The sequence below is a fragment of the Mycobacterium sp. genome (assembly GCF_036490025.1).
Lineage (GTDB): Bacteria > Actinomycetota > Actinomycetes > Mycobacteriales > Mycobacteriaceae > Mycobacterium.
Genome location: NZ_DASXEP010000148.1, coordinates 1 through 51,394, shown reverse-complemented (window position 1 = coordinate 51,394; position 51,394 = coordinate 1). Strand labels below are relative to the sequence as shown.

At 65.5% G+C, this 51,394-nt stretch carries 51 protein-coding genes and 1 pseudogene; 18 read left to right on the top strand and 34 right to left on the bottom strand.

The genetic code is table 11. From position 1 onward, the window contains the following. From VGG53_RS17005 to VGG53_RS16980, 6 genes are all read left to right on the top strand, one after another. Positions 1-777 (top strand): DUF4129 domain-containing protein (locus tag VGG53_RS17005; RefSeq protein WP_331519241.1); only part of this gene is annotated, 777 nt, incomplete at its 5' end. Continuing rightward, positions 774-1,256: a hypothetical protein gene (locus VGG53_RS17000; protein ID WP_331519240.1), complete on the top strand. Its 483-nt coding sequence runs from the start codon at positions 774-776 to the stop codon at positions 1,254-1,256. The genes VGG53_RS17005 and VGG53_RS17000, both read left to right, overlap by 4 nt. 37 nt (positions 1,257-1,293) lie before the next feature. Then, a complete protein-coding gene (locus VGG53_RS16995) occupies positions 1,294-2,256 on the top strand; it encodes a MoxR family ATPase (protein WP_331519245.1) in 963 nt (320 codons plus the stop codon). A 6-nt stretch (positions 2,257-2,262) separates the two neighbouring features. Then, positions 2,263-3,522 carry a DUF58 domain-containing protein gene (locus VGG53_RS16990; RefSeq protein ID WP_331519239.1) on the top strand — a complete coding sequence of 420 codons (1,260 nt, stop codon included), beginning with the start codon at positions 2,263-2,265 and terminating at the stop codon, positions 3,520-3,522. A gap of 17 nt (positions 3,523-3,539) precedes the next feature. After that, on the top strand, positions 3,540-3,980 hold the full coding sequence (locus tag VGG53_RS16985; protein ID WP_331519238.1) for a hypothetical protein: 441 nt from the start codon (positions 3,540-3,542) through the stop codon (positions 3,978-3,980). A 106-nt stretch (positions 3,981-4,086) separates the two neighbouring features. Continuing rightward, positions 4,087-4,356: a three-helix bundle dimerization domain-containing protein gene (locus tag VGG53_RS16980; protein ID WP_331519237.1), complete on the top strand. Its 270-nt coding sequence runs from the start codon at positions 4,087-4,089 to the stop codon at positions 4,354-4,356. Between the two features lie 50 nt (positions 4,357-4,406). On the opposite strand, the gene VGG53_RS16975 is transcribed toward VGG53_RS16980, so the two are convergent. The 19 genes and pseudogenes from VGG53_RS16975 to VGG53_RS16885 form a co-directional block, all read right to left on the bottom strand. Continuing rightward, complete coding sequence (locus tag VGG53_RS16975) at positions 4,407-5,177, bottom strand: enoyl-CoA hydratase (protein WP_331519236.1); 771 nt, start codon at positions 5,175-5,177, stop codon at positions 4,407-4,409. Then, positions 5,174-6,775, bottom strand: coding sequence for an NADH-quinone oxidoreductase subunit NuoN (gene nuoN / locus VGG53_RS16970; protein WP_414688983.1), 1,602 nt, complete (start codon positions 6,773-6,775; stop codon positions 5,174-5,176). Before nuoN ends, VGG53_RS16975 begins: the two co-directional genes overlap by 4 nt. After that, positions 6,772-8,403, bottom strand: coding sequence for an NADH-quinone oxidoreductase subunit M (locus VGG53_RS16965; RefSeq protein WP_331519235.1), 1,632 nt, complete (start codon positions 8,401-8,403; stop codon positions 6,772-6,774). The genes nuoN and VGG53_RS16965 overlap by 4 nt, the downstream gene beginning before the upstream one ends. After that, positions 8,397-10,277: an NADH-quinone oxidoreductase subunit L gene (nuoL, locus tag VGG53_RS16960; protein WP_331519234.1), complete on the bottom strand. Its 1,881-nt coding sequence runs from the start codon at positions 10,275-10,277 to the stop codon at positions 8,397-8,399. The genes VGG53_RS16965 and nuoL overlap by 7 nt, the downstream gene beginning before the upstream one ends. Before the next feature lie 3 nt (positions 10,278-10,280). Then, the gene (nuoK, locus tag VGG53_RS16955) at positions 10,281-10,580 is read right to left on the bottom strand and encodes an NADH-quinone oxidoreductase subunit NuoK (RefSeq protein ID WP_331519233.1); all 300 of its coding nucleotides are present in this window, start codon (positions 10,578-10,580) and stop codon (positions 10,281-10,283) included. Next, entirely contained in the window at positions 10,580-11,362 is a 783-nt protein-coding gene (locus VGG53_RS16950; protein WP_331519232.1) for an NADH-quinone oxidoreductase subunit J, read from the bottom strand. The genes nuoK and VGG53_RS16950 overlap by 1 nt, the downstream gene beginning before the upstream one ends. A gap of 8 nt (positions 11,363-11,370) precedes the next feature. Continuing rightward, a pseudogene (nuoI, locus tag VGG53_RS16945) lies at positions 11,371-11,937 on the bottom strand (NADH-quinone oxidoreductase subunit NuoI); the annotation flags it as partial. After that, positions 11,909-13,186, bottom strand: coding sequence for an NADH-quinone oxidoreductase subunit NuoH (gene nuoH / locus VGG53_RS16940; protein WP_331519230.1), 1,278 nt, complete (start codon positions 13,184-13,186; stop codon positions 11,909-11,911). The gene nuoH and the pseudogene nuoI, both read right to left, overlap by 29 nt. Beyond that, on the bottom strand, positions 13,183-15,585 hold the full coding sequence (locus VGG53_RS16935; RefSeq protein ID WP_331519229.1) for an NADH-quinone oxidoreductase subunit G: 2,403 nt from the start codon (positions 15,583-15,585) through the stop codon (positions 13,183-13,185). Before VGG53_RS16935 ends, nuoH begins: the two co-directional genes overlap by 4 nt. Then, positions 15,582-16,907: an NADH-quinone oxidoreductase subunit NuoF gene (nuoF, locus tag VGG53_RS16930; RefSeq protein WP_331519228.1), complete on the bottom strand. Its 1,326-nt coding sequence runs from the start codon at positions 16,905-16,907 to the stop codon at positions 15,582-15,584. The genes VGG53_RS16935 and nuoF overlap by 4 nt, the downstream gene beginning before the upstream one ends. Next, complete coding sequence (nuoE, locus tag VGG53_RS16925; protein ID WP_331519227.1) at positions 16,907-17,692, bottom strand: NADH-quinone oxidoreductase subunit NuoE; 786 nt, start codon at positions 17,690-17,692, stop codon at positions 16,907-16,909. Before nuoE ends, nuoF begins: the two co-directional genes overlap by 1 nt. Next, positions 17,689-19,014 (bottom strand): NADH dehydrogenase (quinone) subunit D, encoded by a 1,326-nt coding sequence (gene nuoD / locus VGG53_RS16920; RefSeq protein ID WP_331519226.1) that lies wholly within the window; start codon positions 19,012-19,014, stop codon positions 17,689-17,691. Before nuoD ends, nuoE begins: the two co-directional genes overlap by 4 nt. Further along, positions 19,014-19,754 (bottom strand): NADH-quinone oxidoreductase subunit C, encoded by a 741-nt coding sequence (locus tag VGG53_RS16915; protein WP_331519225.1) that lies wholly within the window; start codon positions 19,752-19,754, stop codon positions 19,014-19,016. The genes nuoD and VGG53_RS16915 overlap by 1 nt, the downstream gene beginning before the upstream one ends. Then, on the bottom strand, positions 19,751-20,305 hold the full coding sequence (locus VGG53_RS16910) for an NADH-quinone oxidoreductase subunit B family protein (RefSeq protein WP_331519224.1): 555 nt from the start codon (positions 20,303-20,305) through the stop codon (positions 19,751-19,753). Before VGG53_RS16910 ends, VGG53_RS16915 begins: the two co-directional genes overlap by 4 nt. 8 nt (positions 20,306-20,313) lie before the next feature. Then, positions 20,314-20,691 (bottom strand): NADH-quinone oxidoreductase subunit A, encoded by a 378-nt coding sequence (locus tag VGG53_RS16905; protein ID WP_331519223.1) that lies wholly within the window; start codon positions 20,689-20,691, stop codon positions 20,314-20,316. A gap of 283 nt (positions 20,692-20,974) precedes the next feature. Further along, a complete protein-coding gene (locus tag VGG53_RS16900) occupies positions 20,975-21,373 on the bottom strand; it encodes a hypothetical protein (RefSeq protein ID WP_331519222.1) in 399 nt (132 codons plus the stop codon). 27 nt (positions 21,374-21,400) lie between these two features. Beyond that, on the bottom strand, positions 21,401-21,937 hold the full coding sequence (locus VGG53_RS16895; protein WP_331519221.1) for a YceI family protein: 537 nt from the start codon (positions 21,935-21,937) through the stop codon (positions 21,401-21,403). A 23-nt stretch (positions 21,938-21,960) separates the two neighbouring features. After that, positions 21,961-22,362 carry a DUF4440 domain-containing protein gene (locus VGG53_RS16890; protein ID WP_331519220.1) on the bottom strand — a complete coding sequence of 134 codons (402 nt, stop codon included), beginning with the start codon at positions 22,360-22,362 and terminating at the stop codon, positions 21,961-21,963. Positions 22,363-22,462: 100 nt separating this feature from the next. Next, positions 22,463-23,701 (bottom strand): GNAT family N-acetyltransferase, encoded by a 1,239-nt coding sequence (locus tag VGG53_RS16885; protein ID WP_331519219.1) that lies wholly within the window; start codon positions 23,699-23,701, stop codon positions 22,463-22,465. A 251-nt stretch (positions 23,702-23,952) separates the two neighbouring features. Between VGG53_RS16885 and VGG53_RS16880 the strand changes: the two genes are divergently transcribed. Continuing rightward, the gene (locus tag VGG53_RS16880) at positions 23,953-26,271 is read left to right on the top strand and encodes an MMPL family transporter (RefSeq protein ID WP_331519218.1); all 2,319 of its coding nucleotides are present in this window, start codon (positions 23,953-23,955) and stop codon (positions 26,269-26,271) included. On the opposite strand, the gene VGG53_RS16875 is transcribed toward VGG53_RS16880, so the two are convergent. The 10 genes from VGG53_RS16875 to VGG53_RS16830 all read right to left on the bottom strand — a co-directional run bounded on the left by VGG53_RS16875 (position 26,268) and on the right by VGG53_RS16830 (position 35,822). Next, on the bottom strand, positions 26,268-27,143 hold the full coding sequence (locus VGG53_RS16875) for a DMT family transporter (RefSeq protein WP_331519217.1): 876 nt from the start codon (positions 27,141-27,143) through the stop codon (positions 26,268-26,270). The genes VGG53_RS16880 and VGG53_RS16875 overlap by 4 nt on opposite strands. A 143-nt stretch (positions 27,144-27,286) precedes the next feature. Then, entirely contained in the window at positions 27,287-27,631 is a 345-nt protein-coding gene (locus VGG53_RS16870) for a DUF6285 domain-containing protein (RefSeq protein ID WP_331519216.1), read from the bottom strand. Next, positions 27,631-28,563, bottom strand: coding sequence for a catalase family peroxidase (locus tag VGG53_RS16865; protein WP_331519215.1), 933 nt, complete (start codon positions 28,561-28,563; stop codon positions 27,631-27,633). Before VGG53_RS16865 ends, VGG53_RS16870 begins: the two co-directional genes overlap by 1 nt. A 17-nt stretch (positions 28,564-28,580) precedes the next feature. Beyond that, entirely contained in the window at positions 28,581-29,567 is a 987-nt protein-coding gene (locus tag VGG53_RS16860) for a phosphotransferase family protein (protein WP_331519214.1), read from the bottom strand. After that, on the bottom strand, positions 29,564-30,802 hold the full coding sequence (locus tag VGG53_RS16855; protein WP_331519212.1) for an acyl-CoA dehydrogenase family protein: 1,239 nt from the start codon (positions 30,800-30,802) through the stop codon (positions 29,564-29,566). Before VGG53_RS16855 ends, VGG53_RS16860 begins: the two co-directional genes overlap by 4 nt. 10 nt (positions 30,803-30,812) lie before the next feature. Then, the gene (locus VGG53_RS16850; protein ID WP_331519211.1) at positions 30,813-31,451 is read right to left on the bottom strand and encodes a TetR/AcrR family transcriptional regulator; all 639 of its coding nucleotides are present in this window, start codon (positions 31,449-31,451) and stop codon (positions 30,813-30,815) included. After that, complete coding sequence (locus VGG53_RS16845; protein ID WP_331519210.1) at positions 31,451-32,344, bottom strand: hydroxymethylglutaryl-CoA lyase; 894 nt, start codon at positions 32,342-32,344, stop codon at positions 31,451-31,453. Before VGG53_RS16845 ends, VGG53_RS16850 begins: the two co-directional genes overlap by 1 nt. Further along, positions 32,345-33,550: a CoA transferase gene (locus tag VGG53_RS16840; protein WP_331519208.1), complete on the bottom strand. Its 1,206-nt coding sequence runs from the start codon at positions 33,548-33,550 to the stop codon at positions 32,345-32,347. Continuing rightward, complete coding sequence (locus tag VGG53_RS16835; protein WP_331519207.1) at positions 33,547-34,731, bottom strand: alpha/beta hydrolase; 1,185 nt, start codon at positions 34,729-34,731, stop codon at positions 33,547-33,549. Before VGG53_RS16835 ends, VGG53_RS16840 begins: the two co-directional genes overlap by 4 nt. Beyond that, positions 34,731-35,822 (bottom strand): homogentisate 1,2-dioxygenase, encoded by a 1,092-nt coding sequence (locus tag VGG53_RS16830; protein ID WP_331519206.1) that lies wholly within the window; start codon positions 35,820-35,822, stop codon positions 34,731-34,733. The genes VGG53_RS16835 and VGG53_RS16830 overlap by 1 nt, the downstream gene beginning before the upstream one ends. 129 nt (positions 35,823-35,951) lie before the next feature. On the opposite strand from VGG53_RS16830, the gene VGG53_RS16825 reads away from it, so the two are divergent. Beyond that, complete coding sequence (locus VGG53_RS16825) at positions 35,952-36,431, top strand: polyketide cyclase (RefSeq protein WP_331519205.1); 480 nt, start codon at positions 35,952-35,954, stop codon at positions 36,429-36,431. A 4-nt stretch (positions 36,432-36,435) separates the two neighbouring features. Here VGG53_RS16825 and VGG53_RS16820 read toward each other — a convergent pair whose 3' ends face one another. The 4 genes from VGG53_RS16820 to hisN all read right to left on the bottom strand — a co-directional run bounded on the left by VGG53_RS16820 (position 36,436) and on the right by hisN (position 41,056). Next, on the bottom strand, positions 36,436-37,407 hold the full coding sequence (locus VGG53_RS16820) for an NADPH:quinone oxidoreductase family protein (RefSeq protein ID WP_331519204.1): 972 nt from the start codon (positions 37,405-37,407) through the stop codon (positions 36,436-36,438). Positions 37,408-37,523: 116 nt separating this feature from the next. After that, positions 37,524-38,732, bottom strand: a complete 1,209-nt coding sequence (locus VGG53_RS16815) for an acyl-CoA dehydrogenase family protein (RefSeq protein ID WP_331519203.1) — start codon at positions 38,730-38,732, stop codon at positions 37,524-37,526. Between the two features lie 47 nt (positions 38,733-38,779). Then, on the bottom strand, positions 38,780-40,186 hold the full coding sequence (locus VGG53_RS16810; RefSeq protein WP_331519202.1) for an acyl-CoA dehydrogenase family protein: 1,407 nt from the start codon (positions 40,184-40,186) through the stop codon (positions 38,780-38,782). Positions 40,187-40,261: 75 nt separating this feature from the next. After that, positions 40,262-41,056 carry a histidinol-phosphatase gene (gene hisN, locus VGG53_RS16805; protein ID WP_331519201.1) on the bottom strand — a complete coding sequence of 265 codons (795 nt, stop codon included), beginning with the start codon at positions 41,054-41,056 and terminating at the stop codon, positions 40,262-40,264. Positions 41,057-41,308: 252 nt separating this feature from the next. On the opposite strand from hisN, the gene VGG53_RS16800 reads away from it, so the two are divergent. Both VGG53_RS16800 and VGG53_RS16795 read left to right on the top strand, forming a co-directional pair. After that, positions 41,309-42,964, top strand: a complete 1,656-nt coding sequence (locus VGG53_RS16800; RefSeq protein ID WP_331519200.1) for an NAD-dependent malic enzyme — start codon at positions 41,309-41,311, stop codon at positions 42,962-42,964. A 39-nt stretch (positions 42,965-43,003) separates the two neighbouring features. After that, complete coding sequence (locus tag VGG53_RS16795) at positions 43,004-43,333, top strand: hypothetical protein (protein WP_331519199.1); 330 nt, start codon at positions 43,004-43,006, stop codon at positions 43,331-43,333. Between the two features lie 5 nt (positions 43,334-43,338). Here the strand turns inward: VGG53_RS16795 and VGG53_RS16790 are convergent, their stop codons facing one another. Next, positions 43,339-44,706 (bottom strand): FAD-dependent oxidoreductase, encoded by a 1,368-nt coding sequence (locus VGG53_RS16790; protein ID WP_331519198.1) that lies wholly within the window; start codon positions 44,704-44,706, stop codon positions 43,339-43,341. Positions 44,707-44,779: 73 nt separating this feature from the next. Between VGG53_RS16790 and prfB the strand changes: the two genes are divergently transcribed. From prfB to VGG53_RS16750, 8 genes are all read left to right on the top strand, one after another. After that, complete coding sequence (gene prfB / locus VGG53_RS16785; protein ID WP_331519197.1) at positions 44,780-45,886, top strand: peptide chain release factor 2; 1,107 nt, start codon at positions 44,780-44,782, stop codon at positions 45,884-45,886. Beyond that, the gene (locus tag VGG53_RS16780) at positions 45,876-46,832 is read left to right on the top strand and encodes a mechanosensitive ion channel family protein (RefSeq protein WP_331519196.1); all 957 of its coding nucleotides are present in this window, start codon (positions 45,876-45,878) and stop codon (positions 46,830-46,832) included. Before prfB ends, VGG53_RS16780 begins: the two co-directional genes overlap by 11 nt. Then, complete coding sequence (locus tag VGG53_RS16775; protein ID WP_331519195.1) at positions 46,829-47,320, top strand: hypothetical protein; 492 nt, start codon at positions 46,829-46,831, stop codon at positions 47,318-47,320. The genes VGG53_RS16780 and VGG53_RS16775 overlap by 4 nt, the downstream gene beginning before the upstream one ends. Positions 47,321-47,415: 95 nt before the next feature. Then, positions 47,416-48,105, top strand: a complete 690-nt coding sequence (gene ftsE, locus VGG53_RS16770; protein ID WP_331519243.1) for a cell division ATP-binding protein FtsE — start codon at positions 47,416-47,418, stop codon at positions 48,103-48,105. Further along, positions 48,106-48,999 carry a permease-like cell division protein FtsX gene (gene ftsX, locus VGG53_RS16765; protein ID WP_331519194.1) on the top strand — a complete coding sequence of 298 codons (894 nt, stop codon included), beginning with the start codon at positions 48,106-48,108 and terminating at the stop codon, positions 48,997-48,999. A 2-nt stretch (positions 49,000-49,001) separates the two neighbouring features. Next, complete coding sequence (gene smpB / locus VGG53_RS16760; protein WP_331519193.1) at positions 49,002-49,496, top strand: SsrA-binding protein SmpB; 495 nt, start codon at positions 49,002-49,004, stop codon at positions 49,494-49,496. Beyond that, the gene (locus VGG53_RS16755; protein ID WP_331519242.1) at positions 49,493-50,341 is read left to right on the top strand and encodes a DMT family transporter; all 849 of its coding nucleotides are present in this window, start codon (positions 49,493-49,495) and stop codon (positions 50,339-50,341) included. Before smpB ends, VGG53_RS16755 begins: the two co-directional genes overlap by 4 nt. A 22-nt stretch (positions 50,342-50,363) precedes the next feature. Next, on the top strand, positions 50,364-51,194 hold the full coding sequence (locus VGG53_RS16750; protein WP_331519192.1) for a maleylpyruvate isomerase family mycothiol-dependent enzyme: 831 nt from the start codon (positions 50,364-50,366) through the stop codon (positions 51,192-51,194). The last annotated feature ends 200 nt before the right edge of the window (positions 51,195-51,394 follow it).

Genomic DNA, 51,394 nt, shown 5'->3' with positions numbered 1-51,394 from the left:
AGCGTTTCACTGGTGATCGTGGCCGTGGCGGTCATCACCCGGCTGCGCGATCCGCGCCGGGCGCCGGCCAGCGCCAATCCTTTGCCGAAAAGGTTCTTCGACGGCCGCGGCCGACCGGCCTGGCGAGTGTTGATTATCGGGGGCGCGGTGCTGGTGGCCTGGCTGGTCCTGGTGTGGGTGCTCGCACACTTCGTCGTGCCGCACGGAGTCGATCAGCCACCGTCGGCGCCGCGATCGGCCGCGTCCCCTCCGCCGGGCGACGCGTCTCGACCGCCGGGTCCGCAGGACACCGGTGCGGATCGTGACGTGCTGCGCTATCTGATCGTCAGCACGCTGGTACTGCTGGCGCTTATCGTCGTGGGCGCTATCGGCGCCCGTCGACGTCGGGTTCCCGCGCCGCCCATGCCTGCCGCTCGACCGCTCAGCGAGCCGGCCGCGACCGCTGCGACCACGTCGCTGGTGCGGGCGGCCGAAAGCGGGCTGGCCGCGATCGAGGACCCTGATCATGAACCGCGACAGGCGATCATCGCGTGCTACGCGGCGATGGAACGCGAACTCCGGCATTTCCCCGCAGCCGTCCCGCAGGAGTTCGACACTCCGACAGAGGTTTTGGCCCGAGCCGTCGAACATCATACGTTGCACGTCGACAACGCCGCCGAACTGGTGAACCTGTTCGAGGAGGCGCGCTTCAGTCCACATGTGATGACCGAGGCGCATCGCAGCAGCGCCCTTCGCGTGTTGCAGCTGGTTCTCGCTGACATGCGGAGTTCGGTATGAAAAAACTTATTGCACTTGGCTTTTCAGTGGTATTGTGCGCGGAGCTGACGGCGTTGTCACTGCACGATCGCCGGCTCGTGCTTTGGACGGCTGGCGCCGCGGTACTTTTCGCACTGGTCAATGTGCGCCAGTTCCTGGGCCGCGACTTCGAATCGTCACCGCCGACGACCCCGAACGCCCTCGAGGAATCGCTGCGTAGCTGGTTGTCCCGGACCGAGACACTGATTCACCGCTCGGAATCAACCCGGGCCGATTGGGACCGGCACCTGCGCCCAATGCTGGCGCGGCGCTTCGCGATCGCGACCGGAGAAAAACAGGCAAAGGACCCAGCAGCTTTCGATGCCACGGGGCGGATGCTTTTCGGCGCCGAGCTGTGGATGTGGGTGGACCCCAACAACGTTGCGCATCACGGCGCGGGCGAACCGGGGCCGGGCCGGGCGATGCTCCAGGAAATCCTGGAACGGTTGGAGCAGGTATGACAGGGGGGACGCGTCGACTATGACCTCGGAGACGGCCATGCCGGCGGCGACCACCACCGCCCGTGCGGTGGAGGTACTCGACGAGATCGAGCGCGTCGTGGTGGGCAAGCGGTCGGCGCTCACACTCATTCTCACGACAGTGCTCGCGCGCGGGCACGTGCTGATCGAAGACCTGCCCGGTCTCGGCAAAACGCTGATAGCCCGCTCCTTCGCCGTGGCACTCGGGCTGGATTTCACCCGCGTGCAGTTCACCCCCGATCTGTTGCCGGCGGACCTGCTCGGCTCGACGGTCTACGACATGCAGTCGGGCCACTTCGAGTTCCGTCCCGGCCCGATCTTCACCCACTTACTGCTGGCCGACGAGATCAATCGGACACCGCCGAAGACTCAAGCGGCGCTACTGGAGGCGATGGCCGAGGGACAGGTCAGCATCGATGGCGTCACCCATCGGCTGCCCCAGCCGTTCATCGTTCTGGCGACCGATAATCCGATCGAATACGAGGGCACCTATCCACTGCCCGAAGCACAGCTGGACCGGTTCGCGGTTCGCCTCGAACTGCGTTACCTCTCCGAGCAAGACGAGGCGTCGATGCTGCGCCGCCGCCTGGACCGGGGGTCGGCCGAGCCGCTGATCAACCAGGTTGTCGACGCGCATGATCTGCTGGCGATGCGCGAGTCCGTCGAGCAGGTGAGTGTGCACGAAGACGTCCTGCACTATGTCGTCTCGCTGGCCGTCGCGACTCGGCATCACCCACAGGTGGTGGTTGGCGCCAGCCCTCGTGCGGAAATCGATCTGGTGCAGCTGGCCCGTGCTCGCGCGTTACTTCTTGGCCGCGATTACGTGATCCCCGAAGACATCAAGGCGCTCGCCACGCCCGCTGTGGCCCATCGGATCACGTTGCGGCCGGAGATGTGGGTACGGAAAATTCAAGGCTCGGACATCGTCGAGGAACTCCTGCGACGGTTGCCGGTTCCGCGAACGCGCGGTGGTCCGCAGTAAGTCCGGGTGATCGAGATACGGGAGGTTCAGCTGCGTTGGCGCGCATCAGCATTGACGCGTGCGATCGCCACCTGCGCCGCGCTCGCGCTGGCCGCCGGCTTGATCAGATCGTGCTGGCAGCTGATCGCATTCGCCGCGCCGCTGCTCGGTGTGTTGTGTTCAGTCAGCTGGCAGCGGCCGCTGCCGAGAGTCAGCGTTCATGCCGAACCAGGTTCGCAGCGCTGCTTCGAGGCCGAGCAGACTCAGATGACGTTGTGGGCTGACACCGAAACATATGGTGCCGCAGTAGAACTCACGGCGTCGGCGGTCGACGGGATGCGGCTCGACGTTGTTCAGCGGAAGTCTGGCCAGCAGCAGACGGTGGCGACCGGCGCCGAACGTTGGGGACGGTATCCCGTTCGGGCCACTGTGGAAGTCGTCGCGCATGGCGGGCTGCTGGTCGGGACCGGGACCGTCGACGCAGCAGAGGTGACCGTCTTTCCCATAACGCCGTCTCAGCCGACAGCCCTCCCGCCGACCGAGCTGCTCGACCGGCTGGGCACTCACCTGACCCGGCACATCGGTCGCGGTGTCGAGTACGCCGACATCCGCGCGTATGTGCCCGGGGACCAGCTGCGCACTGTCAACTGGCCAGTGAGTGCCCGCCGCGGCCGCCTGCATGTCACCCAGCGGCTGACCGACCGGTCCGCGGATGTGGTGGTGCTGATCGACGGCTACCCGCAGCCCGCGGGCCCCGCGACGGATGCCACCGAGCGGATCGTGCGCGGTGCCGCCCAAGTGGTGCAGACCGCGCTGCGCAACGGCGATCGGGCCGGTATCGTCGCGCTCGGCGGCCGAAAACCCCGCTGGCTGGGCGCGGATATCGGGCAGCGGCAGTTCTACCGAGTGCTCGACACCGTACTCGACACCGGCGATGAATTCGAAAGCACCACTGGGACTTTGGCGCCGCGGGCAGCAATTCCGTCCGGCGCAATTGTGGTCGGATTCTCCACGCTGCTCGACACCGAGTTCGCGCTGGCGCTGATCGACTTGCGCCGCCGCGGTCACGTTGTGATGGCGGTCGATGTGCTGCAGGGCGCCCCGTTCGGCGCCGCCCATCAGGACCCACTCGTCGACCGGATGTGGGCGTTGCAGCGTTCGGCGATGTACCGCGACATGGGCACAGTGGGCGTCGACGTGTTGGCCTGGCAGGCGGATCGCTCTCTGGATCAGTCGATGCGGGCGTTGCCCGATCACCGTCGGCCGCTGACGGGCCGCCGATCATGAGGCGTGGCGCGCGACTGATGGCACAGATCTTGGCAACGGCATCCGGGCTGCTGATGGTGGCGGCGGTCGGTGTCGGGTCGCACGGACCGACCCTGGTGGCGGCGACGTCGGCCGTGGTCGCGGTGGCGGCCGGGGTCGTGCTTCGCCCGGTGTCGACGCTTGCGGTGTTGCTCACCGTGGTCGCGATCGCACTGTCCGGCCCGCCGGCCGGCGTGGCCGCGGTGTCCGGGTTGTCGGCGGCCGTTTACCTGGTGCTGCGGCATGCGGCGGGTGGCCGCGCCGGGCTTGACGCGGTGAGCGGGGCCACGATGGTGTCTGCCGTGGGGTTCACGCTGGTCGGCGTGGTCGCGACCGCGTTTCCGCTGCGGTTGCCGTGGTTGCCGTTGCTGGCGCCGGTGGCGGCGTTGGCGATCTATCTGCTCGCCACCCGGCCTTTCCTGCGTGACGACGATGGCTAGCCATCTCCGGCTGCTGCCGCAAAAAGTGCTCTTATCCTGGGATTACTCAAAATCTGCTTGGACAGAACGTCTTGACCGGAATTCGGATGGGGGCAACAATATCGGGGTGCCTCGAGAAGAGCGGGCGTTGATCAACGACGTCGAGCGTCGCCTCGCCGAGAAGTACTCATCTCTTCCGGTCGACCACGTAACCGCTGTGGTACGCCATACGTATTCGCAGTTCCAGAGCAGCCGGGTCAGAGGCTTCATTCCGTTGTTGGTGCAACGGCGCGCGGACGAGGAACTCGAGGAGCTGAGCGTCTTGCGGCCGGATCTGGCGGCAGTCGCGCTGGACGATATGGGTGGGACCGACGTCAAGACCACTGCCGCGGTGTAGCGTCGCGCCGCAGCCAAAGTCCACCGACCGACTACAGCCGGCCTGCTTGCTTAAGGCCGCGGGATCTGGCTGCGGTTTCGCGCGCTGACCTCCAGGTAGCGGTCTTTCAAGGCGTCCCGATCCAACGTTTGCGCACCGGCGATGGTCTGTTCGGCGGCAAGGGCCGGATCCGTGATCGCGGCAGCACCGCTGACGTAGATTTCCTTGAGGCCGGCCATGATTGGAGCAGGTACTTCGGCGACTTGGCCGGCCAGCTCGACGGCCCGAGGCAGTAGCTGATCGTGCGGCACGACTTCGGTGACCAGCCCGATCTGCTCAGCGCGGGCTGCGTCGATCACTTCGCCCGTCATCGACAACCGGCGTGCCATCCCTGCACCGACCAGCTGGGGAAGCCGCGCCGTCATCCCGCCGCCGGGCAGGATTCCGACGCGGGCATGGGTATCGGCGAAAAACGCACGCTCGGAAGCGATCAGGAAGTCGCAACCCAACGCCATCTCCAGTCCGCCGGTGAACACCGCGCCGTTGATGGCGCCGATGATCGGCTTGTGCATCGTGGATGTTCGGCGGATGCAGCTCTCGGTCTGAAACTGCTCGAAGTAGACCGTGCCCAGCCGCTGGGCCTCTTTGAGGTCGACGCCGGCGCAAAACGCGGGGTCGGCCCCTGTCAGCACCACTACCCGCACCGACTGGTCGTCGTCAGCTTCACTCAGCGCGGCATACAGCGTCCCAATCAGCAGCGGGCTCAACGCGTTCCGTGCCGCGGGCCGGTTCATTGTCAGTACCCGAACCGGCCCGGTGTCCTCGCTGAGAACCGGCGTCATGTCAGGAATTGCGCGGCCTGCTGGACGAGATCGAGCAGCGGCTGCGGGTAGATACCCAAGCCGATGGTGACCACCGCGCACACCGCGATGGCCGCTTTGCTCCAGAAGCCGGGCATCACCACGTGCACCTGCTCGGTGTGCGGCTCGGTGAAGAACATCAGCACGATCACTCGCACGTAGAAGTAGGCGGCCACGGCGCTGGCGATCACACCGATGATGACCAAAGGCACCGCGCCGCCCGCGGCCGCCGACGAGAACACCGCTAACTTGCTGACGAACCCGCTGGTCAGCGGGATTCCGGCGAAGGCAAGCAGGAACATCGAAAACAGCAGGCCGACAACGGGATAGCGCTGGCCCAGCCCCGCCCAGTGCGACGTGGTGGCGTCCTCTTCACCGTGCGAGTTACGGATCAGACCCACGACAGCGAACGCTCCCACCGTGCTGAAGCTGTAGGCGACGAGATAGAACATCGTCGCTGCGAGACCGGCCGGGATGGCTGCGATCACACCGGTGAGGATGAAGCCCACGTGAGCGATCGACGAGTACGCCAGCATCCGCTTGACGTCGGTCTGGGTCACCGCGGTGACCGTGCCGACCGCCATGGTCAATATCGCAATGGCCCACAACACTGGCCGCCACTGGTCGTGCAGCGGTGGCAGCGCGACGTAGAAGACCCGCAGCAGCGCGCCGAACGCCGCGACTTTGGTGGCGGCGGCCATGAACCCGGTGATCGGGGTCGGCGCACCCTGATAGACGTCGGGAATCCACGAATGGAATGGCACCGCACCGACTTTGAACAACAGTCCGACCGACAACAGCGCTACACCGATCAGCGCCATCGAGTGACTGTGGTTGGCCGCCAGCGAATGGGCGATACCGGGCAGTGACAGCGTGTTGGTGGCGCCGTAGAGAAATGCAGCGCCGTACAGGAAGAACGCCGACGAAAAGGCGCCCAGCAGGAAGTATTTCACCGATGCTTCCTGAGACACCAACCGGCGATGGCGGGCCAGCCCGCACAGCAGGTACAGCGGCAGCGACAGCACCTCGAGCGCCACGAACATGGTCAGCAGGTCGTTGGCGGCCGGGAACACCAGCATGCCGCCGACCGCGAGCATCGTCAGCGGGAATACCTCGGTCTGGCTTGCCCCGGCCCGCTCCGCCTCATGCTCGGCCGCACTGTCCGGCACCGCCGACGCCTGTGGCGTAAACGAATCCAACCCCGCGGGTGGTGCGGTGGCAGTCGCGGCGCCGGGTCCGGCGGCCGGGTTGTCGCCACGGTGGCGCTCGGCGAAAAAGAGCACGGCGAGCACCGACACCAACAGGATCGCACCCTGCAACAGCAGGGCCGGGCCGTCGACGGCCAGTGCGTGCTGGACTGCATAGCGGCCCGGGGGATCGAGCTGCCTGGCGACGATGACAACAGCCACGGCCGCGGTGATCAAGCCGCCGAGCGCAAGCAGGACCTGCGCACCATAGCGAGCCCGCCGTGGCAGGAACGCCTCCGCCAGCACACCGACCACAGCAACCCCGAAGACGATGAATATTGGTGCGAGCAGCCCGTATTCGACGCTGGGCGTGGGCACAGAGATCGAGGTCATCGGCGCGGTCCTTCCGCTATCCCGGGTAGGTGCGCAGTGCCCGGCCGGACGATCGGTGCGGGGTCGTGCTGACCGATGGTCGCCATGGTGTTACCCACTGCGGGGTTGATGATATCGAGCACCGGCTTCGGGTAGATCCCGAGCACCAACAGCAGCGCGATCAGCGGTGCGACGACCAGGATTTCGCGGGGCACCAGGTCGCGGATCCGCTCGTTGCCCGCTGTGACGGGGCCGGTCATCAGCCGTTGGTACAGCCACAGGATGTAGATCGAGGACAGGATCAGCGCGGTCACACCGAATGCCGCGGACAGCCAGTAGCGGTTGTATGCACCGATCAGCACCAGGAACTCGCTGACGAACGGCGCCAGCCCTGGCAGCGAGACGGTCGCCAGGCCCGCGATGAGGAAGGTGCCGGCCAGCACCGGCGCCACCTTCTGCACACCGCCGTAGGCCGCGATCGAGCGGGTGCCGCGGCGCGAGATCAGGAATCCGGCGATCAGGAACACCGCGGCGGTGGAGATGCCGTGGTTGAGCATGTACAGCGTCGAGCCGCTCTGGCCCTGAGTCGTCATCACGAAGATGCCCAGGATGATGAAGCCGAAGTGTGAGATCGACGTGTAGGCGATCAGTCGCATGATGTCGGTCTGGCCGATCGCCACAATCGCGCCGTAAATGACACCGATCACCGCCAGTGTGACGATCGCGGGGCGGAAATACGTTGACGCGTCAGGGAACAACTGCAGGCAGTAGCGCAGCATTCCGAACGTGCCGACCTTGTCCATCACCGCGGTGATCAGCACTGCGGTCGCCGGAGTCGATTCCACCGCCGCGTCGGGCAGCCAGCGGTGGAACGGCCACAGCGGCGCCTTGATCGCGAAGGCGAACATGAAACCCAGGAACAGGGCCTTGAGCACGCCCGACGACGCGCCCAGCGAACCCGTTGTGACGGCGGCGACGATCGCACGGAAGTCGAACGTTCCCGAACCATGCTGTGCTGTCACAACATACAGCCCAATGACGGCGGCCAGCATGATCAGACCGCCGAAGAGGTTGTACAGCAAGAACTTCACCGCCGCGCGGGACCGCTGGACACCGCCCCCGAAACCACCGATGAGAAAATACATCGGGATGAGCATCGCCTCGAAGAACACGTAGAACAGCAGCACATCCAGCGAGACCACCGAGATGAGCACCATCGATTCGATCGTCAGGGTCAGTGCAACGTAGGCCTGCGTGCCGCGCGATCGCTCACCTCCTGACGATCGCAAGCTCGGCGGAGCCGGGCGCAGCGGGTCGTCAGCATCGGCAGTGTCGTTCCAGCCGGCCACCAGTAGGACGGGCACCAGGACGGTGGTCAGCAGCACCAGCACCAGCGCGATGCCGTCGACACCAAGGGTGTATCCGGCGCCGAATGCCGGTATCCACGGGTGAGATTCGACGAATTGGTAGGTCGGGCCGCCGGTCTTGAAACCCACCGCGAGCGCGATCGACAGCACCAGCACGGCCACCGACACGGTCAGGCCGAGCCACTTGGCGAGCTGCCGCCCTCCCGGTGGCACCAGGATGATCAGCACGGCGCCGATCAAGGGCACCAGCCACAGCGCGGAAAGCCACGGCAGCGTCACCACAGTTGCACCGCCAGGATTGCCGCGACGACCAGCGCCGCGCCTGCCAACATCGACAACGCGTAGTTGCGGGCGAATCCGGTCTGGAAGCTGCGCAGCCACTCGGAGGTGCGGCCCACTAAGCTGGCCAGCGCGTTGACCGAGCCGTCCACACCCTGGTCGTCGAACTCGACCAGCGCGTGCGTGAGCTGTGCACCCGGTCGCATGAACACCTCCTCGTTGAACGCGTCGCCGTACAGATCTGTGCGCGCGGCGACGGTCAGCACCGACACGTCGGCAGGTGCCATCTCGGGCACGCGCCCGAGGTAACGCCACAGGGCGATCAGGAACCCGACGGCGACGACGCCGACGGCCACCGCGCTGATCACCCACGACGCCGCCACCGGTGAGCTCTCCTGGAATGTGGTCACCGGTTCAAGCCAGTGCTGCAGCGTGCCGCCCCAGCCCAGCAGCCCGCCGGAGAACACCGACCCGACCGCGAGCAGGATCATCGGCCAGGTCATCAATGCGGGCGCTTCATGTGGGTGTGCGCCTGCGGCCCAACGCTTTTCACCGAAGAATGTCAGCAGCATCACCCGGGTCATGTAGAACGCGGTGATACCGGCGCCCAGCAGGGCAGCGCCGCCCAGTATCCAGCCGCCGGCTCCGCCGGCTCCCAGCGCGGCTTCGATGATGGCGTCCTTGGAAAAGAAGCCGGCGAACGGGGGCACCCCGATGATCGCCAGGTAGCCAAGCCCGAAGGTGCCAAAGGTGATCGGCAGCGCGCTACGCAGTCCGCCGTAGTGGCGCATGTCCTGTTCCTCGTCCATCGCGTGGATCACCGCGCCGGAGCCAAGGAACAGGCCCGCCTTGAAGAAGCCGTGGGTGAGCAGATGCAGGATCGCGAACGCATAGCCGGCCGGCCCCAGGCCCGCCGCCAGCACCATGTAGCCGATCTGGCTCATCGTGGAGGCTGCCAGCGCGCGCTTGATGTCGTCCTTCGCGCAACCGATGATCGCCCCGAACAACAGCGTGACCGCACCGACGATGATCACGCCGAGTCGGGCATCGGGGGAAAGGCTGTACAGCGGGTTGCATCGCACGATCAGATAAACGCCGGCGGTAACCATGGTGGCGGCGTGGATCAGCGCGGACACCGGGGTGGGGCCCTCCATCGCGTCACCGAGCCAGGCCTGCAGCGGAACCTGCGCGGATTTGGCGCAGGCGCCCAAGAGCAACAACAGACCGATCGCGGCCAGCGCGCCGTGGCTTGCCCCCGCTGCCGACCCGAAAACGCCGGAGTAGGACAGCGTGCCGAAGTTGGCGAAGATCACGAAGATGGCCAGCGCCAGCCCGGCGTCGCCGACCCGGTTCATCACGAAGGCCTTCTTGGCCGCGACGGCCGCGCTGGGCTTGTGATACCAGAACCCGATCAGCAGATAGGACGCCAGGCCCACGCCTTCCCACCCGGCGTAGAGGCCCAGGAAGTTGTCGGCCACCACCAACAGCAGCATCGCCGCGAGAAACAAGTTGAGGTAGGCGAAAAAGCGTCGGCGATCGGGATCTTCGGCCATGTAGGCGACCGAGTAGATGTGGATCAGCGACCCCACCCCGGTGATCAGCAGCACGAAACAGATTGACAGCTGGTCGATTTGTAGCCCGAAGTCGACGTGCAGGCTGCCCACCGGTACCCAGGCGAACAGATTCTGGCTGATGGTCCGGGCGTCGCCGTGCCGGCCGAGCATGTCGGACAGCAGTGCCACACCGACTCCGAACGACGCCAGCGCCGTGGCGCAGCCGAGCGGGTGTCCCCAGCGATCGGTGCGCCTACCGCCGATCAGCAATATCGCGGCGCCGGCAGCGGGCAGCGCGACGAGCAGCCAGATTAAATGTGTCATCCCTCAGCCCTTGAGCAGGTTGGCGTCGTCGACCGAAGCCGATTTGCGGGCACGGAAAATCGTCATGATGATGGCCAGGCCGATCACCACCTCGCAGGCGGCGACGACCATCGTGAAGAAGGCCACCATCTGGCCGTCGAGGTGACCGTGCAGCCGGGCGAACGTGACGAAGGCCAGGTTGACCGCATTGAGCATCAGCTCGACGCACATGAACATCACAATCGCGTTGCGCCGCAACAGCACACCGGCAGCGCCGATGGTGAACAGCAGCGCGGACAGGTACAGATAATTCTGCGGATTCATCACGCACCGTTCTCAGAACCGTTGGAACCACGACCGGACGGCACGCCCTGGTCGTCAAATGTCCGTATTTCCAGTACCGCGGGCACCGACAACCTGGAGAAGGAGCCATCGGGAAGCCGTGCGGCGGTGTCGACCGCGTTGTGCCGGGCATAGACACCGGGACCGGGAAGCGGGGTGGGGTACCCGCCGGGCTGGAATCGCTCGATGGACATCTCGCGCTGTGTCTTGCGGCGCTCGAAGCGCTCCCGGTGCGCCAGGATCATCGCGCCGATGGCGGACGTGATCAGTAGCGCGCTGGTCAGCTCGAACGCCCACAGGTATTGGGTGAAGATCAGCGCCGCCAGACCCTGGACATTGCCTTCGGCATTCGCCTGCGTCAGTCCGGCGAAACCGTGGGTGCTGACGTTGCCGATACCGGCGATGAGCACGATGCCGAATCCCAGACCGGCGGCCACCGCGGCAGCTCGTTGTCCGCGCAGCGTCTCCACGAGGGATTCCGCTGAGTCCACGCCGATCAGCATCAGCACGAACAGGAACAGCATCATCACCGCGCCGGTATAGACCACGATCTGCACCACGCCGAGGAACAAAGCATCTTCGATCATGTAGAACACCGCGAGAACGATCATCGTCATCGCCAGCGACATCGCGCAGTACACCGCGTTGGCGGCCATCACCACACCCAGCGCGCCGATCAGCGCCAGCGTGCCCAGCAGCCAGAACGTCACCGCTTCACCGGTGGAGGTGCGGGTGAGGACGTCGGCGGCCAGCACACTGGTCATCGGAGCGATCACGGGATGACGTCCGGATTCCGGTTGTCGCGCAGGCCTTTTGCGGTGATGTTGCCGCGGTAGTAGTCGGCGTCGGTGGACCCTTCGGCCCGGGGGTGCGGTGCCGGGATCATCCCTTCCTGCAAGGGAGCCAGCAGGTTGACCTTCTCATAGATCAGGTCGGCGCGGTTGTCGTCGGCCATCTCGTAGTGATTGGTCATCGTCAACGCGCGGGTCGGGCAGGCTTCGACGCACAGCCCGCATCCGATGCAGCGCAGATAGTTGATCTGATAGACCTGCCCGTAGCGTTCGCCGGGCGAAAACCGTGCCTCGTCGGTGTTGTCGGCGCCTTCGACGTAGATCGCGTCGGCCGGGCACGCCCATGCGCACAGCTCGCAGCCGATGCATTTCTCCAGACCGTCGGCGTAGCGGTTGAGCTGATGGCGGCCGTGGTAGCGCGGCTTCACCGGGCCAGGGTTTTCCGGATATCCCTCGGTGACGGGCCGTTTGAACATCGAGCCGAACGTGACGCCGAACCCGGCGATGGAACTCAGGAATTTAGCCATGTGCAGCCTCCTTGGTCGCCGGCACCGGCGACCGGCCGGGCAGTGGCGGCGTGGGAAATGCCGGCTCGACGGACGCCGCTTGTATTGACGCCGCTTGTACTGACACCGCCTCCGCCGACTCATTGCGGCGCCGCCTTTTGCGAATTTGCTTGTTGCTGAACGGTCTTTGCAGCAATGCCAGCAGCACGACGGTGACGACGATGCTGGCGCCGACCAGCAGCGACGTCCAGTGCGGGTAACCCTGGTTACGCAGGGTGCGGATCGCCGCGGCGATCAGCGCCCAGACCAGCGACACGGGGATGAGAAGTTTCCATCCCAGCGCCATGAACTGGTCGTAACGCAGCCGTGGCAGCGTGGCCCGCAGCCAGAAGTAGAAGAACAAGAAGACCCACACCTTGGCGGTGAACCACAGCACCGGCCACCAGCCGCTGTTGGCGCCCGCCCACATGTTCAGCGGCCACGGCGCGTGCCAGCCGCCCATGAACAGCGTTGCAGCCAGCGCCGACACCGTGGTCATGTTGATGTACTCGGCGAGATAGAACATCGCGAAGCTCAGCGACGAGTACTCGGTGTGGAAACCGGCGACCAGTTCACCTTCGGCCTCGGGCAGGTCGAACGGCGCCCGGTTGGTCTCACCGACCATGGACACCAGGTAGGTGGTGAACGACGGCAGCAGCAAGAACACGTACCAGACCCGGTCCTGGGCCGACACGATCTGCGAGGTGGACATCGTTCCGGCGTAAAGGAATACGGTGGCGAACGACAGTCCCATCGCGACCTCGTAGGAGATCACCTGCGCGGTAGAGCGCACCCCGCCCAGCAGCGGATAGGTCGAGCCCGACGACCAGCCCGCCAGCACGATGCCGTAGACCCCGATCGACGAGAGCGCCAGGATGAACAGCACTGCCACCGGCAGGTCGGTCACTTGCAGCGGGGTCCAGTGACCGAAGACCGAGACCTGCGGCCCGAACGGGATGAACGCAAAAGCCGTGATCGCGGGAATTGTCGAAATAGCCGGTGCCAGAATGAAAATCGGCTTTTCGACACCGAATGGTGTGATCGGCTCCTTCAGCGCCAGCTTGATGCCGTCGGCCAGGCTTTGCAGATAGCCGCGGGGGCCGACACGGTTGGGTCCCCAGCGCAGCTGCATCCGTCCCAGGATCTTGCGTTCGGCGAGGATCGCTATCAGCACGGTCAGCACCAGGAACACGAAGACGAGAAGCGCCTTGGCCAGGATCAGCCACCAGGTGTCGTGCCCGAAACCGGTCATTGTTTGCTCACTCCAATGTTCACGACCGCACCGGGCGTGACGCCCAGCTGCCGGTGCACTGCCGAGCCCGTCGAGTTCAGCGGTAGCCACGCCACGTGGTCGGGCATTTCGGTGATCGTCAACGGCAGGGTGATCCCGCCGCGTGCGGTGCTGACTGTGACGTCGGCCCCGTCAGTGGCGCCGATCGCGTCCGCCGTCGCCGACGACAACCGCACCACCGGCGTGCGCGCGGTACCGGCCAAGTGTGGCTCGCCGTCCTGCAGCCGTCCGTCGTCGAGCAGCATCCGCCAACCCGCCAACACGGCCTCGCCGGCGCCGGGTGTGGGCGCCGTGGCTGCGGCGACACTGGGCGCGGGGACGGCCTCGCCATCCCAGGTGCCCAATCCGTTCAATTCGGCAAGGGTGGCGGCCACCGTGGGGAAGCCGAGGTCGATACCCATCTCGTCGGCCAGGGTGTCGAGGACACGCAGGTCCGGTGTGGCGGCGGGCGGTAGCGCGGCCGGGAAGCTGCGCTGGCGGCCCTCCCAGTTGATGTAGGTGCCCTCTTTCTCCGCGGCCGGCGCGATCGGGAACACCACGTGGGCGCGATCGGTCACCGCGCTGCGCCGCAGCTCCAGACTCACCACGAAGCCCGCGGCGTCCAGCGCGGACAGGACCGCGGCGGGGTCGGCGAAGTCGTCGGGTTCGATACCGCCGACCAGTAGTGCGCCCAGTGTGCCGTCGGCAGCCGCAGCCAGGATGCCGTCGGCGTCACGCCCTGCGGCGGAAGGCAATTCGGAGACGTGCCAGGCCTGCGAGACCTGTGCACGGGCGGTCTCGTCGCCGAGCGGTCGACCGCCGGGCAGCAGCCCCGGCAGGGCGCCGGCCTCGATCGCGCCGCGTTCGCCCGCGCGGCGGGGCACCCACGCGAGCTGCGCGCCGGTGCTGTCGGCGAGCCGGGCTGCGGCAGACAATCCGCCGGGCACACTGGCCAGGCGTTCGCCGACGATGATGATCGCCCCGGGCTTAGACAGGTGATCGCCGAGTTCACCGCCGGCCAGCCCGTCCAACGCGGCGGCCTCACCGCCGGGCACGGTCTCGATCAGCGTGCCCTGCATCTTCTGTAACCCGTTGCTGGCGAACGGCGCAACCGCGTGTACCGCCAGCCCGTGCTTGCGGGCTGCTTTGCGCAGCCGCAGGTACACAATCGGCGACTCTTCCTCCGGTTCGAAGCCGGCCAGCAGGACCACCGGCGCCGACTCCAGATCGGCATAGCTGGTCGTGATCGGCCTGCCCGCGACCCGGGCCGCCAGGAACTGCGTCTCCTCGCTGGAGTGTGGGCGGGCGCGGAAGTCGATGTCGTTGGTGCCCAACACGATTCGGGCGAACTTCGAGTAGGCGTACGCATCTTCGACAGTCAGCCGGCCACCCGGCAGCACGCCGGCACCGCCGGCCGCGGTGGTGAGTCCCTCGATCGCCGCGGCCACCGCATGCGGCCACGAAGCGGGCACGAGTGAGCCGTCTGGGTCTCGTACCAGGGGAGTGGTGATCCGGTCACCCCGGGTGGCGTAGGTGAAGGCCCACCGGCCCTTGTCGCAGTTCCACTCCTCGTTGACCTCGGGCTCGTCGCCGGCCAGCCGCCGCAGTACCTTCCCGCGGCGGTGGTCGGTGCGCTGGGCACATCCCGACGCGCAGTGCTCGCACACACTCGGGGTGGAGACGAGGTCGAATGGCCGGGCCCGGAACCGGTAGGCGGTGCCGGTCAGCGCACCGACCGGGCAGATCTGCACGGTGTTACCGGAGAAATAGGACTCGAATGGTTCGTTGGCGTAGATGCCGACCTGTTGCAGCGCACCACGTTCGAGCATTTCGATGAACGGGTCGCCGGCGATCTGGTCGGAAAATCGGGTGCAGCGCGCGCACAGGATGCAGCGCTCGCGGTCCAGCATCACCTGCGAGGAGATGTTGATCGGTTTAGCGAATGTGCGTTTGACGTCCTCGAACCGGGAATCGGGGCGGCCGTTGGACATCGCCTGATTCTGCAGCGGGCACTCACCGCCCTTGTCGCACATCGGGCAGTCCAGCGGGTGGTTGATCAGCAGCAGCTCCATCACGCCGTGCTGCGCCTTGTCGGCGGCCTCGGAGCTGTATTGGGTGCGGACCACCATGTCGTCGGCGACCGGAATGGTGCACGACGCCATGGGTTTACGCTGGCCTTCGATCTCCACTATGCATTGGCGGCACGCGCCGACCGGGTCCAGCAGCGGGTGGTCGCAGAACCGGGGAATCTGTACGCCGATCAGCTCGGCGGCCCGAATCACCAAAGTTCCCTTGGGGACGCTGATCTCGGTGCCGTCGATGTTCAGCGTCACCAATTCGGGCTCGGTGACCTTCTCTCCGGTGTCGGCGGTTTGAGTCATACCCTCACTCCGTCTGCCTCGAGCATGGATTCCCGGGGGTCGAACGGACAGCCGCCGCCCTCGACATGCGCGACGTATTCGTCGCGGAAGAATTTGATCGACGACGCGACCGGGCTTGCCGCGCCATCGCCCAAGGCGCAGAACGACTTACCGAGAATCGCGTCGGAGATGTCCAGCAGCTTGTCCAGGTCTTCGGCCGTGCCGTGACCGGCTTCCAGGCGGTGGTAGATCTGACTCAGCCAGAACGTGCCCTCGCGGCACGGCGTGCACTTGCCGCACGACTCGTGCTGGTAGAAGTCGGTCCACCGGCCCACCGCGCGCACCACGCAGGTGGTCTCATCGAAAATCTCCAGCGCTTTGGTGCCCAGCATCGAGCCGACTGATCCGACACCCTCGTAGTCCAGTGGGACGTCCAGGTGTTCGTCGGTGAGAAGCGGTGTCGACGATCCGCCGGGCGTCCAGAACTTCAACGTGTGTCCGGCCCGCACGCCGCCGGCGTAATCGAGCAGTTCTCGCAAGGTGATGCCCAGTGGCGCCTCGTACTGGCCGGGTCGAGTCACGTGCCCCGACAGCGAATAAAGCGTGTAGCCAGGCGATTTCTCGCTGCCCATGGACCGGAACCAGTCCACGCCGTTGAGGATGATCGACGGGACGCTGGCGATGGTCTCGACGTTGTTGATCACCGTCGGGCAGTCGTAGAGGCCGGCGACCGCGGGGAACGGCGGACGTAGTCGCGGCTGGCCGCGGCGGCCCTCCAACGAGTCGAGCAGCGCCGTCTCCTCGCCGCAGATGTAGGCGCCGGCGCCGGCGTGCACGACCAATTCGAGGTCGTAGCCCGAACCGGCGATGTCGCGGCCCAGGTAGCCGTTGGCGTACGCCTCGGCCACTGCGTTCTGCAGGCGTCGCAACACCGGCAGCACTTCACCGCGCACGTAGATGAAGGCGTGACTGGCCCGAATCGCGTACGACGCGATGATCACCCCTTCGATCAGGACGTGCGGGGTGGCCAGCATCAGCGGAATGTCTTTGCACGTACCAGGTTCCGACTCGTCGGCGTTGACCACCAGGTAGTGCGGTTTGGCGGCCGCGCCGGTGTCGCCCTGCGGGATGAACGACCATTTCGTCCCGGTCGAGAAGCCCGCGCCGCCGCGACCGCGCAGCCCGGAATCCTTGACGGCGGTGATCACCGCGTCGGGTTCCATTTTGAAGGCTTTGTCCAGCGCCTGATAGCCCTCGTTGCGGCGATAGGTGTCCAGGGTCCACGATTCGGGGTCGTCCCAGAAGCGGCTCAGCACCGGAGTCAATGGTGTTGGCGACGCCATTACCGACCTTCCCCTGAGCTGTCGGCCGCCGGGGCCGTCATACTGCGCTCCTTGGCGACGCGCAGCCCGGCCAGTGTGGCCGCGCCGGCTCCGCCTTGACCCTCGTCCGGCCGCGAGTCGGGGAAACCGGCCAGGATCCGCTCGGTCTCTTTGAATTTGCACAATGGCACACCGCGCGTCGGAGCGGGAGGGTTGCCGGAGCGCAGCCCGTCGACGAGCTTGCGCGCCGACTCGGTGGTCTGGTTGTCGTAGAACTCCCAGTTGACCATCACCACCGGTGCGTAGTCGCACGCCGCGTTGCACTCGATGTGCTGCAGGGTGACCGATCCGTCGGACGTCGTCTCGTCGTTGCCGATGCCCAGGTGCTCTTTGAGCGAGTCGAAGATCGCGTCGCCGCCCATCACCGCGCACAGCGTGTTGGTGCACACCCCGACCAGGTATTCGCCGGTGGGTCCGCGCCGATACATACTGTAAAAGGTTGCGACAGCGGCAACTTCGGCGCCGGTCAATCCGAGTTGTTCGCCGCAGAACTCGATGCCTGCCGGAGTCACATAACCGTCTTGTGCCTGGACCAGGTGCAGTAGCGGCAGCAGCGCGGAGCGGGGATTGGGATAGCGGCCGATGATCTCCGTGGCGTCGACCTCCAGCCGTGCCTGCACATCGGCCGGGTATGTCTGCGGAGCGCCTTCGGTGACGAACTGTCCCGGTTCTTCGGGCGGCGGGCCAAGCCGGATGAACACCCGTTCGCCGTTGCTGCTGGCGCCGGGAGATTGTGCTGCGGTCATCGGTCCACCCCGCCCATCACTGGGTCGATACTGGCCACCGCGGTGATCACGTCGGCAACCATGCCGCCCTCGCACATCGCGGCGACGGCCTGAAGATTGGTGAACGACGGGTCCCGGTAATGCACCCGATACGGACGTGTCCCGCCGTCGCTGACCATGTGCACGCCCAACTCGCCGCGGGGCGATTCGACGGCGACGTAGACCTGCCCGGCCGGCACCCGGATGCCCTCGGTGACCAGCTTGAAGTGGTGGATCAACGCTTCCATCGAGCCGCTCATGATCTTTTCGATGTGCTCCGGTGAGTTGCCCAAGCCGTCGGGACCGACTTTCAAATCAGCAGGCCAGGCGATCTTGCGGTCCTCGACCATGGTCGGTCCGGGACGTAGCTTGTCCAGGCACTGCTCGACGATCTTCACCGACTCCCACATCTCTTTGACCCGAATGATGTAGCGGCCGTAGGCATCACAACCATCGTCGGTGATCACGTCGAACTCGTAGTGCTCATATCCGCAGTAGGGCTCGGCGCGGCGCAGGTCGTGCGGCAGCCCGGTGGCTCGCAGACACGGCCCGGTCACTCCCAGCGCCATGCAGCCGGTCAGGTCCAGATAGCCGACATCCTTGGTGCGCGCCTTCCAGATGGCGCTCTCGTTGAGCAGGTCGCCCATTTCGCGCAGCGTAACCTTCAACGGCTTGAGTGCTTCAGCGATCTCGGTCTTTGCGTCCGGTGGCAGGTCCTGGGAGACACCGCCGGGCCGGATGTACCCGCTGTTCATCCGCAGCCCGGTGATCGACTCGAACAGGTTGAGGATGATCTCGCGGCCCTTGAAGCCGGTGAACATCGGCGTCATCGCGCCCAGTTCCATTCCGCCGGTCGCCAAAGCGACCAGGTGCGAGGAGATCCGGTTGAGCTCCATCATCATCACCCGGATGACGCTGACCCGTTCGGGGATCTGGTCGGTGATGCCGAGCAGCTTCTCCACGCCCAGGCAGAAGGCGGTTTCATTGAAAAATGGTGACAGGTAATCCATTCGAGTCACGAATGTCACGCCCTGCGTCCAGTACCGGTACTCGAGATTCTTCTCGATTCCGGTGTGCAGGTAGCCGATTCCGCACCGGGCGTCGGTAACGGTCTCGCCTTCGATCTCCAGGATCAACCGCAGCACGCCGTGGGTGGACGGGTGCTGGGGTCCCATGTTGACGACGATCCGTTCACCGGGTTCGCCTTTGCGGGCCGCCTCGACGATCTGGTTCCAATCCTGGCCGGTGACAGCGATCAAGGTGTCGGAGCCGTCGTCGCGCGCGGTGCTGGTGGTTTCGCTCATCAGTTGTAGGACCTCCGCTCGTCGGGCGGGGGAATCGTGGCGCCCTTGTACTCCACCGGGACGCCACCGAGCGGATAGTCCTTGCGCTGCGGATGTCCCTGCCAGTCGTCGGGCATCTCGATGCGGGTCAACGACGGGTGGCCGTCGAAGATGATGCCGAAGAAGTCGTAGGTCTCGCGCTCGTGCCAGTCGTTGGTCGGGTAGATCGCGAACAACGAGGGGATGTGCGGATCACCGTCTGGCGCTGCCACTTCCAGCCGAACACGTCGGCCGTGGGTGATCGAGTTCAGCGGGTACACTGCATGCAATTCGCGTCCGCTCTCGTCCGGATAGTGCACGCCGTTGACACCCAGGCACAACTCGAAGCGCAGCTGCGGATCGTCACGGAGCCGGCGCGCGACTTGCGGCAGCAGCTCGCGACGCACGTGCAGCGTCAGCTCGTCAAGGTAGACCACGACTTTCTCGACGGCGTCGGCGAATTCGACGTCGTCGGCTTCCTTCAGTGCCTCGGCCAGCCGGTCGACCACCTCGTCGAAGTAGCTGCCGTAGGGGCGCGGGCTGCCTTCGTCGATGGTGACCTGCCGAAGCAGTCGTCCGTAGCCCGACGTGTCACCGCTGCCCCGGACGCCGAACATGCCGTGGCGGACGCCGATCACCTCGGCGTCGGAGGTGTCGGCGCCAACGGGCGTTCCGCCGACCTCGCTGGCTGCCCGCTTGGGATCGTGTTCCGGCGAACTCATCGCAGCAGCCCATGCATCTCGATCGTCGGCCGGGCGGCAAGTGCCGCCTGCTCCGCCTCGGCGATGGCCTGCTCGCGGTTGACGCCCAGCGGCATCTCTTGAATCTTGTCGTGCAGCTTGAGGATTGCGTAGAGCAGCATCTCCGGACGCGGTGGGCAGCCGGGCAGGTAGATGTCCACCGGTACGACGTGATCCACGCCCTGCAAGATCGCGTAGTTGTTGAACATGCCACCCGACGATGCGCAGACGCCCATGGCAAGTACCCATTTCGGTTCGGCCATCTGGTCGTAGATCTGACGCAGCACCGGCGCCATCTTCTGGCTGACCCGGCCGGCGACGATCATCAGGTCGGCCTGCCGGGGTGTCGCTGAAAACCGCTCCATGCCAAAGCGTGCGATGTCGAATCGCGGGCCGGCAGTGGCCATCATCTCGATCGCGCAGCAGGCCAATCCGAATGTGGCCGGCCACAACGAGTTCTTGCGAAAGTATCCCGCCAGTTGTTCAACGGTCGTCAGCAAGAAGCCGCTCGGTAGTTTCTCTTCCAGGCCCACGATTTACCTCAATCCCACGTCAAGCCACCGCGGCGCCACACGTATGCGTAGGCCACGAAGACGGTGAGCATGAACACCACCATCTCGATCAGCGCGAACAGTCCCAGCTGGTCGTAGCTGACCGCCCACGGGTACAAGAACACGATTTCGATATCGAAGACGATGAACAGCATCGCCGTCAGGTAGTACTTCACCGGGAACCGCTGTCCGCTGCCGGCGTGCGGTGCGTTGGCCGGCTGGTCGCTCGGCTCGATCCCGCATTCGTACGCCTCCAGCTTCGCCCGGTTGTACCGCGACGGGCCGGTGACCTGGGCGAGCGCAACCGAGCCGAGCGCGAAGGCTGCGGCGATCCCTCCGAGTACGAGGATGGGCAGGTAGAGATTCATCCCGCGAAGACGCTCCCTCACTGTGGTCTAGGGGCTGGACTGTGAGCGCAACCACAGCCTAGCGACCGTGTGCTGTCCCGCGCTCAGCAGTCTAGTTGTGAGCTCAACCACAACCACATGGGTGGTGGGCACGCCGATGCATGACTCGCCACGCCGACCATGTACAAGTTACGAATTGCCAAGGGCGCAAAGCCATTCGGCTTGGCTACGACTGAAGAAAGGGGAACGTGTTAGGACCCTGTGCAATGGCAGGGCTGCGCTGTTCGGCAAGCCGGGTCAGCGGCTACTGCACCGGGGTGCGCAGCAACTCGAGCACAGTGCGGCTGAGCCGAATCGGGTCGATCGGATGGGGGACCGAACGCTCGGCGCGTGACCAGTTGGCCAGCCACGCGTCGTCGCGCCTGCCGGTCAGCACCACGATCGGCGGCCCGTCGTCGATTTCGTCTTTGAGCTGCTTAGCGATGCCCATGCCGCCCTCGGGGGTGGCCTCCCCGTCGAGGATGGCCAGATCGATGCCGCCGGCGTCTACCTGCTGGATCACGACCGGCCCGGTCGCGACCTCGATGTAGCTCAACTCGGGCAGGTCCGGGTGCACCCGTTTGCCCAGCGCCAGCATGACGTCCTGTCGAGTCTTGGCGTTGTCGCTGTACACGAGGATCTTCAGGGGTCTGGTGTCGGGCACGGTGCAGATGCTACTGCCCGGCGACCGCTACCGCGGCGCCCGGACGAAGTACGCGTTGGCCCAGGCCGTCGCGGTCTTCGCGACCATTCCCAGCCGATTCCAGCCGAGATCGAATTGGTCCCGGTCGACTTCGGTGTGCGTGGATACCTGCACCGAGCCGTCATCGAGCGTTTTGATTGCGACCGGCAGCGTCACCGGCGCGGTGACGCCTTTGATGCTGAACGTCGCCCGTAGATCGCCGGTGTTGCCGCCGGTCGGCTCGACAGCGGCCACCTCCACGCTGATCTTCGGGTAGCGGTCGGCGTCGAAGAAATCGGCTGACCGCAGGTGCTCGTCGCGTTTACCGATGCCGGTGCGCAGCGACGCAACTTGGATGTCCAGTCGGCCGCAGAGGGCGCCTTCGCCGGTGATCTGACCGTCACCGCCGACGTCGGTGAACCGGCCCTTGACGTTGACCAGACCCCAGAAGTTCCGGATCTTGAAGTTGACGGTTGACCGCTCTGCATCCAGGTTCCATACCCCGACGGTGTCGGGGTCGGTCAGCAGTGTCTCGAGGGTAGTCATTTGCGAGGCTCCTTCATTGCCGGTCAGCTCATTATCGGCGCGAGTTCGGCCGGGTCGAAGTACTCGTCGATACGGCTGATCATCGGTTGAGAATCAGGGAAATCACCCAACTTGATCACGATGCACACCCGCAACGCGATCGATCCGCCGTTGCGCCCGGTGGCGTGCAGAACGTGTTGTTGGACGAAACCGTCGGAAAACAGCCGGCGATCGAGGATCTCGTAGCGGCGCTCCGCGGTGACGTCGATGAACCAGTGCAACACCCGCAACGCCCGAGCCTTGTCGTCGTCGCGGCGTGATCCGGCCCGCCACACCGCGATGTCGCCGTCGAACATCTGCTCCAGCGTTGCCTCGTCGCCTTGTTCGATTGCCGCGAACAGCTGATCGGCCGCATTGGCGATCGCGGAGGCGTCGGCTGCAGGCATGGCAGCTCCTGTGTTGTCTTCGGGTCGGCCCAAAGCCGGGGCAGACATGACCGTACCCGTAGGCGTACGACCAGAGCAGTGGCTCCTCAGGACTTCGATATCAAAACAGCGTGCCGCAGTATGGCGCCTGTTCTGCACTGAATGCGGCATCCAATTCGCGCAGTGCGCCGCTCTCCAGTTCAGTGATGCGATTGGCCCGACGAAATTCCGACACCCGGTGCGCCCCCATGTAAATCGTTGCCAGTTCTGCGAGACCGATTTCGACGTCCGGGGGACCGTCGTGCGGCGTGCATTTGCCGGCACCATCGCGAATCTGGAGCAGGAATCGTCCTCCCGCGAGGCCGAGCGGATCTGTGACTTCGAGTACCAAGTCAGCGTCGGCGGCGTACCCGCGGGCGCCGAGTGCTTCGGGCACATCGTTGATTCGTACCCAGAGCCAGTCGCTCACGCCCTTGATTTCGGCAGCACGCTGGTCGGTGAGCTTGAGTGGAAGCGGATCATCAACCGGTACGTCCATCTCAATGTGGTCGAACATCTCCAAAGCCAATAGTGTCTGCAGCAATTCGCTGTGAGCTTCGTCGGTGATGGCGCAGAAATCCTCGACAACCGCGGTGCCGAAAGGCGGCCGAAATTCGTGATTGGTCGCACTGTTGACTCGATATGTCAGGAAGCCGTCCGGATGAATAGTGCAATTCAGCACAGATCCGTCGTTTCGCTGTGTCGGCCTGTCTTCCAGACAGTCTTTCCACCAAGCCGGGGCCCGCTCCACAGCTCCACAGGTGGTGGCGCGCCATCGGTCATAGATTTCCGGCAAGTCGCGTCTCGCCTCGGCAGCGTTGACCTCGCGAGCTGGGTTTCCGGTCGGCTCGTCTCGCAGCTTCGCGGAGCGACGGTCGATGGAGAGATTCTGGCTGTAGCTCGCCACACCAGCACCGAAACCGTCGTACATCGCAGTCTGGGTCGGAACACCACAGACAATCGGATAGCCGCGGTCGAGCAGTATCCCGAGTCCCTGGGCGCTGAGTTGCCCCCATACTCCTCGTCCCTGATGCGTTGATGCGACGGTGATCATCGTCAGCCATGCAGCTCGCAGGCTGACGCCACCCGGCACGGTGAGCCGCGAGCGGTAGATGATCGACGTCCCTACCAGGAATGGTCGCTGCGGATCGGAGACATCCTCGGCAACCAAGATGTCATCGAGTTCGACTCTGCGTTTCCAGGCCTCGACGCTCCGAGCGTCCACCGGATCGCCGAACGTGCGAGCCTGCTGCTCATAGACTGCCTGCCAGTCATTTTCGGTTGGATGCCGGATGGTGATGGCCTCATCCGTAGTGTTCATCGCTGGTCCAATTCGCTCTCAAGCCCTGCCGACCGGGTACTTCGCGCGCCGAATCCGACGAAGCTGACTTTTGACCTTTATTGACGCTGCGGCATCCAAAACAGGTACCCACCCGCTGAACCGGCCAATCAGTTGCCCTATTTCAGGTGTCAAGGGCCGTTTCCGGTCATCCAAGGTGAGCAAGCCGGTGTCGGGCAGCCTCGATCGGGTATAGCGCAGAGGGGGTGGGCCGATGGCGGAAGGACGCCGAGATGCTGCGAGGAATCACGCGACTTGCGATCGCCGCGCCGCGCCGCATCATCACCGTCACCGTCTTGCTGCTGCTGGGGGCGGCGATCTTTGGCATCCCGGTGATCGGCAGCTTGTCGGGCGGCGGCTTTCAAGATCCGGGCTCGGAGTCTGCAAGGGCCACTGGCCTGCTCAGAGACAAGTTCGGCCAGACGGATCAGCAGATGCTGATCGCGGTGACCACCCCCGCCGGCGTCCGCAGCGATCAGGCGCGCCGCGTCGGCACCGACATCGTCGACCACCTGAAACGATCGCCATGGGTCTTGAACGTGTCCTCCCCGTGGCCTGTCTCCCACGGGCCGCCGCAGGCCGCTTCGATGCTGGTCAGCAAGGACGGCAAATCCGGGTTGATCGTGGCGGGACTGAAAGGCGGGGAGGACAACGCGCAGAAGTACGCCGGCACGCTCTGTCGCGAATTAGTGCATGACCGTGACGGCGTCACAGTGCGTGCCGGCGGCATGGCCGTCGCGTATGCGCAGATCAATCAGCAAAACGAGCGCGACCTGCTGTTGATGGAGTCCATCGCGATTCCACTGAGCTTCGCGGTGCTGATCTGGGTGCTGGGCGGCGTGGTCGCCGCTGCGCTGCCGATTGTGGTGGGCGGACTTGCCATTGTCGGCACGCTGTCGGTGTTGCGGCTGATCGGGTTCACCACGGTGCTGTCTACCTATGCACTGGACTTGAGCATCGCCATGGGTCTCGCGCTGGCGATCGACTACAACCTGTTGATCATCATTCGCTACCGCGAGGAGCTGGCGCGGCTCGGCGACCGAGACCAAGCACTGCTGCAGACCATGGCCACCGCGGGCCGAACCGTGTTGTTCTCTGCCGGCACCGTCGCATTGTCGATGGCGGTGATGGCGCTGTTTCCGATGCCGTTCCTGAAATCGGCGGCCTACACGATTGTTGCGACGGCGCTCATCGTCGCGGTCGCGGCCGTCGTAGTGACTCCGGCGGCGCTCGCACTGTTGGGACCCCGGCTCGACGCCTTGGACGCCCATCAGTTGGCGCGTCGGGCGCTGCCCCCGGTGAGGTGGTGGCGCGAGCACGCCGAAAAGCCGGTCGACTCGCTATTCTGGTACCGATCGACGAAATTCGTACTGCGCCATGCCATCCCGGTCGGTTCGGGCATCGTCGCGCTTCTGCTGCTGCTGGGCGTTCCGTTCGTGGGGGTGAATTGGGGCTTTCCGGATGAGCGCGTATTGCCCCGATCGGCGTCGGCGCGTCAAGTCGCCGACATGTTGGACGACGATTTCGGCAACGGGATAGGAACCGAGGTGTCCGTCGTGGTGCCCGACGCCCGCGGGGTGAAACCCGACGACCTCAAGCGCTACGCCGCCGAGCTGTCCCGGGTACCCGACGTGTCTGCGGTCACCGCGCCCACCGGGACTTTCGCGGCCGGAAAATTGGTGAGACCGTCGGGCGCGGCCACCGGTGTTACGCACGGCAGTGCACTTCTCACTGTGTCCGGCACCGCGCCGCTCTACTCGCAAGCCTCGAACACCCAGCTCAACCGGCTGCACGAGGTCCGCGGTCCGGGTGGACGCGCGGTGGAGATGACCGGGTTGGCGCAGATCAACCGCGACAGCGTTGACGCGATCACCAACCGGCTGCCGATGGTACTGGGGTTGATCGCAGTGATCACGTTCGTGCTGCTGTTCTTGCTCACCGGTAGTGCGGTGCTGCCGCTGCAGGCGCTGTTATGCAATGTGTTGTCGCTGACTGCGGCGTTCGGCGCGATGGTGTGGATCTTCCAGGACGGCCATCTCGGCGCACTGGGCACCACCTCCAATGGGACGTTGAACGCGAATATCCCGGTGTTGTTGTTCTGTGTTGCTTTCGGGCTGGCCATGGATTACGAGGTGTTTCTGGTGTCGCGGATCCAGGAATACTGGTTGGAGTCTCGAGCCGGTTCGCAGACGCGACTGAGTGCCGTCGAGGAGTGCGCCGCCACCGACGAGAGCACGGCTTTGGGCATAGCCGGCATCGGCCGGGTGGTGACCACCGCTGCGGTGGTGATGTCGATTTCGTTCGCCGCGTTGATCCCTGCGCACGTGTCGTTCATGCGGATGCTCGGACTCGGTCTGACACTTGCCGTACTCGCAGACGCCACGCTGGTGCGAATGGTGCTGGTTCCAGTTTTCATCCACCTGCTCGGCCGATGGACGTGGTGGGCGCCGAGGTGGCTGGTGCGGACGCGCCGCCCGGCCGCTGAGGAGCCCCAGGAAACGACGGACCTCGATCGGGAAAAGGTCAGCACATCGGTGAACGACGGTGATTAGCGCATCCGCGCCGCCGGGCGGTTGGGGACAGCTTCGACGCGCGCCAGCTTGAAGATTGCCACCGTCATCGCCGGCACAGCAGACGCCAACGCGATCATCCCGGCGCGATCGGTGTTCAGCGTCTCGCCGAGGACGATGATGCCCAGCACTGCGGCCACGACCGGCTGCGACATCTGCAGGGTGGGCATCGACGCGGTCAAGGGCCCGGCCCGAAATGCCGACTGGCTCCACACGATGCCTCCGAGTGCGGCCAACAGCCAGGCATACAGCTCCGGGGTCTTGGTCAGCACCCACGCGCCATCGCCGAGCCGGGCGACGACCTCCTTGGTCAGCACCGCAAAGACGCCCCACAGCGATCCCGACACCAAGGCGAACAGACCGGCGGCCAGGGCCCCGCCGCGAATTCGGCCGGTCAGGACACACACGACCAACAGCGGCCCAAGCACACCGGCCACCGCGGCCCAGGTTCCCAGTGGTGCGCTCGAACGACCGGCCTGTGGATGACCGACGGTGACGATCGCGGTCACCGCGGCAGTAAGCAGGGCAGCCCAACTCCACTCGGCACCGGTCACCGTGCGGTGCGACCACCTGGCGTTGATCGGCAGCGCGAACAGCACCGAAAACATCAGCAGCGCCTGCACCAGTAGCACCGAGCCCCGGTCCAACGCGGCCGCCTGCAACGCAATGCTCGCGGCAAGCAGGAACGCGCCCCACCACCAGCGCTGATTGCGAAGCAGGATGGCGAACAGCGCGATGGGGCCGACCGACGTTTCGGTGATCCGATGTGCCGCTCGTTGCTGGAGCACGTCGCCGATCGCGATGCACAACGCCGAACTCAACGCCAGCAGAGCGGCAACATCCGTCCGGGCCATCAGCGGTTCTCCGTCGTGTCGAAGGGGAGCAGGCAAATGACCTTCGGTTACCCAATTTTCGGAGCCGTACCGCTCACCGTCTTCGGTCGGTCGGCTGCAACCGCATAAAGCGTTGCGGGCAAAGGCTTTTCGCGGCGGCGGCGTTAGCTGCGGTGGTAACCGGGATGGGCAACCGATAACCGACGCCCAACCAGCGCGCGCAGAGCCGCCTGCACCCCGTCGGCGTCGCCGTCCAGCTCGCCGGCCCGGATGGCAGCAGCCAGCTCGGCTTCGTCGACGCACCCGACGCGGGCCAGCGCGTCGAGGACGCCGTCGGCCGCTTTAGCGTCGGCGAGCAGCTCTCGTTCGACGATGCGCAGCGCATTGGCCGCGACCCGGGCATGGAAATTGACCTGGCCCGCCGTCGACTCCCGCACATCGGTCTCGAGGAATTCGGCGACCGCGTCGATGAGTTCCGCCGCGGTGGGGCGACCGTGCGCGGATGTCATCAGGTCGCGGGAGCCTCGGGACCGCGCCCGACGCCCGTGCGCAGTTTCACCGAGGCGGAGTACGCGAGCGTGCGGAAGCGCAAGACCGGGTCGTCGGACGGTTCGATGCCGTCGGTGACGCGCATCGGGTCGAACACGACGATGTCGCCGTCGTGCTCACGTTCGGTGTCGACGCCGGTGATCTCCAGGGTGCCGACGGTGACGGTTTGGGTGCTCTGCCAGGGTTTGGACGGATCGACGGTCGAGTCACCGTGCGCGGCGATCTGCACCTGGTAGTCGAACCGAACGGGTTGGGACGCAAGGCGTTTGTCGAGTTCCTCGATCAGGAAGTCAGCGCCCTTCGTCTTGGCGACGTCCGGCGGCAAAAACTCCTCGCCGGCGACGGGCTGCAAGTGATAGCGCACGAATCGGTCGCTGCCGTCGGCGGCGACCCAGCGGAACGCATGCAGGCCGTGATAGGCCACGGCGGCGTAGCTGGCCGGCACCTTGTTCGCGGCGCGCACGACCGGCAGCACGGACAACAATCGCGGGTGGGTGGCGATGTATGCGGCCAGCCGCAGCGGAGCCGCGGCGCCCGGGCGCATCGCATGCAACAGCGAGATGAAGCCATCGGGCGTGCTGGCGGGAAACAGCGTGGCCGTCTGGGTGGACACGTCGGTGGTCGACCCGTCCGGCAGGGTGAACTTCACCGCCATCCCGCGTACGCCCGGCGCATTGTCCGGCTGCCCCGGATTGCCGGAGCCGCTGGAGAACCGGATCAGCGCCGGCACCGCCGCGCCGCTGAGGTGCGCGGCCCGGGTGAGTCCGGCGGCCTCGGCGGTGGCGGTGAAGGTGCCACGGTAGAGCTTGCCTTTGGCGTGCAATGCCCGGTTGCCCGGTTTCGCGCCGCCGGTTTCGCGGATGGTTTCGATCGCCTGATCAGGAGTGACCACAGCGAAATCCTATGCGCTCAATCGGCATCGGGGGCCGCGTTGCCGAGCAAGGTGAGCAGGTCCCATTCTGTCTCGCAGACGCGGCGGCCGATCGTGGCCAGTTCCACTGAGCGGCTTTGTCCGCTCAGATGGCGTTCGGCCTGGTAGCGGCAGATGACACCCCAGCGCAGGGTGGCCAGCACCAGCCACCAGTGAAACGCGGTCCGGTCGACTGTGGCCCCGGCGGCTTTTTCATAGCCGCGAAGGAAAGTCTCGACGCTGCCCAGTCCGCCGGCCTCGAGGTCGGCCGGGGCCCCGAAGCGCCAGGCCCGGATGCAGAACCAGGCCAGGTCTTCATAGACCTCGCCGGCGTGCACCAGTTCCCAGTCCAGCACGGCCGTCAACTCGGATCCGTCGACGATGAGGTTGCCCATCCGATAATCGCCGTGCACCAGATGCGGCGGTGACGGCGCGGGCCGGTTGGCGGCGAGCCACCGGAACGCCCACTCGAATGTCGCAGTGGTGTCGCCCATGGTGTCCAACTGGTCGCGCCACTCGGCCAGTTGATCCTCGCGGGTCAGCCCCGGAAGGTTGGCATCGGCGCGATGGACGGCGGCCAGCGCCTCGGCGCACTGACCCAGCAGCCGTGCCCGGCCCGCGTCGTCCAGCTGGCGCTGAATGCGACGGACGATGGTCTCGCCGTTTACCGCGTTGCATATCAGAAATGGATTGCCAAGTGTGCCAACAGAATCGTCGGCGATAAGGACGTGGGGGACCGGCGCGCCGGCGGCGGCCGCGGCGGCTTGGGCGCGGGCCTCGAGTTCCATGCCGGCGTGTACATCGTCGGGCGGGCCGATGCGAAGGATCAGCGACCGCCGCTGCTCGCCCGTGACGGCCTCGAACGCCCATGTCGTCCTGCTGGCTCCGCCGGTCAGCGTGCGCAGATTCTCGACCACCGTGCCGGCGCCGAGGGCCGGTTCCAGCAACCCGGCAAGTTTCGGTGCGAACTCGGGGGCGAGCGTCACTTGCGACCGAACTTGAACAGCCGCTGGGCCACCCGACGGATTTGGATCTCCTCGGCGCCCTCGGTGATTCGATAGCGGCGGTGGTGCCGGTAGATGTGCTCGAAGGGCTCATGGCGGCTGTAACCCAGGCCGCCGAAGACCTGCATCGCACGATCGGCGGCGTCGCACACCAGTCGGTTGGCGCGATAGTTGGCCATCGAGACCTTGTCCGACACTTCCATGTGGTGGTCGCGGTCGAGGTGCCAGGCCGCGTACTGCACCAGAAGCCGAACCATCTGGGCTTCGGTCTGCAGTTCGGCAAGCGGCCATTGCACGGCCTGGTTGGCCGAAAGCGCTTTGCCGAAAACCACACGCGTACCGGCGTATTCGGCGGCCCGATCGATGCAGTACTGGGCAGCGCCCAGGCTGCTGGCCGCTTGCCGAATCCGGTTCTCGTGCAGGAAGGTCTGGGCGACCTCCAGGCCCCGGTCCACCTCGCCGAGCACCGCGGCGGCGGGTACCCGCACATCGGTTAGTTCGACCTCGCCGTGGTCGGTGGGCATGTTGAACGTCCACCAGTAGAAGGGGATATGAAAGCCGGGGGTGTCGGTGGGCACCAGGAACGCGGTGATGCCCTGGGCCTGACCCGGCTCACCGGACGTTCGGGCGAAGATCAAGTCGTGCGTGGCACGGTGGACGCCGGTATTGAATCGCTTGGAGCCGTTGATGACCCAGTCATCCCCGTCGGGTTTGGCATGGGTCTCCAGCCATGTCGCGTCCGAGCCGTGCAGCGGCTCGGTGAGTCCGAAGGCCATCGAGCGTTCGCCGGTGATCAGTGCTTCCGACCATGCGGTGCGTTGCTCGTCGGAACCGAACCGCTCCATCATGATCACCTGCGGAAAGTTCCCGACGATCGACGACTCGTTCTGCAGGTCGTTGTGCAACCCAAGACCCTTGTGCGCCAGATGCTCCCGAATCACCGCCATGTCGATGTTGGAGCCGTCGCGGCCACCCAGCGACGCGGGCAACCCGTAGCGCAGCCAGCCGGCCTCGTCGGCCCGTCGTCGCATCTCGGAGAGTAGATCCTCCCATTGGCGGGTGGGGATACCGTCGTTGTCCCAATCGGTGCGGGCATGCTCGCGACGCTGGTCGAAGTACTGCATGTTCTCCGCTTGCAGCGGGGCGATCTCCCGCTCGATGAACGCATCCATGTCAGCGAGCAGGCCCGGAAGGTGTTGGGGCAACGTGAAATCCACTGGTTTCTCCTTAAACGCCGTACAGGGTTTTCTTCCACACCGTCGCGAGCGTCGCGATGGCGTCTTCGTCGCTGATCTCCATTCCCAGTCTTCCTTGGACCAGGGAAGGCCCTACGAATACAGTGGTGAAGTTCTCGAACAGCAGGGCGATGGCGGCCGCGATGTGCTCGGGATTGAGTTCGGACGCGTAACCGTGCTGCTGAACATGTCGAACCGAGGCGGCGACGATGTCCACGCCGAATCGCCGAAATTCGTTCTGGACCGCGGCAAACCGTTGCTGGGTGGTCGCCAACTGGGCAACGGCGATCATGATGCCGATGTTCTGCTTGAACATGTCCCAGTAGCCGGTGACCACCGAGGTGAAGAACGCATCGTCGTCGGGCGAGTCCGGTAAGTGCAGGCTCAGCCCGGACGGCGACACGACATCGTGCAGAAACGATTCCGCAAGCGCCGCAAGCAGATCCTCTTTGTCGGCGAAGTACCGATAGAACACCGCCGCTGACTTGCCGGCGGCCGAGGTGATGTCTGCCAGCGTGGTGCCGTGAAAACCTCGCTCGGCGAACAGCTTACCCGCAGCCTGCTTGATGGCTGCCCGGGTCTGGCGGCCTTTCGCGGTCAGCGCCGCCTGTGATGTTCCGGCGGCGGGCATCAGTGCGGTATCCGGTCACCGGCACGCAGTAGGGCACTCGGCAAGTCATGGCCGACAACCGATTTTGCGACGCGGGCCGCGGCGATGGCGGCCTGTAGGTCGATGTCGACGTCGATGTCGCTGTCGCGCAGCAGGTACACTAGGTCCTCGGTGGCGATATTGCCGGTGGCTCCCGGCGCGAACGGGCAACCGCCCAGCCCGCCGACCGACGCGTCCAGCCGGGTGACTCCGGATTCGACCGCCGCGTACGCGCTGGCCAGCCCCGCGCCGCGGGTGTTGTGGAAATGCCCACCCAGGGGTAGCTCACCGATCACCGGTCGCAGTTGGGCGATCAGGGAACGCACCCGTCCCGGGGTGGTCGTGCCGATGGTGTCGGCGATCGAAAGGCGGTGGGCCCCATGGTCGCCGGCGGCAGCGGCGATGTCGAGAACCCGCTGCGGCGGGGTGGGGCCTTCGAACGGTGAGTCCCACGCGGTGGCGATGACAACCTCGACGGTGACGTCGCTACCGTGCGCGATGGCCACGATCGCGCCGATCTGGTCGGTGGCCTCCGCGCTGGTGCGCCCGACGTTCGCCTTGCTGAACGTGTCATCGGCCGCTACCACGTATTGGATCGAGCGCAGTCCCGCCGCGACGGCCCGTCTGGCGCCGTTGGGGCTGGCGACCAGCGCGGAGAAGTCGATGTCTGGGTAGTTGTGCAGTTCGGCGGCGAGTTCGGCGGCATCGGCCATCGACGGAACCTTCGACGGGGACACGAATGCGGTGACCTCCACCTCGCGGACCCCGGTCGCCGCGACGGCTGCCAGCAGTTCCAGTTTGGCCGACAACGGGATTGGCTTCTCGATCTGCAACCCGTCGCGCAGCGACACCTCGCGGATGTCGACGTGCGTCATTTAGACCACCTCCTCGGCGCTCAGTTCCTCGAGCTCGGCAGCCGTCTTGCCGAGCAGACCGATGTAGACGTCGTCGTTGTGTTGTCCCGGATGCGCCGACCCGGCGTTGCGGACACTGCCCGGCGACTCCGAGAGCACCGGCGTAATGCCCGGCCCCAGAACATGCCGGCCGAGCCGTTCGTCGTAATGCTCGACCAACATGCCGCGCGCCCGCAGCTGAGGGTCATCGACCACGTCGGCGACGGTGTTGATCGGGCCCGCGATCACGCCAGCAGCACTGAGGGTTTCGATGATCTCGCCAGGTTCTCGCTCGGCGGCCCAAGCGCCGATTATCGTGTCGAGTTCGTCTTGGTTGCGCCCGCGCGCGCGGTGCGTGGCGAATCGCTCGTCGGTGACGAGCTCCGCGTTCCCCATCGCGCGGCACAGCCGAGCGAAGACGGTGTCCTGGTTGGCCGCGATCACCACCCACGAGCCGCCGGCGCAGCGATAGATGTTGGACGGCGCGATACCCTCCAGCCGGGTACCGGACGGACCGCGCACCACACCTGCGACGTCGTAATCCGGGATGGTGGATTCCTGCACGGCCAAACATGATTCGGTCAGCGCGACGTCGACCACTTGTCCGTGCCCGGTGACGCTGCGGCGATACAGTGCGGCCAGCGCGCCCTGTGCGCCGAACATCCCGGCCAGGCTGTCGCCCAGCGACAAAGCCAGCCGCGGCGGCGGGCCGCCCGGGAAGCCGTTGAGGTGGCGCAGGCCGCTGGCCGCCTCCGCCACCGAGGCGTATCCGGGCTTGTGCGAGTCGGGTCCGGTCTGCCCGTAGCCCGAGACTCGAACCAGGATGATCCCCGAATTACGTTGGCTGAGAACGTCGTAACCGAGGTCCCACTTTTCCAGCGTGCCTGGGCGGAAGTTCTCCACCACGATGTCGGATTTCTCGACGAGATCGAGGAACAACTCACGGCCGCGCGGCTGGCGCAGATCCAGGGTGATGGCCCGCTTGTTGCGCGCGTGCACCGTCCAGAACACGTGATGCCCGTCGACCTCGGCCTGCCCCCAGGTGCGCAACGGGTCCGGCGCGGCCGGCGGCTCGACCTTGATGACGTCCGCACCCATGTCGCCGAGCAGCCGGCCGGCGAACGGCCCGGCGATCAGGGTGCCCAGTTCCAGCACGCGGATGCCGTCCAGCGGCCCGGTAGTTGTCATTGCGTCCCCGTGAAATCGTGGCGCGCCAGCCAGTCGGTGACGACGGTGACGGCTTCGCGCAGCTTGTCGCGCTGATCGGCACCGGCGTAATAGTGTGTGGCGCCGCGAATTTCGTGCATCTCTTTGTCCGGATGACCGATCGCCTCGAAGAGACGCCGAGTGTGGCTGGGTGTGCAGGCGTCGTCGGCGAGGTTGCCGATTACCAGCGCCGGCACGGCGATGTCGCGCCCACAGTCCACCCCGTCGCCGTGCGCGTCGTCGTAACTCCACTGGGAGAGCCAACTGCGCAGCGTGGAAAACCGGGCCAGTCCGACCGGGCTCATGTTCACCACTCGAGGATCGCCCAAATAGCAGGTTCCCGGTACCCGTTCGTTGGGATCGACGGCCGGATCGAGCCACCGCGGGTCGGCCATGGTGCCGTGGACGACGAAGCCGAACTCGGCTACATCGCTGCCGGGGCGCCCGCTTGACTTCAATTCGGCCAACTTTTCTTTGACCCAGGCGGTAATCCGGCGGTTGCGGTCGACCTGCGCTCGCCGATACCGGGCCAGGAATTCCTCGCTGTAGGGAGGTTGGTTCGGGTTGTCCGGGTTGTACAGGTCCAATTCCGGATCGCGCTTGGTCGGATCGGATTCGTCGAGGATGGAGGCATCCAGCCACTCGGTCAGCGTGCCGTGCCGGCTGATGTGCGCGGCCAGCAGCATGATCCCGTCGGCGGCCGGCAGGTCGAGCTTGGTGAGATCGGGCCCGTCGCCCGAGGGGCTGGACGTGATGGTCGCGTGCTGCGCCTGCTGCTGGTAGAACACCGACAGCGAACCGCCGCCGCTCCAGCCGGCCAGCACCACCTTCTGATAACCGAGGCGTTCCTTGGCGTCTTTGATGGCAGCGCCGAGATCCTCGATCACCTTCTCCATCAGCAGGGCCGAATCGGTGCCGCGGAACCGGCTGTTGCAGTAGATGACATGGTGACCGGCCCGGGCCAGCGCGTTGATCATCGGCAGGTACGCGCCACCGCCGATCGGGTGCATGAACACCAGCACGGTGTCCGACGAGCTGTCTTTCGGCTTGAGCAGATAGCTTTCCAGCACCACGATTTCGGCGAGACCGCCGTAGACATCCCGGACCCCGGAATTATTCTGGAAGGCAACGAGATACGGGATCCGGTCGTAGTCGTGCTTCATCACTGCTGTCCTAGGTCGTTTGCCAGCACTTCAGCTGACGGGGTCAGTCGCCGGCGGGTGTCGATGGCGATCACCTGCCAGTCGACGCGGGAGTGCTCGTCGAACTTGCGGCGAGCGCGCTCACGCGCTTTCTCCGGCGCGCCGTGGTGAACACCTTGCGGCGCATGGGAGATCAGGCCGGATGGCATGGGGATGCCGTACAGCGAACCGCCGTGGAAGAAGGCGATCTCGTCGTAGTCGACGTTGCGGTGATACCACGGTGTGCGCTCGGTGCCGGGCACGCCTTCGGCGGGTTTGGGCAGGAAGTTCATCACGTAGACCCCGCTGGCTTGCATGAACAGGTGCACGGTTGGGGGCAGGTGCACGCTGTCCGAGGTCACCACGTTGTAGTCGGCGATGTTGAAAGTGAACGGGAAGTTGTCGCCGCGCCATCCTTCGACGTCGAGCGGATTGTGTTGGTAAAACAGCGTTGTCGGGCCGCCCTCGTGAACCAGCCGGACCGGGTACTCGTTGCGGCCGTCGTCGTCGATGGGCTCGGGGTCGGGGATGACGGCCTGCGAGGGATCGAACGGAAAATGCCGGCCCAGCGAACCGGGCGGCGGAACTCGGAACTCGTCGCTGGCCTCGATCATCAGCAATGTCGTCGCGGCGTCGGGCATCTGACGCCAAGTGCATGCCTTGGGCAGATACACCCAGTCGCCGTCGCGGTAGCGCAGCGGCCCGAACTCGGTTTCCAACAGCCCGCTCCCGCGGTGCACGAAGCACAGCAGATCACCGTCGACGTGCCGCACGAAGAACGGCATCGGCTGCTCGCGGCGGGACAGCGAGATCCGGCAGTCCGGGTTGGCGAACATCAACAGCGGCCCACCGTTGGCGTCGGTCGCATCGCCGGGCTTGAGCTCGCTGGACAGCACGTCGATCGGACGCAGTGGACCGTCCGACCGGTAGGCGGTGGGGTCGTGGCGGCGGTACATGTTCGCGGTGCGGCCGGTGAATCCGCCGCGACCGAGTTCGTCGTCCTTCAGGCCATCAAGGTCGGCGTGCAGGCGACGGGGTGTCCTGCCTTTACGCAGGTGGATGAAGGATTCCACAGCGGCTCCAGGGTTGCGACGGCATCGGACAGCAAACTGAAAGTGACGTTACTTTTTCTTTTTGACCGGCACAAGAGTGTGGACCCCGGGCCTTGATGATTTTTCCGACCGGGCGGAGTCTGTACTGGCATGACAAACGACACCATCATCGCCACGATCACGATCCCCGCGTCGGCCGAAGCAGTGTTCGACGTACTCGCGGACCCCACGACTCATGCCGCCATCGACGGGACCGGCTGGGTGAGAGAATCCCTCGACGGCGAGTCTGTGATGGACTCCGGCCAGATCTTCCGGATCGCCATGTACCACGACAACCACCCCGCCAAGAACTACGAGATGGCCAACAAGGTGGTCGTGTTCGACCGCCCGCACGCCATTGCCTGGGAACCCGGCCAGGACGCCGCGGGAGACGGGAACCTTTCATTCGGCGGCTGGATCTGGCGTTACGACATACGCGAGGTGGGATCGTCTGAAGCTGACGTCACGCTTACCTACGACTGGTCGGCAGTAGCGCCCGAATTCCGTGAGCACATTCAATTCCCGCCGTTCGACCCCACGCACCTCGAGAATTCGCTCAAGCATCTGTCTGACCTGGCCGCGGCTCGGTGACTATTCAATCCCGCACGCGCAGGACGACTTTTCCTTTCGCGGTGCGATTCTCCAGCGAGGCGATCGCGGCGGCAGCTTCGTCCAGCGGGTAAACCACCGGCTCGGGCGGAGGCAGCTGGCCAGAGGCGAGCAGCCGCTCGAGGTTGGCCCACTGCTCGGTCAAAGCGTCCGGGTGGGTGCCCGCCCAGGCGCCCCAGCCGACGCCGACGACGTCAACGTTGTTCAGCAGCAAGCGGTTGACCTTCACCGTGGGTATCTCGCCGCCGGTGAAACCGATGACCAGCAGCCGACCGCCGGGAGCGAGCGAGCGCAGTGAATCGGTGAACCGGTCGCCGCCGACGGGATCGACGACCATGTCGACACCGCGGCCGTTCGTCAATTCCTTTGCTGCGTCCTTGAACCCGTCAGCAAGCACCACCTCGGTCGCGCCCGCGGCCCGTGCGATGTCGGCCTTGTCTTCGCTGCTGACCACCGCGATGACGCGCGAGGCACCCAATACCGGCGCCAACCGAAGCGTCGAAGTGCCGATACCGCCGGCCGCGCCGTGCACCAACACGGTCTCGCCGTTGTGCAGCCGACCGCGGACGGTCAGCGCGAAGTACATGGTCAGGTCGTTGAACAGCAGGCCGGCACCTGCTGTGAAGCTCACATTGTCCGGCAGCTTGAACACCCGGTCGGGTGCCAGCACAGCGACTTCGGCCATGCCCCCGGTCAGCATGGTCAGGCCGACAACCCGGTCGCCGGGCTTGACGCGGGCGTCCTGAGGAGCCGATCGGACCACCCCGGCGATCTCGGCGCCCAACACGAACGGCGGGTCCGGCTTGTACTGGTAGAGACCGCGGGTCAGCAGCGCATCGGGGAAGGCCGCTCCCGCCGCGTGCACCTCGACGACCACGCCGTCGCCGGTCGGTTCATCGATCTCGCCGACCTCCACCGCTTCTGGACCGTCGAGTCGAGTCAACTGGGCTGCGCGCATGAGCACCTCCGTCGTCAGGCTGAACGTCGCTACGGGTTGACGTTAGCCTCGTGGAAGTACTTGCGGGACGGCGACCGGGACTCTCGGCGCAACGTCGTGAGGTACGCCTGACCGGATTACTTCAACTCGGTCGAGGACAGGCCGAGCAGGCGGCGGGCCACAACTAATTGCTGGATCTGCTGGGTGCCCTCGAAGATGTCCATGATCTTCGAGTCGCGGGCCCACTTCTCCAGCAGCGTGGTCTCGGAATAGCCGGTGGTACCGACCAATTCGACCGCTTTGAGAGTGATGTCGCTGCCGACCCGGCCGGCCTTGGCCTTGGACATCGACGCTTCTTTGGAGTTGGGGATCTTGTTGTCGGCCTGCCACGCGGCCCGCAGCATCAGCAGATAGCTGGACTCCCAGTCGGCTTCCATCCGCAGAAACTCCGCCGCGGCAGCGCTTTGCACGTGTGACGGCTTGTCGTAGGAAATCTCGACGCCGGCGTCGGTCAGGATTGTGCGTAACTCCTCCAGTGCGGCGCGGGCGATCCCGATCGCCATGCCCGCGACGAGTGGCCGGGTGTTGTCGAAGGTTTCCATCACGCCGGAAAACCCTTTGCCGGGCTCGATTTCCGGGTTGCCCAGCAGGTTGTCTTTCGGCACGCGGGCGTTGTCGAACCGGATGACGGCGGTGTCCGAGCCCTTGATGCCGAGCTTGTTCTCCAGCCGCTCCACAGTGACGCCGGGGTGTTCGCGGGGAACGACGAACGATTTGATCGCCGCGCGTCCCTTGGACTTGTCCAGCGTTGCCCACACCACGATGTGGGTTGCCCGTGAGCCGGCAGTGACGAAGATCTTCTCGCCGTTGATCACGTACTCGTCGCCGTCGAGCTTGGCCGTGGTGGACACCGCCGCCGAGTCGGACCCGAATCCCGGCTCGGTGATCGCCATGGCCGCCCAGACCCGGCCCAGGCGCTGCAACTGCTCGTCGGTAGCAACACCCGAGATCGCCGCATTGCCCAAGCCCTGGAAGGGCATTGACAGCAGCATCGCCGCGTCACCCCAGCTGGCCTCGAGGGCCTGCAGGGCCGCGCCCATGTTGGCGCCGTTGCGGTTTCCTTCATCCTCGTCGCCACTCCGGAAGGAGTTGGCGCCCGACATCTCGACCGTGTTCGACTCCGAGGCCCCGGTGTACAACTCCGAGAGCGTGTCGAGCTCGACCGGGTAGGCGTGCTCCTTGAGGTCGTATTTGCGGGCGATCGGCCGCATCATCTCGGCGGCACCCTGGTGCGCCTTGTCGATCACCGCGTGCAACTTGCGGGGAAGTTCCAGATTGATTGCCATGATTGGTCTTTCGTTGCGGGTCTGCCGTTGTTTTTGAGACCGGGGACTTAGATGACTACGACGCCTTCGGCGATACCGATGGCCCTCAGGTCGCGGTACCAGCGCTCAACCGGGTGCTCCTTGGTGAAACCGTGCCCGCCGAGCAGTTGCACGCCGTCCAGGCCGATCTGCATGCCTTTGTCGGCGCCGAGCCGTCTGGCCAACGCGGCTTCGCGGCAGAACGGCAGGCCTTGCTCGGCCCGGGCCGCACCGCGCCAGGTGATCAACCGCAGCCCATCGAGTTCGATGGCGATGTTGGCGCACATGAACGCGACCGACTGACGATGCGCGATGGGCTCGCCGAAGGCTTCACGTTCTTTCACATACGGGATGACGTAGTCGAGCACCGCGTGCGACGTGCCGACGGCCAGTGCCGCCCAGCCCAGCCGCGAAAGCGCAATGGCCTCGGAGTAATCCGCGTCGCTGGCCTCATCTCCGCCTAACCGCGCGCTCACCGGTACGACGACGTTGTCGAGTTCCACTTTGCCCAACGCGGCGGCCCGCACGCCCATGCTCGGGTCGGGCTTGACGGTCAGGCCGTTGGTCGACGACTCGACGATGAACAGCGCCGGCTTGCCGTTGAGTTGGGCAGCGACGATGAACAATTCGGCGTTCGCCGCGGCCGGCACCAGAGACTTGACGCCGTCCAGCCGGTAGCCGCTCGGTGTGCGCACCGCTGTGGTGCGCAGCGCCGTCGGGTCGAACAGTGGCTGCGGCTCGGCGATCGCCACGCAGGCCTGCGGGACGTTCTCACCGGCGAACTCCTGGAGGTAAGTGGCCTGCTGGTCCGCGCTGCCCCAGTGGGTCAGCGCCGCGGCGACACCGGCCGGCGCCAGGATCGGCAGAGCCAGCCCCATGTCGCCGTACGCGAGCGCCTCGGCAACCAGCACATTGGTGACGCTGGACCGCTCCGCGGCGATGCCGTCGAAATCCTCGGGAATGTTGATCGCCGTGATTCCCAGCTCGGCGGCCTTGGCCACCAGGTCGGGGGGATAGCTGGCGGCGGCGTCGGCGTCGTGGGCCGCGGGGCGCAAAACCTCTTCGGCGAACTGCTCGACGGTCTCGACGATGAGCTTCTGGTCGTCGTCGGGAGTCAGGTCGAAGTAGTCCTTGCCGCTGGTCTTCAGCCGCGTCGGTCCGCTGCGTAGGTGCTGCACGCGCTTGAACTGGCGGCTGGTTGCTCCGGCGGTGGAAAACATCGTCTTGACGCCGTAGCGCAGGGTCCGGTTGAGCGGATCGCGCAGGTTGTATTTGTCCAGGAACTCCTGGCCGACGATCGGCGTGAGCAGGCCCAGCGCTACGTCGATGCCGGTTCGCTTGTGCTTGTACTCGCCGACGGCGGACTTGCGGCCTGCGCGTTTGCGCGGCTTTGCGCCGTTAGGGGAGCCGGTCGTGGGGGTGACAGTGTTTGTCATGACAGCCTCGGTCGTTGGGGCAATGCGATGACTGTATCTTACTCAGGAGTAAGATAGTGGCAATTGTTAACTAGTTCACAGGTTCGACCGGTCGGCGGCCAGTCGGGCCAAAACCTGGTCGTGCAACAGGCCGTTGGTCGCCACCGCACTGCCGCCGTGCGGGCCAGCGTCGCCGGCGAGGCTGGTGAAGGTTCCGCCCGCCTCGCGCACCAGGATGTCCAGCGGCGCCAGGTCCCACACCGACACTTCCGGTTCGGCGGCGATGTCGACCGCGCCCTCGGCCACAAAGCAGTAGGACAGGAAGTCGCCGAAGGCGCGTACCCGCCACACCTCATCCGTGAGGTCCAGGAAGCTGTCTCGCAGACCGAGCCGGTTCCAGCCGGACAGGCTGGAGAACGACAAGCTGGCGGAATTCAGTTGCGCCACTGAAGAAACCGAAAGCCGACGGGCCGCAACGGCACCGACCGCCACGAACGCGCCCGCACCGGCGGCGGCCCACCAACGTCGATTCAGCGCAGGCGCACTGATAACCCCGACTCCGGGCACGCCGTCGTCGAGCAGCGCGATCAGGCTGGCCCATACCGGTACGCCGCGCACGAAGTTCTTGGTGCCGTCGATCGGATCGATGATCCACTGCCGGCCGGCCAAAGTGGTCGATCCGCCGAACTCTTCACCGAGGACGCTGTCACCGGGCCGGGCTCGGCTGAGCGTCCCCCGCAAACCGGTTTCGACCGACCGATCTGCGTCGCTCACCGGCGTCAGGTCCGGTTTGGTGTCGACCTGCAGGTCAAGTGCTCCGAAGCGAGCCATTGTCACCGCGTCGGCCTGGTCGGCCAGGGTCAGGGCCACCGCGAGGTCGTCGTGACTCATCTGACCTACTTTCCTCGGGCTGGTCGACTATCGCATTCTTGCGCAATGTGCGCCTGTTTCGAATCCGTTCAGCCGGGGGATGCAAGCTGTTGCGGTTGGGGAACAACCCCGAGATGGGGTGCGAGTCACTCACTCGCAACGGATGCAAGATTTCGATTGCGCCGTGGAACGGATCGGCGATGATCGGAAAGCTCCGTCACCTTCTGTCGCCGTAGGCGCCGAAGACACGGTCGCACAGAAGGGACGCCGATCATGGGTGACGAAAAGCGAGGGCAAGCCGCCCTTTTCGATGCGTTGACGACCAAGGGGACGGCGTTCTCGGAGGCCGAGCGCCGCAAGTACGGTCTGCTGGGGCTGCTGCCGACCGCGGTGAAGACCCTCGACGAGCAGGTAGCGCATTGCTGGCACGAGTTCTCCACCCGACGCGACGATCTTGACAAGCACATTTATCTGCGTGCGTTGCAGGATCGCAACGAAACGCTGTTTTACCGTGTGCTGCACGACCACATCCCGGAGACCCTGCCGATTGTCTATACCCCTACCGTCGGGGAGGCGTGCCGGCGGTTCAGCGAAATCTACCGCCGGCCAAGGGGATTGTTCGTCTCCTACCCGGACCGTGACCGCCTTGACGAGGTGTTGCAAAACCGGCCCCAACCCCACGTCGACGTGATCGTGGTGACCGATGGGCAACGCATCCTCGGCCTGGGCGACCAAGGCATCGGCGGCATGGGCATTCCGATCGGCAAGCTGTCGCTGTACTCCCTCATCGGCGGTATCGATCCCGCTCGCACGCTGCCGATTGTGCTCGACGTGGGCACCGATAACGTCGAGCTGCTTGAAGACCCGCAGTACCTTGGCTGGCGTCACCGCCGCATCGACGATGAGGAGTACCACGCGTTCATCGACCGGTTCGTCAGCGCGGTGCAACAACAGCTTCCTGATGTGCTGCTGCAGTGGGAAGACTTCGCGACCGCGCACGCACTGCCGATCCTCGCCCGCTACCGAGACAAGTTGCTCACTTTCAACGACGACATCCAGGGCACGGCGGCCGTCGCACTCGGGGCACTGCACGGTGCCGCGAAAGTCGCCGGCCGCCCGCTGTCGCAGCAGAACGTCGTGATGCTGGGAGCAGGCTCAGCCGGTATCGGTGTCCTCGACATGATCCGCCGCGAGATGGCGAACGAAGGGCTATCCGAACAGGCTGCCGCAGAACGGCTCTGGGCCGTCGATGTGGCAGGTCTACTCACCGATGAACGTAGCGATTTGTCGGCCGCCCAGCGTGCCTTCGCACAGCCCGCTGAGCGGGTAGCCGACTGGGGACTATCGGGTCCGGCGCAGCTTGCTGACGTCGTTCACCACGTCGACGTCGGGGTTTTGCTCGGATTATCCACTGCTGCCGGTGCATTCAACGAGGCCATTGTGCGCGAGATGGCCGGCAAAACCGAGCGACCGATCATCTTCCCGCTGTCCAACCCGACCAGCCGCGCGGAGGCCCATCCAGCCGAATTGGATCACTGGACCGACGGACGCGCATTGATCGCCACCGGTTCTCCCTTCGCGCCACTACGCCGCGACGGCGTGGAATACCCTGTCGCCCAATGCAATAACGTCTACATATTTCCGGCTATCGGGCTGGCTGTGACTGCCGCACAAGCGACCAGGGTCACTGACGAGATGATGCGGGTTGCCGCGGCGACCCTCGGTGACGCGTCGCCCGCACTCGACGATCCCGACCAGCCGCTGCTGCCGTCGTGGTCGGACGCACCCGACGTGGCCGTGCGGATAGCGCAGGCCGTCGCGGCGCAGGCCGTCGCAGAGGGCGCCGCTCCGCAAAGAAGCAGTGACGAACTGGCCGAACGGATCGCGCAGGCGCGCTGGAAACCCGACTATCCGCCGATACCGGCCTGATCGCCGTGGGCCGCCCGTCGGCGGACCTACCATGGCGTCGTGTGGGAAATCCTTTGGGTGCTGTTGCTCATCGCGCTCCTGGTTGGCCTGCTGGCGCCGAGGTTGTTCCGTCAGGGACCCCGCGGTGAATCGCTGAGCGGCACGTTGCTGATCACCGGTGTCAGCCCGCGGCCGGACGCCGTCGGTGAGCAATACGTGACGATCACCGGCGTCATCGACGGACCAACTGTCAGCGACTACACGGTCTATCTGCGGATGACCGCCGATGTCGAGCACTGGCCGGCGGTGGGGGAGCTCAAGCCGGTGGTCTATTCGCAGCGCAATCCGAACAACTGGACTTTTGCACCGCCCGAGCCGCCGGCCGGCTGAGCGCGTCAGCCGTGGCTGATATGCAGCAGCTTGGTCAGGTTCGGAAGTTTGACGCGCGGCCTGCCGTGCGGCTCGCCGGCTGATCGTTCGTGCTCGTCGATCAGCTTCCAGTGCGCGTCGGTGACGAGCTTGGGCTGGCGGGAGGCCAGCCAATCGGTGAGTTTGTCGGCGTGGTCGTCGCCGAAATCGGCCACATCGCCTTCTCCGGCGCTGGTGAGGTCGGCGATCAGGGCGTCGATGGTGTCCTGCGAGTCCCGCTTGTTGGTGCCGATCACGCCCGACGGGCCGCGCTTGATCCAACCGACGACGTACTCATTACGACTGCCGGCCACCCGGCCGTCGCTGTGCGGAATGGTCCCGCTCTTCTCGTCGAACGGCAGCCCCGGTGTGGGAACGCCGCGGTAGCCGACCGAGCGGACCACCAACTGCACCGGCAGCTCCTCGCGCTCGCCGGTGTCCTTGGCCGTCACCCGTCCGCTGTCGTCGCTGACCAGCTCGTTGCGCCCGAGCACAATTTTCTCCACCCGTTCCCCGCCGGCAATCTCGATCGGCGAGGTCTGGAAGCGGAACACGATCCGGCGGTGTCCCGGCCGAAGCTCGCGGCCGACGTAGCCACGCAGCACCTTGATGTTCTGCTTGCAGACCTTGCCCACCGCCGCTGCGTCGTCGTCGCTGATGTTCTCGAAGTCGGCCGGGTCGACCACAACGTCGACGCCCTCCAGATCTGCGAGTTCGCGCAGCTCCAGCGTGGTGAACGCGGTCTGCAAGGGGCCACGGCGACCGATGATGATCACTTCCTCCACGCCGCAGGGGCGCAGCGACTCCAGTGCGTGGTCGGCGATGTCGGTGCGGGCGAGCACGTCGGGATCGGTCACCAGGATGCGCGCCACGTCGAGCGCGACGTTGCCGTTCCCGACCACCACGGCGCGGGCGCCGGAGAGGTCGGGCGATATCTCCGCGAAGTGCGGGTGAGCGTTGTACCAGCCGACGAAATCGACTGCGGCGACGCTGCCGGGCAACTGTTCGCCGGGAATGTTCAACGGCCGATCCGCTTGCGCGCCAATCGCATAGACCACCGCGTCGTAGTGCTCGGTCAATTCGGCCGCGGTGATGTGCTCGCCGACCACGACGTTGCCGAAGAACCGGAACCGCGCGTCCTCGGCGGTCTTCTCGAATTGCTTGCTGATCGACTTGATCTTGGGGTGGTCGGGCGCGACCCCGGAGCGCACCAAACCCCACGGCGTCGGAAGCATCTCGAGCATGTCGACGGCGACGTCGAGATGCTCGTCGGAGTCGGCGGCTTTGAGCAGCGATGCCGCGGCGAAGAATCCCGAGGGACCCGAGCCGACGATCGCGACGTGGTAGGGGCGCATAATCCCGATGCTAAACGCCCGCCGCGCCCGCCCGTGGCCAGTCGGGCCTCTGTCGCCGGTAACGTGATCAGGCGTGGACCCCGACCGTCAGGCTGACATCGCAGCACTCGACTCCACGCTGACCACGGTGGAACGGGTACTGGACGTCGACGGTCTGCGCAGCCGAATAGACAAGCTCGAGCATGAGGCATCCGATCCCAATCTGTGGGACGACCAGGCCCGGGCGCAGCGGGTCACCAGCGAGCTGTCCCATACCCAGGGCGAGTTGCGGCGGGTCGAGGGACTGCGCCAACGTTTGGACGATCTGCCGGTGCTCTACGAACTGGCCGACGAAGAAAACGCCGAAGACGCCAGGGCCGAGGCCGACGCGGAACTCAAAACGCTGCGTACCGACATCGAGGCGATGGAAGTGCGCACGCTGCTCTCCGGCGAATACGATGAGCGTGAGGCGCTGGTCAACATCCGTTCCGGGGCCGGCGGTGTCGACGCCGCGGACTGGGCCGAGATGCTGATGCGGATGTACATCCGGTGGGCCGAGCAACACAAATATCCCGTCGAGGTGTTCGACACGTCCTATGCCGAAGAGGCCGGGATCAAGAGCGCAACTTTCGCTGTGCACGCTCCGTTCGCCTACGGCACGCTCTCGGTCGAACAGGGCACCCACCGGTTGGTGCGAATCAGCCCATTCGACAACCAGAGCCGACGGCAGACGTCGTTCGCCGAAGTCGAGGTGCTGCCGGTGGTGGAAACCACTGATCACATCGACATTCCTGAGGGCGATCTGCGCGTCGACGTGTACCGCTCCAGTGGTCCCGGCGGCCAGTCGGTGAACACCACCGACTCCGCGGTTCGCCTCACCCACATCCCGACAGGTATCGTCGTGACTTGTCAGAACGAGAAGTCGCAGCTTCAGAACAAAGTGGCAGCGATGCGCGTTCTTCAAGCAAAGTTGTTGGAACGCAAGCGTTTAGAAGAACGCGCCGAACTCGACGCCCTGAAGGGCGACGGCGGCAGCTCCTGGGGTAACCAGATGCGGTCTTACGTGTTGCATCCGTATCAAATGGTCAAGGACCTGCGTACGGAGTACGAGGTGGGCAACCCCGCTGCCGTTCTGGACGGAGACATCGACGGATTCCTGGAAGCGGGTATCCGGTGGCGTAACAGAAAAGATGACGACTGACACGAAGGTATTAGCTGATCCGCTGCGCGAGGCGCTACACGGCGGCCTCCGCGACTGGATACTCGGCAGCGGCCTGCGCATTGTCCTACTGCTGATCGGTGCCGTCCTCGCGGCTCGGTTCGTCAACTGGGCCGCGCAGGAGGTGACCGGGCGCCTCGACGAGCGGTTCACCGAGAGCGACGCGCTGGTGCGCTCGGAGGCCACCAAGCACCGACAGGCGGTCGCATCGGTGATCTCGTGGGTCTCGGTGGTGCTGATCGCGATCATGGCCGCGGTAAAACTGGCCGACATCTTGAACGTTTCGGTGAAAGGTCTGGTCGCGCCGGCGACGGTGATCGGTGCCGCGCTTGGTTTCGGCGCTCAGCAGGTGGTCAGGGATCTGCTGGCCGGATTCTTCATCATCCTGGAGAAGCAGTACGGCTTCGGGGATTTGGTGACCCTGACCGTCGTCGCGGCGACCGAAGCCAGCGGCACCGTCGAAAATGTGACGCTGCGAGTGACTCGGCTGCGTTCTTCCGACGGCGAGTTGTTCACCATCCCCAACGGTCAAATCGTCAAAACCGTCAACCTGTCCAAAGATTGGGCGCGCGCGGTCGTCGATATCCCGGTGCACACTAGCGCTGACCTGGGCATGATCACTGACGTGCTGCGGCAGGCGTGTGAGCGCGCGGTCGACGACAACCTGCTGGGCGCTTTGCTGCTGGACGCACCGACGCTGATGGGCGTGGAGAGCATCCAGGTCGACGTCGTCACGTTGCGTCTGGTGGCGCGCACGCTGCCCGGTAAGCAATTCGAGGCCGGACGCCGGCTGCGGGCGCTGGTGGTCCGTGCTCTTGCCCAGGTCGGCGTCGACACCGCACGTGAGGCACCGGTAACGGTCGGCGCCATCGACCAACCGGCGACGGTCGACGGCGCCGAGCACGAGACCCAAGGACCCGAGAAGTGACGAGTTTCGTGCGAAAGCACCTGAGACGAGCCGCCGACAACGTGGAACGGGGCTGGCCGGACTACCTGTTCGGCGGGCGGGTGCGGACCTCCACCGCAGTACTGGTGATCGCGTTCCTGGCGTTTTGGTGGGTCTACGACGACCACCAGCAGACCAGCAAGTCGACGAACAACACCCAGGTGCCGGCGACCCAGGTGGTGCCGCCCGGCTATGTGCCCGACCCCAACTACACCTGGGTCCCGCGCACCCAAGTGCAGCAAGGGCCGCCGACCGTGACCGTGACGGAGACGCCGACCACCGCGCCGACACCGACGACGACCACCACGCCGCCGCCACCCACGCCGCCGCCGCTGATTCCGCCGATCGTCTTGCCGCCGCCGTTCGGCCCGGCTCCTGCGACGACGTCGACGGGTCCGGTGCCGGCCCCACCACCCCCGAACCCGCCGCCACTGCTGCCCGGTTTGGCGCCGCCACCGCCGGCCGGCTGAATGACTCGGTCGTCGTTCGGCCATGGCGCGGTCGCGTCGTCGCCCGGCGGCCTGCCCGGCTGCCGCGCCACTCACGGTTACACTGGCGGACCGTGATGATCACCCTCGACCGCGTCACCAAGCAGTACAAGTCTTCGGCGCGACCGGCATTGGACAACGTCAACGTCAAGATCGACAAGGGTGAATTCGTCTTCCTGATCGGCCCGTCCGGCTCGGGCAAGTCGACATTCATGCGGCTGCTGCTGGGGGCCGAGACGCCGACCAACGGCGATGTCCGGGTTTCAAAGTTTCATGTCAACACGCTGCCCGGACGGCACATTCCGAAGCTGCGGCAGGTGATCGGCTGCGTCTTTCAGGACTTCCGGCTGCTGCAGCAGAAGACGGTGTTCGAGAACGTCGCCTTCGCCCTGGAGGTCATCGGCAAGCGCGCCGACGTGATCAACCGGGTGACGCCCGACGTGCTGGAGATGGTGGGACTGTCCGGCAAGGCCAGCCGGCTGCCGCACGAGCTGTCCGGCGGGGAGCAGCAGCGGGTGGCCATCGCCCGCGCCTTCGTCAACCGGCCGCTGATCCTGCTGGCCGACGAGCCCACCGGCAACCTCGACCCCGAGACCAGTAACGACATCATGGATTTGCTCGAGCGGATCAACCGCACCGGGACCACCGTGCTGATGGCCACCCACGACCACCACATCGTCGACACGATGCGGCAGCGTGTCGTCGAGCTGTCGCTGGGCAGGTTGGTGCGCGACGAACAGCGCGGCGTCTACGGGATGGACCGTTAAGTGCGCTTCAGCTTTCTTTTCAACGAGGTCCTGACCGGTCTCCGTCGCAACGTCACCATGACCATCGCGATGATATTGACCACCGCAATCTCGATCGGACTGTTCGGGGGCGGCCTGTTGGTGGTCCGATTGGCCGATCACTCACGCAGCATTTACCTCGACCGCGTCGAGACGCAGGTCTTTCTGACCAATGACATTTCGGCCGATGACGCCAACTGCGAGAGCGCGCCGTGCAAGGCGTTGCGCGAGAAGATCGAGGGGCGCAAGGACGTCAAGTCGGTCCGGTTCCTCAATCGCCAGGACGCCTATAACGACGCCATTCGCAAGATCCCGCAGTTCAAGGATTTGGCAAGCAAGGACGCCTTCCCGGCGTCGTTCATCGTCAAGCTCGAAAACCCTGAGCAGCACGCTCAATTCGATGCTGCGATGCAAGGTCAGCCCGGGGTGGACCATCTGCTCAATCAGAAGGAGCTGATCGATCGGCTGTTTGCCGTGTTGGACGGTCTGTCCAACGCTGCTTTCGCGGTCGCGCTGGTTCAGGCGGTCGGGGCAATTCTGTTGATCGCCAACATGGTTCAAGTCGCCGCCTACACACGCCGCACCGAGGTCGGCATCATGCGGCTGGTCGGTGCCACTCGCTGGTACACCCAGCTGCCTTTCTTGGTCGAGGCCATGGTCGCCGCCACCCTCGGCGTCATCATCGCCGTCGTCGGACTCCTGGTGGTGCGAGCGCTGTTTCTGGACAACGCGCTCCGCCAGTTCTACCAAGCCCATCTGATTGCCCCGATCGACTACGCCGATATCCTCTACATCTCGCCGCTACTGCTATTGGTGGGCGTCGCGATGGCCGGGGTCACGTCATACGCCACGTTGCGCCTGTACGTGCGGCGGTAGCGGTGGCTAAAAAGTCGCCGAACAAATCTGCGCCGGCCCGCCAGATTTTGGCGACCAACCGCAAGGCACGACACAACTACTCGATCCTGGATGTGTACGAGGCCGGGGTGGTTTTGCTCGGCACTGAAGTTAAAAGTTTGCGGGACGGTAAGGCGTCGTTGGCCGATGCCTACGCAACCGTCGACGACGGCGAAGTCTGGCTCCGTAACCTGCACATCCCGGAATATCACCACGGCAGCTGGACCAACCACGAGCCGCGCCGCAACCGGAAGCTACTTCTCCACAGGCACCAAATTGATGTGCTCATCGGCAAGATCAAGGATGGTAACCTCGCGCTCGTTCCGTTGTCGCTGTATTTCTCTGAAGGAAAAGTCAAGGTGGAGCTTGCATTAGCGCGAGGTAAGCAGGCACACGACAAGCGGCAGGATATGGCGCGGCGCGACGCTCAACGCGAAGTGCTTCGCGAATTGGGCAGGCGATCCAAGGGCATGACCTGATCGGCGCGGCGTACGCCCAGCTTTCGGCAGTCAGCTACGGCGTCAGTGATTTCGTTGGGGGTGTGGCTTGCCGGCGGGCGGCTGCGCTCCGCATCATGTTGGTGACCTACCCGCTCGCAACGTTGTTGCTGGGGGCGCTGGCCGTCACCACTGGTGGCCCGATCCATCCGGGTGCCGTGCTCTGGGGTTCGCTCTACGGGATCAGTCAGGCGACCGGCGTGTACTGGTTCTATGCGGCCGTGAGCGCCGGACCGATCTCGGTGGTCTCACCGCTGGCCGCAGTACTCAACGCGGCCGTGCCCGTCGCCGTCGGCGTAGCGCTTGGCGAACGCCCCGGCGCGACAGCGTCGGTGGGCGTGGTGCTGGCGATGCTCGCGGTCACCTTTGTCGGCCGTGAGTCCCCAGACGATCAGGACGTCCGCATCCACAGATTCACCAGCAAGGTCGCCTGGCTGACGATCGGCTCGGGTCTGGCGTTCGGGCTGGATTTCGTGCTGTTGCACCAGGCCCCGGTGGCGTGTCGACTGTGGCCGCTGTTCTTTGCCCGGGCCACGGCAACGGTACTGGTGCTCGCCGTGGCAGCGCTGAGCAAGAATTTCCGGCTGCCGTCCAGAACGCCACTGCGGCTGGCGGCTGCCGCGGCGCTGCTCGATACCTGCGCCAACGTCAGCATGCTGCTGGCGATACAGAAATGGATGCTGTCGTTGGCCAGCATCTTGATTTCGTTGTACCCGGCCACGACGGTCATTCTGGCGATCATCGTGTTGCGCGAAAGGCTGACTCGCTGGCAGGCGATCGGCATGGTGTTGGCGGCGGCGTCGGTCAGCATGATCGCCGCCGCTTGACGTCGGTCTAACATTCTGCGACATGGGCAGTGTCACCGTTCTCGATAAGTCCGATGTCTTGTCGGGTCTTTTTGGTACCTGGGCGAGCCTGGATCGATTGCTGAGCGGGCTGTCCGAACGGCAGTGGCAGACGCCCACGCCACTGCCCGGCTGGTGCGTGCATAACGTGGTCGCCCACATCGTCGGCACCGAATCGGCGCTGCAGGGACTGAGCGCGCCCGACGCCGACATCGATGTCTCGGCGTTGGATCACGTGCGCAACGGCGTGGGGGCGGCCAACGAAGCCTGGGTTCGTCACCTCGGCACCGAATCGGGTGCCGCGCTTCAGCAGCGGTTCCGTTCGGTTACCGCCGATCGGCGGCAACGTCTGACCGATATGTCCGTCGACGACTGGAACGCGCCGACTCCGACACCGGTCGGCCTGGAGAGTTACGGGCGATTCATGCGGGTGCGGCTCTTCGACTGCTGGATGCACGAGCAGGACATCCGCGACGGCCTGGGGTTGCCGTCGGCCGACGCAGAATTGAGCGATCCCGCAGCGCGGCTCTCGCTGGACGAGATCGCCGCGACGATGGGCTACGTCGTCGGCAAACTCGGAAAGGCACCCGAAGGATCCCGAGTCGCCATCGAACTCACCGGTCCGCTGGCGCGGACGATCCGCGTCGCTGTCGACGGTCGGGCGCAAGTGGTGGACGACTTCGGCGGGTCAGAGCCGACCGCGACCATCCGCCTGGACGGTCTGCTATTCACCCGGTTGGCCGGCGGGCGTGCCGACGATACGGCCGGCGTCGAGCTCGGCGGTGACACGGAGGTCGGTGCGCGGATTGTCGAGCACGTCAATTTCGTGATCTGAGCACCGGCCTGTCGGGATGAATCGTTCCTGACCTGCTGTTGAAAAGCGGGTACTATTGATTGTCTTGCCGAAATTCGGCAGGGGTGCGAGGGGCTGAACGGTTTCGACTTCGCGCATCGAATCAAGGGAAGCGTGCCGGTGCAGGCAAGAGACCACCGTAAGCGTCGTTGCAACCAATTAAGCGCCGTTTCAACACAGCG

Excerpts from the sequence above, each read along its gene's own strand:
- VGG53_RS16780 (WP_331519196.1), top strand. The coding sequence starts at position 45,876 with ATGACGACTGACACGAAGGTATTAGCTGATCCGCTGCGCGAGGCGCTA.
- VGG53_RS16915 (WP_331519225.1), bottom strand. The coding sequence starts at position 19,754 with ATGAGTTCGCCGGAACACGATCCCAAGCGGGCAGCCAGCGAGGTCGGC.
- VGG53_RS16835 (WP_331519207.1), bottom strand. The coding sequence starts at position 34,731 with ATGAAGCACGACTACGACCGGATCCCGTATCTCGTTGCCTTCCAGAAT.
- nuoK (WP_331519233.1), bottom strand. The coding sequence starts at position 10,580 with ATGAATCCGCAGAATTATCTGTACCTGTCCGCGCTGCTGTTCACCATC.
- VGG53_RS16870 (WP_331519216.1), bottom strand. The coding sequence starts at position 27,631 with ATGACATCCGCGCACGGTCGCCCCACCGCGGCGGAACTCATCGACGCG.
- VGG53_RS16800 (WP_331519200.1), top strand. The coding sequence starts at position 41,309 with ATGGGTGACGAAAAGCGAGGGCAAGCCGCCCTTTTCGATGCGTTGACG.
- VGG53_RS16995 (WP_331519245.1), top strand. The coding sequence starts at position 1,294 with ATGCCGGCGGCGACCACCACCGCCCGTGCGGTGGAGGTACTCGACGAG.
- VGG53_RS16890 (WP_331519220.1), bottom strand. The coding sequence starts at position 22,362 with ATGCCTGCAGCCGACGCCTCCGCGATCGCCAATGCGGCCGATCAGCTG.
- nuoL (WP_331519234.1), bottom strand. The coding sequence starts at position 10,277 with ATGACACATTTAATCTGGCTGCTCGTCGCGCTGCCCGCTGCCGGCGCC.
- VGG53_RS17000 (WP_331519240.1), top strand. The coding sequence starts at position 774 with ATGAAAAAACTTATTGCACTTGGCTTTTCAGTGGTATTGTGCGCGGAG.
- nuoN (WP_414688983.1), bottom strand. The coding sequence starts at position 6,775 with ATGACCTCGATCTCTGTGCCCACGCCCAGCGTCGAATACGGGCTGCTC.
- VGG53_RS16850 (WP_331519211.1), bottom strand. The coding sequence starts at position 31,451 with ATGCCCGCCGCCGGAACATCACAGGCGGCGCTGACCGCGAAAGGCCGC.
- VGG53_RS16880 (WP_331519218.1), top strand. The coding sequence starts at position 23,953 with ATGCTGCGAGGAATCACGCGACTTGCGATCGCCGCGCCGCGCCGCATC.
- VGG53_RS16820 (WP_331519204.1), bottom strand. The coding sequence starts at position 37,407 with ATGCGCGCAGCCCAGTTGACTCGACTCGACGGTCCAGAAGCGGTGGAG.
- VGG53_RS16825 (WP_331519205.1), top strand. The coding sequence starts at position 35,952 with ATGACAAACGACACCATCATCGCCACGATCACGATCCCCGCGTCGGCC.
- nuoD (WP_331519226.1), bottom strand. The coding sequence starts at position 19,014 with ATGAGCGAAACCACCAGCACCGCGCGCGACGACGGCTCCGACACCTTG.
- VGG53_RS16895 (WP_331519221.1), bottom strand. The coding sequence starts at position 21,937 with ATGACTACCCTCGAGACACTGCTGACCGACCCCGACACCGTCGGGGTA.
- VGG53_RS16845 (WP_331519210.1), bottom strand. The coding sequence starts at position 32,344 with ATGACGCACGTCGACATCCGCGAGGTGTCGCTGCGCGACGGGTTGCAG.
- VGG53_RS16905 (WP_331519223.1), bottom strand. The coding sequence starts at position 20,691 with ATGAATCTCTACCTGCCCATCCTCGTACTCGGAGGGATCGCCGCAGCC.
- VGG53_RS16950 (WP_331519232.1), bottom strand. The coding sequence starts at position 11,362 with ATGACCAGTGTGCTGGCCGCCGACGTCCTCACCCGCACCTCCACCGGT.
- VGG53_RS16885 (WP_331519219.1), bottom strand. The coding sequence starts at position 23,701 with ATGAACACTACGGATGAGGCCATCACCATCCGGCATCCAACCGAAAAT.
- VGG53_RS16875 (WP_331519217.1), bottom strand. The coding sequence starts at position 27,143 with ATGGCCCGGACGGATGTTGCCGCTCTGCTGGCGTTGAGTTCGGCGTTG.
- VGG53_RS16985 (WP_331519238.1), top strand. The coding sequence starts at position 3,540 with ATGGCACAGATCTTGGCAACGGCATCCGGGCTGCTGATGGTGGCGGCG.
- VGG53_RS16815 (WP_331519203.1), bottom strand. The coding sequence starts at position 38,732 with ATGGCAATCAATCTGGAACTTCCCCGCAAGTTGCACGCGGTGATCGAC.
- hisN (WP_331519201.1), bottom strand. The coding sequence starts at position 41,056 with ATGAGTCACGACGACCTCGCGGTGGCCCTGACCCTGGCCGACCAGGCC.
- nuoF (WP_331519228.1), bottom strand. The coding sequence starts at position 16,907 with ATGGCGTCGCCAACACCATTGACTCCGGTGCTGAGCCGCTTCTGGGAC.
- VGG53_RS16810 (WP_331519202.1), bottom strand. The coding sequence starts at position 40,186 with ATGACAAACACTGTCACCCCCACGACCGGCTCCCCTAACGGCGCAAAG.
- nuoH (WP_331519230.1), bottom strand. The coding sequence starts at position 13,186 with ATGACCGGTTTCGGGCACGACACCTGGTGGCTGATCCTGGCCAAGGCG.
- VGG53_RS16750 (WP_331519192.1), top strand. The coding sequence starts at position 50,364 with ATGGGCAGTGTCACCGTTCTCGATAAGTCCGATGTCTTGTCGGGTCTT.
- VGG53_RS16975 (WP_331519236.1), bottom strand. The coding sequence starts at position 5,177 with ATGACGCCGGTTCTCAGCGAGGACACCGGGCCGGTTCGGGTACTGACA.
- VGG53_RS16790 (WP_331519198.1), bottom strand. The coding sequence starts at position 44,706 with ATGCGCCCCTACCACGTCGCGATCGTCGGCTCGGGTCCCTCGGGATTC.
- ftsE (WP_331519243.1), top strand. The coding sequence starts at position 47,416 with ATGATCACCCTCGACCGCGTCACCAAGCAGTACAAGTCTTCGGCGCGA.
- nuoE (WP_331519227.1), bottom strand. The coding sequence starts at position 17,692 with ATGACCGCAGCACAATCTCCCGGCGCCAGCAGCAACGGCGAACGGGTG.
- VGG53_RS16840 (WP_331519208.1), bottom strand. The coding sequence starts at position 33,550 with ATGACAACTACCGGGCCGCTGGACGGCATCCGCGTGCTGGAACTGGGC.
- VGG53_RS16935 (WP_331519229.1), bottom strand. The coding sequence starts at position 15,585 with ATGACTCAAACCGCCGACACCGGAGAGAAGGTCACCGAGCCCGAATTG.